The organism is Gilliamella sp. HK2, from assembly GCF_001690265.1.
GTDB classification, from domain to species: Bacteria; Pseudomonadota; Gammaproteobacteria; order Enterobacterales; family Orbaceae; genus Gilliamella; species Gilliamella apicola_C.
Map to the genome: position 1 here is coordinate 1 of NZ_LZGV01000023.1, position 45779 is coordinate 45779.

A 45779-nucleotide genomic window follows, 5' to 3' on the forward strand; every position below is an offset into this window, starting at 1 on the left:
AAACAATCTGTGTGAGCACTTACGAGCTCTTCGTAAGGAGGTGATCCAACCGCAGGTTCCCCTACGGTTACCTTGTTACGACTTCACCCCAGTCATGAACCACACCGTGGTAAACGCCCTCCCGAAAGTTAAGCTATCTACTTCTGGTGCAACCCACTCCCATGGTGTGACGGGCGGTGTGTACAAGGCCCGGGAACGTATTCACCGTGACATTCTGATTCACGATTACTAGCGATTCCGACTTCATGGAGTCGAGTTGCAGACTCCAATCCGGACTTAGACGTACTTTATGAGGTCCGCTTGCTCTCGCGAGGTCGCCTCCCTTTGTATACGCCATTGTAGCACGTGTGTAGCCCTGGTCGTAAGGGCCATGATGACTTGACGTCGTCCCCACCTTCCTCCGCTTTATCAACGGCAGTCTCCTTTGAGTTCCCGGCCAAACCGATGGCAACAAAGGATAAGGGTTGCGCTCGTTGCGGGACTTAACCCAACATTTCACAACACGAGCTGACGACAGCCATGCAGCACCTGTCTCACAGTTCCCGAAGGCACTCCCATATCTCTACAGGATTCTGTGGATGTCAAGACCAGGTAAGGTTCTTCGCGTTGCATCGAATTAAACCACATGCTCCACCGCTTGTGCGGGCCCCCGTCAATTCATTTGAGTTTTAACCTTGCGGCCGTACTCCCCAGGCGGTCGATTTATCGCGTTAGCTTCGGAGCCCATCACTCTAGGCAACAAACTCCAAATCGACATCGTTTACAGCGTGGACTACCAGGGTATCTAATCCTGTTTGCTCCCCACGCTTTCGCATCTCAGCGTCAGTATCTGTCCAGAAGGCCGCCTTCGCCACCGGTATTCCTCCACATCTCTACGCATTTCACCGCTACACGTGGAATTCTACCTTCCTCTACAATACTCTAGTTAACCAGTTTTAAGTGCAATTCCTAGGTTGAGCCCAGGGCTTTCACACCTAACTTAATTATCCGCCTACATGCCCTTTACGCCCAGTCATTCCGATTAACGCTCGCACCCTCCGTATTACCGCGGCTGCTGGCACGGAGTTAGCCGGTGCTTCTTCTGTAATTAACGTCAATTGTTGCACCTATTAGATACAACACCTTCCTCATCACCGAAAGTACTTTACAACCCGAAGGCCTTCTTCATACACGCGGCATGGCTGCATCAGGGTTACCCCCATTGTGCAATATTCCCCACTGCTGCCTCCCGTAGGAGTCTGGACCGTGTCTCAGTTCCAGTGTGGCTGGCCATCCTCTCAGACCAGCTAGAGATCGTCGCCTAGGTGAGCCTTTACCCCACCTACTAGCTAATCCCATATGGGTTCATCAAATGGCGCATGGCCCGAAGGTCCCATGCTTTGGTCTCTCAACTTTATGCGGTATTAGCAGTCGTTTCCAACTGTTGTCCCCCACCATTCGGCAGATCCCCATACTTTACTCACCCGTCCGCCACTCGTCATCAAGTGCAAGCACTCATGTTACCGTTCGACTTGCATGTGTTAAGCCTGCCGCCAGCGTTCAATCTGAGCCATGATCAAACTCTTCAATTTAAAGTTTGATGCTCAATAACTGTCTCTGACATATTCAAATGAATCTTCAGTGTCACTTATCAAGACTTAATTTTTTTAGTCCGTAGACTTTAATCTTTTGTCTCGCAAGTGCCCACACAGATTGTCTGTTTCTTATTTTTAAAGAGCTAACAGCCTTTTTAAATCAACTAACTTTTCGTTAATTTACTTCGCTGTCTCAAGGGTTGCGTATACTACGCTAACCTTTTTTATTCGTCAAGATCTTTTTTTCAAAATTTTTGATCTTAATTTTTCACTAACTTGCCTCAGCTTTTCGCTGACGCCGTGTCAGTGGATGCGCATTATAGGGGCTTTAAAAATTCGCGCAAGGGGTTATTGCGCATTTTATTCTTGTTTGCGTTTTTTTTATTCAAGATGAGCTAAAAACAAACTAAAGTTAGTTATTGTAAATGCAAATTTTAATATCTTTGCTAGTTAATTATATTTTTTATAACAGACAAAATAACTTCAAATTAAATACGCTTTATTAAGTTAGAATAAAAAATGCCTTTTACATTCGCTCATCCTGCTATCATATTACCTCTATATAAGAAACCCCACCTATTTTCTATGACGGCTTTGATTATTGGTAGTATGGCGCCCGATTTTGAATACTTCTTAAGAATGGAGGTAAAAAACACTTTAAGTCATAGTCTAGCTGGTATTTTTTTATTTGATTTATCAATGACCCTAGTTATGACTTATATTTTTCATTTTATTGTCCGAAATACTTTAATTAAAAATTTACCTAATTTCTTTTATAGGCGATTTGCTAATTCTTTAATTTTCAACTGGAATAAATATTGCTGTCAGCATTGGGGGGTTGCTTTGTTCAACTTTTCAGTTTATTACAAGATACTGTTAATATAGGGAAAATGGAAATTCCAATTTATAAATTATTACAACATGGTAGTTCATTAATCGGTATGAGTTTGGTGGGACTATTTATTATTTACCAATTGTAACATCTAAACAGGATAAAGTTGATTTTCCATATTGGAGCTTAATAGTACTTATTACTTTGCTTATTTTTATATTTGGCAGCTATTCTTTTTCTATAAATCAGCTAGGTATAACTGTTGTTACTTTTATTAGTGCCTGTTTTATTGGATTAACCATTGCCTCACTAAGACTTAAAAGTATCACTTTAATACAGCGTTTAATCTAAACACTGTATTAGTTAAAACCACAATCAAGATTGGTTTTTTATTCTTTTTGGCAGATCAGCCAAACTATCAATAACCCAATCAGCTTGTTCTAATGCTTCTTCTGTTATGGTATCACCCGTTTTTACTAATACGGTTTTTTTAACACCCGCTTTTTTACCCGACAATAAATCAGACACTCTATCCCCAACCATATAGGAATTAGCAATATCAATTTTTAGTTCTTTGGCTGCTGTTTGAATCATACCGGGACTTGGTTTGCGACATTCACAGTTATCAATTAACGGATCATGAGGGCAATAATACACACCATCTAAATCAACACCGCGATCTTGTAGTGACCAATCCATCCATTCTGTCAACGTGTGAAATTGTTCTTCAGTAAATATGTTTCGGGCAATACCTGATTGGTTTGTTGTTATGACTAACAAAAAACCCATTTTCTTGAGCTCTTGCATCGCATCAATAACACCATCAATGAAATGAAATTTATCAATGGTATGCACATAATTATAATCTACATTAATAGTACCATCTCGATCTAAAAAAATAGCAGGTTTCATATTGACTCTTTTCCTTTTAATTTAGGTATTGCTCTACTTCGCATAGCATATTATCGATTGACTTAGATGTCTAGACGTCTTAATATTCGCCTATTCACATTTTATTTTTATATATTATGATACAGTTACAACATATTTCGAAAATATTCGAACATAATAAAACGCCAATTCATGCATTAAAAGACATTACAATACATGTTCCTCAAGGAAAAATTTATGGTGTTATCGGTAAATCAGGGGCAGGAAAAAGCACACTTATTCGTTGTGTTAATCTTCTAGAAAAACCGACTAGTGGTAAAATTTTTTTTGATAATCAAGAAATAACACATCTATCAAATAGAAAGTTAATCAAAATACGTCAAAAGATAAGCATGATTTTTCAACACTTCAACTTACTTTCTTCACGGACAGTATTTGATAATATTGCATTTCCTCTTGAATTAAGCCAAACCCCAAAATCAAAAATCAAGCAAAAGGTTAATGAATTAATTGAATTAGTTGGCTTAGCTGAAAAAGCCGATGCTTATCCTTCCAATTTGTCTGGCGGTCAAAAACAACGTGTTGCCATTGCCCGAGCTTTAGCAAGTGAGCCCAAAGTTTTATTATGCGATGAAGCAACAAGTGCCCTTGATCCTGAAACCACTCGTTCAATTTTGGCATTATTAAAAGATATCAACCAAAAATTAGGACTAACCATTTTATTAATCACACATGAAATGGATGTAGTAAAACAAATTTGTGATCAAGTAGCAGTGATCAGCAATGGAGAATTGGTTGAACAATCATCGGTAGGTGAAATGTTCTCACATGCAAAAACAGATATTGCACGACAATTTATTCAATCAACCTTGCATCTTAATATCCCTGATGATTATTTAACAAGGCTATCACCTGAGCCAAAAGAAGGGCTCAATCCTTTAGTACGTTTAGAGTTTACGGGAGTTTCTGTCGACTCCCCCTTGTTATCGCAAATTGCTAAAGAATTTGAAATTGATAGTAATATTATTAGTGCACAAATGGATTATGCAGGGGGGGTTAAATTTGGCTTAATGCTAGCAGAAATGAAAGGGAACCCGAAAAGTATGGCACCAGCAATTCAATTTTTAATAAAAAATAATACCCAAGTAGAGGTTCTCGGCTATGTTTGATTTTATTCCTTCCTTTAAACCTTTCGAATCACTATTTCATTATTTATCCCAATACAGCTTTTGGGGTGACTTTGTTGCTTTTTGTTCATCATACAATGGTTTTAATCAAGCTATGCTATTGAAAATGGCACAAGCCACTGATGAAACCCTTTATATGATCTTTCTATCGGGTTTTTGGGGAACAGTGATTGGATTACCTATTGGAATATTGCTTTATACAACACGCAAAGGGCAGATCTTAGATTGCTATATAACTAATAGTGCTATTTCATTTATTACTAATATATTTCGTTCTATTCCGTTCATTATACTAATTGTATGGATTATTCCTTTTACCACGTTGTTAATGGGAACCTTTATAGGTAAACAAGCAGCTGTAGTACCGTTAAGTATTGGTGTATCACCATTAATTGCACGCATGATTGAAAATGCATTGTTAGATGTACCTAAAGGGTTAATTGAGGCGGCTCGCTCAATGGGAGCAACACCATTTCAAATTATATATAAGGTTTTATTACCTGAATCATTACCTGTAATTGTTAATAGCATGACGATTACCTTAATTACTTTGACAGGATACATTGCGATGGCCGGAGCCGTTGGCGCTGGAGGTCTTGGACAACTAGCTATTCAATATGGTTACAACGGCTACAAGCCTGCTATAATGAATACTGTTTTGGTTATATTAATTATTATTGTCTTTATTATTCAATTTATTGGCAATAGGATTGTTAAACGAGTTACACATCATTAATTTTGGGAGAAATATATGTCTATTAAAAAGCTAGTACTTATTAGCACATTGGTAAGTGCATTTTTTTTAACTGGCTGTGATAATAATAAACAACCAGCTACAACAGATAACAAATCAGCAGAGCCTGCTAAAGTAAGTTCTATCAAAGTAGGAGTGATTTCTGGTCCTGAACAAGAGGTTGCCGAAGTAGCTAAACAACAAGCAAAAGATCTTTATAATTTAGACGTTGAACTAGTTATTTTTAACGATTACGTTACACCAAACCAAGCATTAAATGATGGCTTAATTGAAGTAAACGCGTTCCAACATAAGCCTTATTTAGATGAGCAAATAAAAGAACGTGGCTATAAATTAGCTGTTGTTGGAAACTCATTTGTTTATCCAATTTCAAGCTATTCTCGCAAATTAAAACCGATTGAAGAATCAACAGAAATAGGTGAAGGTGTAAAAGTGACATCACCACGCGGTGAAACCTTCTTTATTCCAGCTAATTCAACTATTGCCATTCCTAATGACCCAACCAACTTAGGACGAGCGTTATTATTATTACAACATGAAGGCATGATTACAGTTGATAAATCTAAAGGTTTATTGCCTACTGTACTTGATATCACTAGCAATCCTTATAACTATAAGATCGTTGAACTTGAAGCACCAATGTTGCCACGTTCATTAGATGATGCTCAAGTTGATCTTGCAATTATCAATAACGCCTTTGCAGGGCAAGCCAACTTAACACCAAGTAAAGATGGTATTTTTGTAGAAGATAAAGAATCCCCTTATGTTAACATTATTGTTTCTCGTGAAGCTGACAAAGAGAATGAAAGCATAAAAAACTTTGTTAAAGCATACCAAACTGACGCAGTGGCAGAAAAAGCTAACCAAATCTTTAATGGTGGCGCTATTCGCGGTTGGTAATAACTTACAATAAATACTTATTACTATCAATTCCGCCGGCTTCTGTTATCGGCGGAAAGCTATTAGCATAAAAGCTATTAGCATGCAAACGATTAGCATAAAGAAAATAAACCAATCCACTTAAAAATTTTCTATAAATCAATAAACAATGACATATCAAATAAAGCCAATCGGCATAATCCGTTCCCCTTATAGTGAAAAATTTGCTGTGCCAAGGCAACCTAATTTAGTTAACGCAGGACAAGGCGAGCTTTACTTATTAGCGCCTTACAATGATCCCGTCAGTGTTAAAGGGCTGGAACAGTTTTCACATTTATGGCTATTATTCCTATTTCACCATATTGCTCCTGAAAAATGGAGATTAACCGTACGCCCTCCGCGTTTAGGCGGTAATAAAACAATGGGAGTATTTGCGACACGCTCACCATTTAGACCTAATCATATAGGGCTTTCTGCTGTTGAATTAAAAGACATCCTTGTTGAAAATAAACAGGTCATTTTAAAACTAGGTAGCCTAGATTTAGTCGATGGCACACCAATTATTGATATCAAGCCTTATATTCCTTATTGTGACAGCCATTCAGATGCATTTGCAGGATACGCACAATCTACACCAGAAGAAAAGCTAACTGTTACATTTTCACAAAAAGCACAATTAATTTTAGATTTACAAAAACAGGATTATCCTCAGCTCACTGAGCTCATTACCCAAGTTATTTCTCAAGATCCAAGGCCTGCCTACAAACAAAAAAAAATTAATGAACAAACCTATGGACTGACGCTTTACCATTTTAATATTAAATGGAAGATCAGTAATCAACACGCTCTTGTTGAAGATATCTATATAGATAATATATGTTAGTTAGACAAAAATTTAGATCAAATATGTTCTTTATTCTAAATTTTTATTAATGAAAAGCAGGTTTATCAGTGTCTTTAATAAAAAATTACATGAAACCGTTAAAAAAAATTGGTATCTTTTGCCAATTCTGATAGACTAAATGTGGGTTTAATTTCCCTATATTTCACTTTGCCACTAAAACTTTATAAGTTTTAGTGGTTCTTTTTATCTGCAATATCAATGATAACTAAAGTTATGTTTGCTTCTCATTTCGGCAATATCGATTGAATCAAATAAATAATGCTTTCCGCAATAATCACAATGAATATCAATTTTGCCGCCCTGTTCAGCTAGAATTTCATCAACTTCATTATTTGGTAAGGTCATTAAGCTATTCTCGCAACGTTGGCGTGAACATCCGCACTTAAAAATAATATCCTGTGTTTCAAAAAGGCGTACGTCTTCTTGATTATATAGGCGGTATAAAATCTCATCGGTAGGAAGCTGAAACAGCTCATCGCTAGTCATTGTCTCAGTTAATGCACTAAGATGCTCAAATGATTCATAGGTGTTTTCATGAGCGGGCAAAACTTGCAATAAAATGCCTGCTGCCATTGGCTTATTGTTATACACTCCCGTTTTGACAAATAAGCGCGTTGGCAGTTGTTCCGATTGCATAAAATAGTTTTCGATACAACCAATAAGCGTATCTTTTTCTAAGCCGACAATTCCTTGATAACGCTCACCGTGTTTTGGTGTGATAGTGATAACAACATAACCATTACCTACCATATCTTTAAGCGTCGCATTATCAGCGATCTCGCCGTTAACTCGAGCAACACCACGTAACTGTTGTTGATCATTACCATTCACTACCGCTAAAGATAAAGCGCCATCACCCTGCAACTGCACAGCAATATCACCTTCAAATTTTAGTGTTGCGGTTAATAAACTGGTTACAACCAACAATTCACCAAGTAATTTTTGTACCGCAATTGGGTATGAATGATTATCTAAAATCGCTTCATACGTCTGCTCAAGACGGGTAATTTCACCACGAATCGGATGATTATCAAATAAAAAACGATTTAAAGTATCCATATTAATTGTTGTCACCTTGTTGCCTATTGTATTTAAATTTAATCAAATCGCGCCGCTCCTTTTTATCAGGTCTTCTATCGGGATGCGGCATTGTCAATGCATTGAGTTTACGTGCTTGTGCCATTGCTTCTCGTTTAACAATACTATCGGCAGTTTCTAGATAAAGTTGTTGAGCTTCAGTAGCAGTTTTTCGTTGCTCGCTAATAGCTAAAATTTGAATTGTTTTTTGATCCAAACCTTGGCGAAGCGTTAAAATGGCTCCAACTTCAACAATTTTACTTGGTTTAGAGCGCTGACCATTATAATGTACCTTACCACCTTCAACCATTTCTCGAGCTAATGAGCGAGACTTATAAAATCTTGCAGCCCAAAGCCATTTATCTAATCTTACAAGCAAAATAACACCCTCATATCATACTAATTGTTGAGCTTTCACGCTCAAACACACATAGAAAGCGCATCTTATACATCTTAACCAGTTATATAACGATGCTTTTATAAAAATCAATGCTCAAGATTGATAATATAATCATTTCCCTCGTTTGTCGAAAACACCCCTGCAAAGCTAAATGGTCGAAATTGTCCATGTAAATTAGCTGAATAATTTATCGCTGTTGGAGGTTGCTTTACCAATTTCCAGTCTTCTAACAACGAACTGGTGATATTATATGCATTAAATTTCAAAGATAACGGTTCATTTTGCAACAGATCAATATCCACTTGGGATTCGATCATGCCACTATCAACTAAAGAGCCAAAAGTTAATAAAGCATGATGTTGAGAATCAAATTTTAGAACCAGATCTGGATAACGAATATCAATTTTATTGAACGAACCTTTTTCTGATTTAAAAAACACAGTGCCTGAAAATATGCCTAATTTTTGATTTTCAGCTAAAACAACATTTGAACCTGAAGCTTGAAAATTATATAGGCTAAACGGGAAATCACTGTATTTTCTAATTATTAAACTTTGTAAAATATCAAGCTTATCAACTATAATATGCTTAAAAATATCGGGTAACACGGGTAGCTCAAATTTTTCAGGAACGTCATAATTGATATCGGCTAATGTTAATTTCTCTAGCTGTAGGTCATTATCTTTCCATTTTCCAGAAAAATTTATACTGCCTTTATTCCATTTCGCTAACGCTTTTTGAATCGTCACTGCTTGATTATCGGATGATAATTGAACCAATACCGACGAAAATGACTGCTCATGTAAAACAACATTATCAGCATTAAAAGTAAAAGAGCTTTGCTCAAAACGCCACTTATCATCATAACAAAGATTGGTTGCTTCAATATTGCCTTTCTCAATTAAAAAATGAGGCAATTGTATACTACTTTCAAGTATTGATAATTGCTTAATAGTTAATTTTGGCAAAATATGGGAATAGTTGCTCCAAAACACGTCATCTGTTGATTGGAAATTGATATTATGTAACTTTAATTGATCAATATTCAAACTATTATCAGCAAGTACTTTTAATTTACTCACAAAAAAGCCATTATGAATATTTCCACCTAAATTAGTAATCGTTGTAACACCATCGCGATGGAACCCTTGAATAAGTAGTGATTTTATTGGAATTTGATTCACTAAAACATCTTGTGAAGAAAAATCAAATTGATACTGACCTGCTCCCGATGAAATAAAAGGTTGAATGCCCCCATTAATTTTATTGAATGAAAGTTTGTCTTTTCCATTATTGACCAGTACATCAACGTTTGAATTAACAAATTTTAGCGTATTGCTTGAAAAGGCATAGTGGCCAAAGTGAGTATCAGCAACCACACCGTTAATAATGGTAATATAATTAAAGTGGGATAATTGCCAAAGATTGCTTTTATCCAATCCTATCACTAATTTAGGAATATGAATAAATTCTTGCTTATTATCGCTCACCACGACTTCATCAAAAGCCAATTCATAGAAATTTGAAAACGAATGATGAACGTTGCCGATTGAAATTGTATAAGAACTTAATCTAGATAATTGCTGACTAACTACTTTAGCGCCAAAAGAGGTTTGCACAACAAAATAAGACAACAAAACTAAAAGCCAAAAAATGAATAGAAAAATGATGATATAAAATCGTAATCGTCGCATAAATAAATTTAATTGTTATAATGAACTATGAATAATTGCATTACGATAACTGATTTTAACCAAAATAGCACCTCATTGCGTATAAATGATTTGTGGTTAAGTTGGTTTTACAGTTAAGATATAAACTTTCATTATATATTTTTAAATAATAACTGAACAACTCACTTTCCCCTTCTTTGATTAAGATAAGGGAGAGTTATTTTTATTTACTATAAGTAAAAACGGGAGATACCTAGATGAAACAAATCCCAATGACGGTTAAGGGAGCTGAATTATTACGAGCCGAACTTGAAGAGCTCAAAAATGTCAAAAGACCACAAATAACAGCAGCCATAGCTGAAGCAAGAGCTCACGGCGATTTAAAAGAAAATGCTGAATACCATGCCGCAAGAGAACAGCAGGGCTTTTGTGAAGGCCGTATTCAAGAAATTGAAGGCAAACTTTCACAAGCACAAATTATTGACATAACTAAAGTAAAAAATACTGGGCGTATTATTTTTGGTGCAACAGTAACCGTTATCAATGTAGAAACAGACGAAGAAACAACCTATCGTATCGTAGGTGATGATGAGGCAGATTACAGGCAAAATCTTATTTCAGTCAATTCACCGATTGCTAGAGGTTTAATCGGCAAAGAAGATGGCGATACAGTACAAATTAAAACGCCAGGTGGTGATGTGGAATTTGATATTATTAAAGTGGAATATATCTAATCTTCAATACATTATAAATAACAAACAGGGCTGATAGCCCTGTTGTCGTATTTATTTAGGTAAAGTGATTTTCTTATCTTCACTTGGTCTAAAAATAGTAAAATTAGAACCCACCAATTGCACTGGCAAAGCCTTGGTTTCACGAATAATGGCATCGCAAATAAGCTTTTTAGTTTCACGATCTTCAGCAGAAACCTTAATTTTAATTAATTCATGGAAATTTAAGGCATTGTCAATTTCGGCAAGTACACCTTCGGTAAACCCGTTAGCACCAATCATGACAATAGGTTTTAAATGATGGGCTTCGCCTTTTAAGTACTGTTTTTGTTTATTCGATAAATTCATTAAATTTTTTATCATATTAAGTTGCAATTTTGTTATTCTACCCTTATATATATTTGTAATCAATAAAGTGACCTCTTTAGATTAAGGATTTATTCGCAGTGAGTAACAAAAAACGCTCTGCAAGCTCAACACGTTGGCTCAATGAGCATTTTAATGATCGCTTTGTACAACAAGCGCAAAAAAAAGGGCTACGATCTCGAGCGTGGTTTAAACTTGAAGAAATACAAAAAAGTGACAAATTATTCAAACCAGGTATTACCGTTGTTGATTTAGGTGCAGCTCCTGGTGGTTGGTCACAATATGTTGCATCACTTATAGGTAACAAAGGTCGCATTATTGCTTGTGATTTATTACCAATGGATCCCATTGTAGGTGTTGACTTTTTGCAAGGTGATTTTCGGGACGAAGCCGTTCTAAAAGCGTTACTCGAACGAGTTGGTGAAGAAAAAGTTCAGGTTGTCATGTCAGATATGGCGCCAAATATGAGCGGGCAACCCGCTGTTGACATCCCCAGAGCCATGTATTTAGTAGAGCTTGCATTAGAGATGTGTAGAGATGTGCTTGCGCCTAATGGTAATTTTATTGTCAAAGTGTTTCAAGGTGAAGGATTTGAAGAATACCTAAAACAAGTACGTTTGATGTTTAAAACAGTGAAAATTCGTAAGCCAGAGGCTTCGCGAGCTAGGTCTCGAGAAGTTTATATTGTTGCAATGGGGATGAAGTAGCCAGTTGTATAATTTTGTAGTACCATACTTCGTTAAATTTAGTCGTAACTGTTAATTTTTATGAGAGGTTTTTCTTTTGAACGACATGGTAAAGAATTTACTGATCTGGGGAGTTATTGCTGTAGTATTGATTACTGTATTTAATCAATTCAGTTCAATATCTAATAGCGGGCCTCAAGTCAATTATACCCAATTTAATTCCGATATCACAGCTGGTAATCTCCAAGAAGTGCATATTAAAGGACGTGAAATTATTGCCACAACCAAAAATAAAGGCAACTACGTTACTTACATCCCGTATTTAGATGAAAAACTAATGGATGACTTGTTAGCCAACAAAGTACCTGTCTATGGTGCACCTGATGAAAGACCAAGTTTAATAATGAGCATATTTATTTCTTGGTTCCCTATCATTTTACTTATTGGGTTCTGGCTCTTTATGATGCGCCAAATGCAAGGTGGTGGTAAAGGTGGCCCAATGTCAGTTGGCAAAAGCAAAGCCAAAATGCTAACACCAGACCAAGTTAAGACCAAATTTATCGACGTTGCGGGCAGTGAAGAGGCAAAACAGGAAGTCACTGAAGTGGTCGATTTTTTACGTGATCCAGGTAAATACCAAAAACTAGGTGGACGAATTCCAAAAGGTATTTTAATGGTTGGGCCTCCTGGTACAGGTAAAACATTACTAGCAAAAGCAATCGCTGGCGAAGCCAAGGTGCCTTTTTTCAGTATGTCAGGTTCAGACTTTGTTGAAATGTTTGTTGGTGTGGGGGCATCACGTGTCCGAGATCTATTTGAACAAGCTCGCAAACATGCGCCTTGTATCATCTTTATTGACGAAATTGACGCTGTAGGCCGAAAACGTGGCGCAGGTTCAATGGGCGGGCATGATGAACGTGAACAAACATTAAACCAAATGCTAGTTGAAATGGATGGTTTTGAAGCCAATAGTGGCATCATTATCATTGCAGCAACCAACCGAGCCGATATTTTAGATCCAGCCTTACTCCGTCCAGGTCGTTTTGACCGCCAAGTACAAATTGGCTTACCAGATATGAAAGGCCGAGAACAAATTCTTGCAGTGCATGTGCGTAAAGTGCCTCTAGGATCTGATGTTGATTTATCGGTACTAGCGCGTGGAACGCCGGGTTATTCTGGTGCAGAATTAGCGAATTTAGTCAATGAAGCGGCTTTATTTGCTGCGCGTCGCAATAAGCGTGTGGTCACAATGGATGAATTTGAAGAAGCTAAAGATAAGATTAACATGGGCACGGAAAGACGTTCATTAACCATGACTCAAGAGCAACTTATTTCAACCGCTTATCATGAAGCAGGACATGCCATTATTGGCTACTTAATGCCTGATCATGATCCTATCCATAAAGTCACCATTATTCCACGTGGGCGCGCACTGGGTGTAACCTTTTTCTTACCTGAAGGCGATCGAGTTAGTGAAAGTCGCGAAAAACTGGAAGGCGATATTGCAACTCTTTATGGAGGACGACTTGCAGAAGAACTCATCTACGGTGCCAATAAAATTTCTACTGGTGCCTCAAATGATATAAAAGTTGCCACACAATATGCACGAGCAATGGTAACACAATGGGGGTTTTCTGAACGCTTAGGCCCATTATTTTACGAAAATGATGATAATTCATACGGCCGACCGAAAGATATTTCTGACGAAACAGCGAGAATTATCGACGAAGAAGTCAAAGCCATTATCGATCGTAATTATCAACGAGCTCGTCAAATATTAACTGACAATATCGATATCCTTCATGCAATGAAAGATGCGCTAATGAAGTATGAAACCATTGGAGCAAAACAAGTTGCAGATTTAATTGCTCGTCGCCCGATTACAGCGCCTGATGATTGGACTGAAAGTGACGAACATGCAGCAAGCAAAATACCCAATGAAGGAAGCGACATACCGCCTCAATCAAAAGGTTAATAAGCTCAAATAAAATATAACGCGCTACGGCGCGTTTTTTATCGGTAAAATAAAAATAGATGATAAGTAAATTTACCTGAATAAAACAACAAGCAAGCTAAAAATTTAACTCAACCTAGTTGATAAGTCTCAATGCCATTTAAATTATTGCATTATTAACACTAACCCTATAAGGCTTTTAATCATGGAAATACATTTTAAAAATCAAGTGATGGATCTTTCATTCCCACAAGTTATGGGCATTATAAATATGACGCCAGACTCGTTTTCTGACGGTGGGACTTATAACAATCTTGATGATGCCATGCGCCGGGTTGATAGCATGATTCAAGCTGGAGCAACATTTATTGACGTAGGAGGCGAATCAACACGCCCAGGTGCAACCGAGGTTTCCGTTGATGAAGAGCTTAACCGTGTTATCCCACTCGTTGAAAAAATTGCTCGTTATTTTGATGTCTGGATATCGGTTGATACCTCAAAACCACAAGTCATGACAGAATCTGCTAAAGCAGGCGCTCACCTAATCAATGATATTCGAGCCCTTACAGAGCCTGGCGCTATTGAAGCCGCTGCACAAACAGGGTTACCTGTTTGCATTATGCACATGCAAGGCGATCCTAAAACCATGCAAAATGCACCACACTACCAGCAAGACATATATCAAGAAGTCGACCTATTTTTTGCAAAGCATATAGATCGTTGCTTAAATGCCGGTATTGTTCGAGAAAAAATCATACTCGATCCTGGTTTTGGATTTGGCAAAACGCTAGCCCATAATTACCGCCTATTAGCAATGCTTGAAAAGTTCCATCATTTCAACTTACCCTTATTGGTTGGCATGTCTCGAAAATCGATGATTGGGCAAGTATTAAATGTACCGCCACAAGAACGTACTCTCGGCAGTGTTTCATGTGCCGTGATTGCAGCCATGAAAGGAGCCCAAATTATTCGTGTACACGATGTTAAAGAAACTTTTGATGCATTGCGGATTGTCCAAGCAACGCTTGCAGAGCAAGGCTAATAGGTTGGCCAGTTGAAAACAAGGCATTTGCACTAAAAAACTGTCAGAAAACCTATTGATTTTATTGAAGTTTTTATTTTGGCTTTTTTAAAAAAATCAACGACTTCCTTTATTGTTTAGTGATGTTACTGTTCTAAGATGGTGGTGTGTCGGGCATTTTAGTTTTTATTAATAAACCAAGCTAGTGTTATCATGCCTGATTTAGCAGATTTGGTGCAAAATGCTGTACTCTCACATAACGCTAGATAGCCTAAGCAATATATTTTGCACTAAAAACAGTCAGAAAACCATTGATTTTATTGAAGTTTTTATTTTAGCTTTTAAAAAAAAATCAACGGCTTCCTTTATTGTTTAGTGATGTTACTGTTCTAAGATGGTGGTGTGTCGGGCATTTTAGTTTTTATTAATAAAACAAGCTAGTGTTATCATGCCTGATTTAGCAGATTTGGTGCAAAATGCCGTACGCTCACACAACGCTAGATAGCCTAAGCAAGATATTTTGCACTAAAAAACAGTCAGAAAAACCATTGATTTTATTAAAGTTTTTTAAGTGGCTTATACTGCACTTGTTAACCTCTGTTCACGAGCGATCTAGTTTACGGCTCATTGTCAAACAAACAACAAACCTAAAAAAATAATAAAACCAACATAATTATTATTCATAAAGGCACTAAAACATTTGTTTCTATCTCGGTTTTTTATGAGCCATTGTTGGTAAATAAGTAGTCCTATAACCAATAATACAGCCATATAAAATATCAGCGATAACTGATTGATTAAACCAATAAATAACAAGCCAATAACAGATATTATCTGTAATAATCCAATAATTAATTTATCATAATTGCCAAATAAAATAGCCGTGGATTTGATGCCAATTTTTATATCATCATTACGATCTACCATCGCATATTGGGTATCGTAAGCAATTGTCCAACAGATATTAGTCAAGAAAAGTATCCAGCACGTTAAGGGGAACTGTTCAATGGTTGCTGCATATACCATCGGAATACTCCAACTAAATGCGATGCCTAAGGTGACTTGTGGTAAATGGGTGTAACGCTTCATGAAAGGGTAAATGAGTGCGGTAAGTAACGCAAAGCAAGCAATTAGCCATGACAGCTTATTTAAATTTAACAATAAACAAAGCGCTATCAGTAATAAGACCAATAGCGTCCATAGTGCGTTTTTTTCGGTTAAAGTACCACGAGCAAGGGGGCGGTTTTTTGTTCGCTCAACGTGTGCATCAAAATGGCGATCGGCATAATCATTCACGACACAACCTGCCGAGCGCATAACAAACACGCCAAGCACAAAAATAATAGTAATATAAGTAGATGGATGACCCGTAAGCCAAATAGCCCAAAGTGTGGGCCAGAGTAAAAGCAATGATCCAATTGGCTTATCCAATCGCATGAGTTGTAAATAAGCTAACATTAATAATATCTATTCTAAATAAATCATAATAGCGATTATACCCATTACGCTAAAAGCTGCAATGTTACGGTATGGCAAGTTATACCCAATGAGTGATGCCAATGAATATTTGCCCCAAATAACCACATTAGATTGAATCGGTTTGCACAAGATGTTAATCACAGCATGTGTAAATATTGCTCAGCAATTACCGCTAACGCTTGATAAAATGGGCTAATCTGGCTTTTCTGTAGCTTTTTTAAATAGGTTGATGACCAACTTAACAAATGTTCATCAATTAATTGTTTTGCTGTTACATGGTGATTATTTTCCAACAACATGGCGTATGCCATAAGCATTAATCCAAATTGATCTTCTGGCTCGTTTATTCCTGTATTGAGTTTTACCCCATGTTGTTGCAGAAATTGACGATAGCTTTCTAGTGATTTTCCTAGCAATAGGTTTTCTTTACCCAAATAAAATGAACCCCACGGAGGCACAGGCATTGTTCCCTGTCCTTCAAATAATAGTGAAAATTGATAATTAAGGTCTGGATTATCAATTTGATTAACTAATATATGGCACTGCTCATAAATAAGGATAGAATCTTTCCATGGAGCTAAATGGTTAATATGTAATAAGGCCGGCGTTAATGATGTAGTAACTTTACTATTGGGTGGATAATAAAAGAACATACCAAGTAGTTTAGCTAATGTGATAGTAACTAACTTATCCAAATAAATATCTCCTTAGAATGGTTCTATCAGTTAGTTACACTGATACCCCCAAAAAAAACCCGTGGTAATTATGACATATTACTTATACTTCTTCAGGATTAAGTATTTTACCTAAGGTATCGCCAGACATCTTAGCTTGTGCATGGGGTTTTATTACAATATTGGGCTTAGTGAGCTGTGAGCTTGGTAGTGGCGCAATATCGCATTGTTCGCCATAGTGCTGGCGTAGTGTTTCAATTTCATCAAAATCTAAAGCTCGCTGTGGGCATGACTCAACACAAACAGGCTTTAATCCCTCGACAACACGTTCATAACAACCATCACATTTTGACATGACCTTTTTTTGATAATCAAATTGTGGTGCTCCATATGGACAGTGGGTTTCACAATTTCGGCACCCCATGCAAATGTCTTGATTAACAACCACTAAGCCATCTTGTGAACGTTTATGCATTGCCCCCGTTGGGCAACTCTGCACACAAGCAGGTTGTTCGCAATGATTACATGCGATAGACAAATAATAGGTAAAAGTATCATTTTGCCAAAGCTTATCAACTAGCTGCCAACCACCACCACCATATTCATAAACACGGCGAAAACGGACGCCTAAAGCACTATCTTTTTCATCTTTACAACTCACTTGGCAAGTTTTACAACCCGTGCATTTTGAAGAATCAATATAAAATCCATATTGCATTTTTATTATCCGTCCTTTTATTTATAACGCGAAACACGTATCCGATACCAGTTTGACATCAACCAAGTTGGTATGCTGTGGATTTGCTTTAGCAAGCACCGTTGGACGCAATGATGTTAAACGATTAATGCAACCGCCAATATCAATCCCTGCAGCATTATTTTTTGCCCACATTCCTTGGGGAATCGCAACAACACCTGGAAATATCCTTGGCGTAACTTTAGCGACAATATGCAACCGACCACGATCGTTATAAACTTCAACTAATTGTCCATGTTTTATTTGCCGTTGTTCGGCATCAAATGGATTAATCCAAATACGGTTAGCGACAGCTTCACGCAATTGTGGCAAATTACTGTAAGTAGAATGGCATTGCCCTTTGGTATGAAATCCAATAAGTTGCAACGGATATTGTTGACGTTTAGATTTATCTTCACTGCCTTCAATCGCTGGTAAATAGGCAGGAATAGGATACAGCACATCTTGCGCATCGAGTTCCCATTCATTGGCAATGTTCGCTAACGTTTCTGAATAGATTTCTATTTTTCCTGACGGGGTAGTTAATGGATTTTTAATGGGATCATCTCTAAAAGCTTTTAATCCAATTTGGCTATCACTATCGGCAAGTTTGCGATCGATAACCCCCATGCCATCAGTATCAGCAAAAGGCGGTAAATGCGGATCACGTTTTCGTAATTGTTCATAACAATACGCTACCCACTGCTCTTGAGTACGGCCTTGGGTAAATTGGTCTTTTACCCCCATTTTCTCAGACAATTCAGTTAATACATCATAAACAGGGCGACTTTCCCAAAGCGGTTTAATAGCATTTTGCATACGGATAAGGTAACAATATGCTCCAGATGAATAAGAGTTATTAATCAAATCATTATTCTCAACCGATGACACATCCGGTAATAATAAATCAGCATACTTAGCTGATGCTGTCATATGTGTATCCCAAACAAGAATAAATTCACATTTTGACTCATCTTGCAAAATCTGGTGAGTACGATTGAGATCTGAATGTTGATTTCCCAGTACATTACCCGCATAATTCCAGATAAATTTGATCCCCACATCCAATTTATCTTTACCTTTAAGGTAGGCATTTTTAGCAGTCATGCTTGGTCCATCTTCAATCGCTTTCGTCCACAAAAAGAAAGGAATACTGGTTTTTATTGGATTAGGTAAATTAAAGTTAGGTATAGGATAAACAACGCTCCCGCCCCAAGTTCCAATGTTAGTGCCAGGTTTACCAAATTGCCCCGTAATAATTGGTAAGATCATAATGGCTCGCGCAGTATGTTCACCATTTTGCCAACGTTGCACACCATAACCTTGCGAAATCCAAGCAGCTTTAGCATCAACAATATCTATTGCGAGTTTACGAATTTGTGTTGCTGAAATACCTGTTTTTTTAGCTGCCCATTCTGGTGTTTTAGGTGCTTTGTCATAGCCTAAACCTAAAAGGTAAGATTTATAATCACTATAAGGCGGTGCACTATCAGGCAAAGAATCGGCATTCCACCCAATACAGTATTGATTAAGCATATCCTCATCAATACGATCTTGCTCAAGTAATGTATAGCCTATTGCCGCAACTAATGCCGCATCAGTACCGGGAATAATCGGGATCCACTCAGCATTATACGCAACGACACTTTCACTACGACGAGGATCAATAATAATCACCCTTGCATGACTTTGCGCTAACGCATGAAAAAGCTCGGTAACTTGCCCACCGCCTGACATTCGAGTTTCGGCAATGTTATGTCCAAACATAACCACTAAATCAGAATGCTTGATCTGATCCAGTAAAGATTCTTTAGCATGACCAAACAAATAAGGCCGAATAGCTGAAATCTGCCCGCTTGAATAATCACCATGGTAATTTAAATGACCACCAATGATACTTAAAAAACGCTTACATGCATTACGCCCTGAAAGATTAGCGCCCGTTGTTCCTGAGCCATACTGATAATAAATTGCTTCATTGCCATATTGATTAATCGTATATTTAAGTTTATTTGCAAGTAAATTAATCGCTTCATGCCAAGAAATACGTTTAAATTTACCTTCACCACGTTTACCAATTCGTAGCATTGGATACTTTAAGCGCGCAGGATCATAAGTTCGCCAACGAACTGCTCTGCCGCGAAGGCAAGGGCGGATTTGATGCAGGCCAAAAACGGCATCATTAATGCCATCTTCTGAAGATATTTTAGTAATAATATCGTTTTTGACATGAACTTTTAAAGGACAACGGCTACCACAGTTAACTAAACACGCACTATAAATAATCTTTTCTTTATGAATAGGGTGAGGATGAAAAACTGGGCTATGAGTAACTACGATGTCAGATTTGGCGTCGGTAAAGGGCAGTTGTATTTTACTGGTTATTGCTACTACGTCACTGATTGTTATTGTTTTTTGTGAAGAAGTGTATCGACTTATTTTATTTTTTAATTTACTCACATGTTTCCCTGATATTTATATGGGATCAGTTGATAATAATACTAAAAGGTGAATAAATAAACTAAAACTGAAATAAATTAGCCACTAATGTTTACTAGTATCGAGGTCACTGTCCATCTTTCTCAACAGTTTTTTTAAATATAATCCATTAATATGAAAGACTTTTATTATTCCTTTATAAAATAACAGATCTTATGTGTAGTTTACTAAACTTGACGGCTCACGCCGTCAATAGTGATGTTAATTTCAGCAACGTACCCCCCCTCTTTTTAAGGCGTTACACATGCCGTTATAGCGTAAGCATAAGGGGCATTATTTAAACGAACACCTCCAGATGCATCAACACCAAACTTATCAGCAGCCCAATATTCACCATCGAGCCAATCGTTGCCTCTATCCGGCTCATCAGTAAAATCACCCCACTCATTAAATAACCCCCCTATCCACCTTTCACCACTTTTGTAGCTAACTTGGCGAAGGTTATAATTTCCTTGCCCTGGCACCCCCCAATGCCAATCAGAGCTATTCGCATTGGTGTAGTCCCCAACACTCGGTATACGATAACGACTTCCTAAACTATCGCAGAATATTTGAGCTTCATCATAAGAGCCGTCACCAGAATCATCTGGATTTGCTAGATACCAACGTTCTATCTTAAAGCTATACAATAACTGGCTGTGGTTACTGTCGGCGTAAAGTTTAAATAATGAGGGACTAAATTTCTTTTTATCCGAGGCTTTACTTGGCCCCTTTAACGTTATTTTTAACTCACTGTTTTCAGTGCTTAATAATAATGTCGCTGAGTTACTACCACTGACGGCTGAAACGGTTGTGCCATTAGCATCAATGACCTGTTCTGGCGTGACACCGCCTAACCCTAAATGAAAACTGAGCCCATTTGAACCTGTTGTCGGAAAGTTTTCCTCTGGAATATGGCTATTTACCACCAGAAAACCTAACCCTCGTACCCAGTTTGGCCCCTCCCCACCACCATATCTAGCTGGTGGGCTTGCATAACAAGTGCGCACTCCATTTTTCGCTTTTAAATAGTAAGTTTGACTCACATGATCGAAATCCCTTGCCTTTGGTATGCCATATTGAGTTGACAGTTGAGCATCATCTATGGAAAGTGTTAACACATACAAAGAGCAAAGGTCTAATTTATCTGTAGAATGGCTCTTAACGATACGGGTAAGATAATCACTATTTCGATCATACAAAAAAGCATCTAAAGTACCTGTTATATTGCCATAACTATCCCCATCATCATCCAACAAATTATTGCCACCGATTATCTTGCTTAATTCAATAACTGAATAATTGTCCATCTTGGGAATGGGGACTAATGTTTGAATACCATCAAACGAATCTGCATTACTCGGCAACTCAATTGTATAATAATTATCCACAGCCTTGGCATTTGGATAGAAATTTGACTCCCCATTTTTAGGCACATACTCACGCCCATCGGATAGTCTGATGCCTAATAGCGCTTGAATATTGCCTTTGGTGACACCACCATCAAAAGTAAGATAGGGAGCGCTCCCATGTATCACTTGTGTTGTTGTGGCTGATAATGCACTGGCATAATGAATATGGCACGTAATTAAAAATAGGCTTAATATAAAATGACGCAATATCGCCTTTACGTTATAACAATACGATTTAAGTAAAACACATACAGAAGAAAATGTTGAAACAAAAAATAAAATAACAAGATACTGATAATTATAGCTTGACTGCCACCGCTGGTAAGTGATTATTTTTAACATTTTTATTTCCTTCCCATATATTCATATTAGTATTTTATTAACAATCATTGATATTAACGCCTCAAACTTGTGCCATTAAATAATGATAGTTAAATTGGATTATAAATGCTTTTGTCTATTTTATTAGCAATATTTTTCTTATTTATTAATAAATTTTATAACTTAACGTTGTCTATTTAAGTTTATTAGATTTGATGATGATTTGATTAACTACCTTTACCATTGACCTTGGTCTTATTTATGAAAGGTTGTTATAATAAGCCCATTTATTCGGATAAATAGAAACATTATGCCACAACCCACTTATAACGCCGTTGATATTGAAGTATTAAAAGGCCTTGATCCTGTTCGCCATCGCCCTGGAATGTACACTGACACAAGTCGTCCAAATCATTTAGGGCAAGAAGTCATTGATAATAGTGTTGATGAAGCGATCGCTGGCCATGCTCGTAAAATCAAAGTGACACTTTATGAAGATAACTCATTAGAAGTTATCGACGATGGTCGAGGTATGCCTGTTGATATTCACCCAGAAGAAGGCGTGCCAGCCGTTGAGCTATTACTTTGTCGTTTACACGCTGGTGGTAAATTTTCTAACAAGAATTACCAATTTTCGGGCGGTTTACACGGTGTCGGCATTTCAGTTGTCAATGCATTATCAAAACGCGTTGATGTTACTGTTCATCGTGACGGGCAAGTGTATGAAATCGCGTTTGAAAATGGCAACAAAGTTGAGGATCTACACGTTACTGGCACTTGTGGGCGCCGTAATACAGGCACCAAAGTCCATTTTTGGCCAGACGAAAAATATTTTGATTCACCAAGATTTTCTGTTCCTCGATTGTCTCATTTATTAAAAGCCAAAGCAGTGCTTTGCCCAGGGCTTGAAATTATCTTTAAAGATAAAATTAACAATACTGAGCAACGTTGGTGTTATCAAGACGGTCTAAAAGACTATTTAATGGAATCTGTTAGTGGTTACTCACTATTACCCGATACCCCCTTTACTGGCAACCATATTGGTGAAACCGAAGCGGTAGAATGGGCGCTACTTTGGTTACCCGAAGGTGGCGATCTATTGACCGAAAGTTACGTTAACTTAATCCCAACCGTTCAAGGCGGTACACATGTTAATGGTTTACGCCAAGGATTGTTAGATGCTATGCGTGAGTTTTGTGAATTCCGCAATTTATTACCACGAGGCTTAAAATTAACCGCCGATGATATTTGGGAACGTTGTGCTTATGTGATTTCGGTCAAAATGCAAGAGCCACAATTTGCAGGTCAAACTAAAGAGCGCTTATCTTCACGGCAATGTGCGGCTTTTGTTTCGGCTATTGTGAAAGATGCATTTAGTCTTTGGCTAAATCAAAATGTACAATTAGCCGAATTACTAGCCGAAATGGTCATTTCGAGTGCGCAAAAACGTTTAAAGGCATCTAAAAAAGTCATCCGCAAAAAATTGACCAGTGGCCCTGCTTTACCGGGTAAATTGGCGGATTGTTCATCTCAAGATTTAAGCCGTACTGAGCTTTTTTTAGTGGAAGGAGATTCTGCTGGTGGTTCAGCCAAACAAGCTCGAGACCGTGAATACCAAGCCATTATGCCACTTAAAGGTAAGATTTTAAATACTTGGGAAGTATCATCTGATGAAGTATTAGGGTCACAAGAAATCCATGATATTTCGGTTGCTATCGGTATTGATCCTGACAGCGATGATTTGAGCCAGCTACGTTATGGCAAAATCTGTATTTTAGCCGATGCTGACTCTGATGGATTACACATTGCCACCTTGCTTTGTGCTTTATTTGTTCGTCATTTCCGCGCTATGGTCGAACATGGGCATGTCTTTGTTGCGATGCCACCACTTTATCGCATTGATTTGGGTAAAGAAGTTTATTACGCGCTTGATGAAGAAGAAAAAGAAGGTATTTTAGAGCAACTTAAACGCAAAAAAGGTAAGCCAAATGTACAACGTTTTAAAGGTTTAGGGGAAATGAACCCTCTGCAACTACGAGAAACGACAATGGATCCAAATACACGCCGTTTAGTACAGTTATCGCTTGATGATACAGAGCAGACTATGGCATTAATGGACATGTTACTTGCCAAAAAGCGCTCAGAAGATCGCCGAGAATGGTTACAAGAGAAAGGCGATCAAGTTGAACTTGATGTCTAATATAAAGAATGATTTAGAGGAACAATAATGAGTGAGATAACTCATGACGGAGTAGAAATCCAGTCACTACGAACATTTACCGAAAGTGCCTATCTGAACTACTCGATGTATGTCATTATGGATCGTGCATTGCCATTTATTGGCGACGGTTTGAAACCCGTGCAACGACGCATTGTTTATGCCATGTCCGAATTAGGGCTTAATGCACAAGCTAAATTCAAAAAATCAGCACGCACCGTTGGGGATGTACTTGGTAAATATCATCCACACGGCGATAGCGCATGTTATGAAGCCATGGTACTTATGGCACAACCCTTCTCTTATCGTTATCCATTGGTTGATGGACAAGGTAACTGGGGGGCACCTGATGATCCCAAATCATTTGCTGCCATGCGCTATACTGAATCGCGTTTATCTAAATATGCTGAATTATTATTAGGTGAATTAGGCCAAGGAACTGTTGATTATACCCCCAATTTTGATGGTACCTTGCAAGAACCTAAAATGTTACCGGCTAGATTGCCAAATATCTTATTAAATGGCACAACAGGTATTGCTGTAGGGATGGCAACGGATATTCCGCCACATAATATTCGTGAAGTTGCCAATGCGGCTATTATGCTTGCTGATAATCCTAATGCGACCCTTAGTGAAGTGATGGCTCACATACCAGGGCCTGATTTCCCTACCGATGCTGAGATTATTACTTCAGCAGAAGACATTGCAAAAATCTACAAAACAGGACGCGGGTCAATTCGCATGCGTGCTGTTTGGAAAAAAGAAGATGGTGATATTGTCATTACTGATCTACCTCATCAAGTTTCAGGGGCTAAAATCTTAGAACAAATTGCCTCGCAAATGCGTGCCAAAAAACTGCCTTTAATTGAAGATTTAAGAGATGAGTCCGATCATGAAAACCCAACGCGCCTAGTGATTGTGCCTCGTTCAAATCGTGTGGATTTAGAGCAAGTGATGAATCATCTATTTGCAACAACCGATCTCGAAAAAAGCTACCGCGTTAATATGAACATGATTGGGCTAGATAATCGCCCATCAGTAAAAGGATTAGTTGAGATTCTTACTGAATGGCTAGAGTATCGTAAAAACACTGTTACGCGTCGCTTAAATTATCGTTTAGATAAAATATTAAAAAGACTGCACATTCTTGATGGTTTATTGATTGCATTTTTGAATATTGACGAAGTGATTGAAATTATTCGCCATGAAGATGAGCCTAAAAAAGAGCTGATTAACCGTTTTGCCTTAACCGACATTCAAGCCGAGGCAATTTTAGAACTAAAACTACGCCAATTAGCCAAACTTGAAGAAGTGCGCATTAAAGGCGAACAGAGTGATCTTGCAAAAGAGCGCGATCACTTGCAAGCCTTGTTATCTTCGCCTAAAAAACTGAGTAACCTTATCAAAAAAGAGTTACAAGAAGATGCCGAAAAATATGGTGACAAACGTCGCTCACCCATGGTTCAACGTAGTGAAGCAAAAGCAATGAGTGAGCAAGAATTAACACCATCAGAGCCTGTTACCGTGATTTTATCCGAAATGGGCTGGGTAAGAACGGCAAAAGGTCACGATATCGATCCTGCTGGTTTAAGCTATAAAGCAGGTGATAATTTTAAAGCAGCCGCTAAAGGTAAAAGCAATCAACCCGTTATCTTTTTCGATTCAACCGGTCGCAGTTACGCTATCGAGCCAAACACATTACCATCGGCTAGAAGCCAAGGTGAACCATTAACGGGCAAATTAGCGCTCCCCGCTAACGCAACGGTTGAACATGTACTGATGAGTCAAGAGGATAATCAAAAATTATTACTTGCTTCAAGCGCTGGATATGGCTTTATTTGTAAATTTAGTGATTTAGTTGCTCGTAATCGTAATGGTAAGGCGATTATCAATTTACCGAAAGAGGCAAAAATACTTGCACCAATTGAAATTACATCTGAAGATAGCTTACTATTATCTATTACTCAAGCTGGGCGAATGCTTATCTTTCCTGTAAAAGATCTACCTGAACTGGCTAAAGGCAAAGGGAATAAAATTGTATCTCTTGCAGGTGCTGATGATAGCCTTGCTTATCTACTATTAATTACACCAGAAACATCGATAACCTTATATGTCGGTAAACGCAAACTTACGTTAAACCCTGTTGATTTACAAAAATTTAGGGCTGAACGTGCACGTAAAGGAAGCACCTTACCACGGGGTTTACAAAAAATAGATCGAATTGAGGTGAACAAATAATGTCTTTTATCTGGGCAATAATTACCGGCTTTGTATTAAGCCTTATATTAAAAACGGGGTGGGGCTTTATACTAGGGCTATTTGTTGGACCAATGCTTTACCAAACTTTTTGTAATAAATTAACCGAACAAAAAACCAAAGCAAATCCAGAACTTTACTTAACGGTGGTTTTTGAAGTGCTAGGCCATTTAAGTAAAGCGAAAGGCGTTGTCACACAAGATGATATAAATCTTGCAAGCCAATTTATGGATAGGCTACAACTTAATAGTAGCAGCCGAAAACTTGCCCAAGACTCATTTAATCGTGGCAAGGCCAGTAATTACCCGCTACGATCACGCCTTCAAGAGCTTTACACTCAATACCGTTTTAGACGCAACGTATTAAATATTTTTTGTGAACAGTTGATTCAAGCAGCATTAGTCGATGGTGTGTTGGATGATAAAGAACAACAAATCCTGTTGATAGTGGCAGATGAATTAAATATTTCTCACCAAAAAATGGCACTATATATCCAAATGATGATGGGCAGTTACCATTTCCACCAAAATAATTACAGCTACCAACAAAATCAACGTAGCCAGCACCAATATGATCAATATCAACGCAATAATAATAACTATGGCGGTTACCAAAATCGCTCATCACAATCAGATCTACAAAATGCTTACAAAATATTAGGCGTTAAATCTACAGACGAAATTCCCGAAATCAAAAGGGCTTATCGAAAATTAATGAATGAACATCATCCCGATAAATTAGTTTCAAAGGGCTTACCTAAAGAGATGCTAGAAGCAGCTAAAAAACGTGCGCAAGAAATCCAAGCCGCTTATGATCTTATCAAAACGTCTCGTGGTTTTAAATAGAGACGTTTATCATGATGCATTGGCGCTCAATCCTGCGAATTATCGGGTTATTAATTGCCCTGTTATCGGTATTTATGTTGCTACCAGCACTTGTTGCTTTAATCTATCGTGATGGTGCTGGTGCCATCTTTGTGCGATCGTTTTTTGCCGCATTGATATTAGGCTGTTTATTATGGCTACCAAATCGCCACCATCGCCATGAACTGAGCACGCGTGAAGGCTTTTTTATCGTCGTACTATTTTGGGTGGTGTTAGGTACAATCGGCGCATTTCCGTTTATTTTTGACACACATATTAATTTAAATTTAACTAACGCCTTTTTTGAATCATTCTCAAGCCTAACAACAACTGGCGCAACAACCATTGTTAAATTAGATCACCTACCTAAAGCCCTGCTTTTTTATCGGCAATTACTACAATGGCTTGGTGGTATGGGGATTATCGTTTTAGCTGTCGCCATTTTACCATTATTGGGTGTTGGGGGAATGCAACTTTACCGAGCAGAGATTCCCGGTCCACAAAAAGATAGCAAAATGCGCCCTCGTATTGCCGAAACGGCTAAAACACTTTGGTCAATTTATATTTTACTGACCACGCTTTGTGCTGTTTGTTTATGGGCAGCTGGAATGAATGCCTTTGATGCCATTTCACATAGCTTTTCAACAATATCGATGGGTGGATTTTCAACGCATGACAATAACCTTGCTTATTTTAATAGTGCTACAATCAATTACATTATCACCCTGTTTTTAATCTTATCGGGTTGTAACTTTGCTCTACATTTTGCCGCATTAAATGGGTTTTCTATTAAGGTTTACTGGCGAGATCAAGAATTTAGAACGTTCATCTTTATTCTCGTTGTGCTAATTGCAATCTGTGCATTTGGTATTTATTTTTACCAATCAGAACGAAAACTCAGTATAGATAAGATAGTATTACAAGTTGTCTCGATAGTTGCTACCGTTGGTTTTACTGTGGATGATATCAATACATGGCCATCATCATTACCCATCTTTTTGTTATGCGCATCATTTATTGGTGGCTGTGCAGGTTCAACAGGTGGCGGTTTAAAAGTGGTTCGCGTACTACTTTTATTTATGCAAGGATCCCGCGAACTTAAACGCTTAATTCACCCCAATGCCATCTATACTTTAAAATTAAATAATCGAGTAGTTCCAGAACGAATTATCGAAGCAGTTTGGGGCTTTTTTTCGGCCTATACTTTAGTGTTTTTAGTTAGCCTATTTATTATTATGGCAACAAGTATTGATGCCACTGACTCTTTTTATATTGTGGCCTCATCACTCAATAACTTAGGTGTTGGTCTCGGTAGCGTCAGTGATAACTTTGCTAACGTCAGTAATATCGTTAAATGGGTGATGGTGGTTGATATGTTATTTGGCCGATTAGAAATATTTACTTTATTAGTTTTATTCACTCCAACGTTTTGGCGAAGCTGATTTTATACTAAAACACATGCTTTCCTAAAAGTTTTTGACAAAATACACAAATTTACAAATATTTTATTGATTATTTAGCCAATTACAGACAGAATTACTGGGCAGCATGTGCTGTATTTATTAGAGGTAATCACCTGACATATGGAATGGATCATGGATCCTACAATCTGGATTGGCTTATCCACTCTGGTTGTACTTGAAATCGTCCTTGGTATTGATAACATTGTTTTTATTGCCATTCTTGCCGAGAAACTTCCACCCCATCAACGAGACAAAGCCCGCATTACAGGCCTTGCCTTTGCATTAATTACCCGAGTGTTATTATTAATGTTCACGGGTTGGTTAGTTACACTCACTACACCATTATTTTCAATATCTGGAATCAACTTTAATGCACGCCAACTGATTATGTTAATCGGGGGGATATTTTTACTATTTAAAGCCACAATGGAGCTCAATGAGCGCCTTGAAGGTGCGTCACACGAAGATGGAAAACCGAAAAAAACCTCTCACTTTTGGACTGTTGTGGCCCAAATAGTCGTACTTGATGCGGTGTTCTCACTTGATTCGGTGATTACCGCTGTGGGAATGGTTGAACATATTCCTGTGATGATTATTGCTGTTTGCATCGCCATTGGCATTATGATGGTGGCAAGTAAGCCATTGGCTAATTTTGTCAACGCTCACCCAACGATTGTCATTCTCTGCTTGAGCTTCTTATTAATGATTGGCTTTAGCCTAGTTGCCGAAGGTTTTGGTTTTATGATTCCAAAAGGTTACCTATATGCCGCAATTGGATTCTCAATTATGATTGAGTTTTTCAACCAATTAGCTATTTTTAACCGGCGCAAAGCATTAAATAAAAAACCATTACGTGAACGCACTGCCGAAGCAATTTTACACCTATTAAAAGGTGATGCAGAAGAAGATCCCGATACCCACACCATTGATGTGGTGTCAGATGCCAATAAAAAAGTCTCGGTATTTAATCATCAAGAACTAAGCATGGTTGAGCGAGTGCTTGGCCTAGCGCAACGTTCCGTCAGTAGTATCATGACATCTAGGCTTGATGTTGATATGGTTAATATTAATGATAATCGAGATGTCATCATAAAAGAAATCTTTGATAATCCTCATTCACGCTTAGTAGTCACGGATAATGACTCGATTGATGAACCATTAGGCATCATCCAAGTTAATGATCTTTTAAAAGACATACTCCAAAGCGAAAAGCCAATCGATATTCATTCGCTTATCAAACAACCGTTGATCTTCCCTGAAACGGTATCGTTACTGGTTGCCTTAGAACAATTTAAAAAAGCCAAAACCCATTTTGCCTTTGTAGTTGATGAGTTTGGTTCAATGCAAGGGGTTGTTTCGGTAACCGATATTATCGAAACCATTGCCGGCGATTTCCCAACGGAAGAAGAGGAAATTGATGCTAAACATGATATTCAATGTTTAGATGATAACAGCTGGATTGCTAACGGCTATATTCCTGTTGAAGAGCTGGTACGCTTTGTCCCTATTCCTATTGATGATAAGCGCGAATATCATACTTTGGCAGGACTATTAATGGAAAAAGCACAACATTTACTCAATGTTGGCGAAACCATTCAAATTGGCGATTATTTATTTGAAGTAGCCGAAATAGAAAGCCACAGAATTTTGAAAGTAAAAATTACGTTAAATAAACTCAATTCTGGTGCATTGTAATACAGTATAGCCAGAATAACGCTTGACCAAAATAAATAACTGGCAATAATAATGCGGTAACACCTCTGAAGATGTGGAGCTACAACTCCTCATCTTTTTTATTTTTACTTTTTGGTAAAAAAGCTAGCACTGTTTATCAACATTTATGATTACTTATCAATCCAATTAGGCCTTAACTTATGAATTCAATATTCGAAAAACTGTTTCAATTGAAAGAAAAAAAGACAACTGTCGGTACTGAAATTATTGCTGGTTGTACCACCTTCCTAACAATGGTTTACATCATCTTTGTTAATCCATCGATTCTATCTGCAACCGGTATGGATAAATCTGCGGTATTTGTACTAACTTGTATAATTACTGCGTTGGCAACGATTTTAATGGGCCTATTTGCTAACTTACCAATAGCACTTGCACCAGCAATGGGACTAAATGTCTTCTTTGCCTATGGCATGTGTGGTGCCATGGGCTACTCTTGGCAAGTCGGTATGGGTGCCATATTTTGGGGCTCGCTCGTCTTTTTCGCTTTATCCCTATTTAAAGTTCGCCACTGGCTAATTGAACATATTCCACAATGTTTACGTATAGGTATCAGTGCGGGTATTGGGCTATTTATTGCCTTTATGGGCTTTCAAAATATGGGCATTGTAGTCGCATCGCCTTCTACCCTATTAACCATGGGCAATATCTTATCGCTTAAAGTTTTATTGGGATCACTGGGTTTTTTCATCATTATTATTTTAGCGGCACGTAACTTTCATGCTGCGGTATTAATTTCGATTTTAGTTGTGACATTACTGGCACTATGGCTTGATCCAAATATCAGTTATCAGGGTATCGTATCTATGCCGCCAAGTGTTAGCAGCGTTGTTGGTCATGTTGATCTCGCTGGCTCATTTAATATTGGCATCATGGGCGTTATTTTTTCAGTCATGATTGTCAGCCTATTCGATTCATCTGGCACCATATTGGCTTTAACCGATAAAGCAGGAATTAGTGATGAAAAAGGCCGTTTTCCTAAAATGCGCCAAGCACTATTAATCGACAGCTTTAGTTCATCGCTAGGTGGATTATTCGGCACATCATCGGTATTAACCTATATCGAAAGTTCAGCAGGCATTTCTGTTGGTGGGCGCACAGGCTTAACGGCAGTTGTTGTTGGCGTGTTATTTTTAATTGTGACTTTTTTATCGCCACTGGCCCATTTAGTGCCAACTTATGCCACATCTGGGGCGCTTATTTTTGTTGGCATTTTAATGGTTTCAAGCTTAGTTAAAGTTAAGTGGTCTGATTTAACCGAGGCAACACCAGCATTTATTACCGCAATCATGATGCCTTTTGCCTTTGCTATTACAGAAGGCGTTGCGCTAGGTTTTATCTCTTACGTAGTGCTAAAAACCTTTACAGGTAAGTTTAAAGAGCTCAATCTTTGCGTAATTATTTTTGCGTTACTATTTGCTTTAAAATTTATCTTTATCGATCACCATTAAAACAATTCCCCATTGTGACTTACAATGGGGAATAAGCATTTTTCAAAACGGCTAATACAGATATTGATCTGTTTTTGCTTATGAATATCAGTATAAAAATCCTACCCTCTTTTCATTAAAAAAACGATGACCTTCAACAAGAATTAAACTCTAGATCAAACACTTAATATTAGCAAAAACTTGACATTATATCTTCTGGGGTCTAGAATCTTGCGACCCAAAACTTATATACATAGGTTTTGGTCTACAGTTATTAATTACGTATCTAAAAAGCAATTTTAAATTTATTTTAATTAATCAGGAGCTTATTAATGGCAACAATTAATCAGCTGGTACGCAAACCAAGAGCACTAAAGGAAGCAAAAAGTAACGTTCCTGCCCTTGAAGCATGCCCGCAAAAACGCGGTGTTTGTACTCGTGTTTATACAACTACACCGAAAAAACCAAACTCAGCATTACGTAAAGTGTGTCGTGTACGTTTAACTAACGGTTTTGAAGTAACTTCTTATATCGGTGGTGAAGGTCACAACTTACAAGAGCATAGTGTAATTTTAATCCGTGGTGGTCGTGTTAAAGACTTACCAGGTGTGCGTTACCACACTGTTCGCGGTGCATTAGACTGCGCAGGTGTTAAAGATCGCAAACAAAGCCGTTCTAAATACGGTGTTAAACGACCTAAAGCTTAATGGAACTCCGTTAAGTAAGGCCAAACTATATAATTCCATTTAACTCATTTGAGTTTTGGGTAAACCTGAAAAATTTATAACATATAAACGGAGTATTCCAATGCCACGTCGTCATGTTGTCGGTCAAAGAAAAATTCTTCCTGATCCGAAGTTCGGTTCAGAGTTACTGGCGAAATTTGTAAATATTTTAATGATAGATGGTAAAAAATCTATCGCAGAATCAATCGTATATTCAGCTCTTGATAAATTAGCTGAGCGTAGTGGAAAAGACCACTTAGCAGCTTTCGAAGTTGCATTAGATAACGTAAGACCAACTGTAGAAGTTAAGTCTCGTCGCGTTGGTGGTTCTACATACCAAGTTCCTGTTGAAGTGCGCCCTGTTCGTCGTAATGCACTTGCAATGCGTTGGATTGTAGATGCTGCACGTAAACGTGGCGATAAATCAATGGCTCTACGCCTTGCGAATGAACTTATGGATGCTTTTGAAAACAAAGGTACCGCTGTGAAAAAACGCGAAGATGTTCATCGTATGGCTGAAGCTAATAGAGCGTTTGCACACTATCGTTGGTAATCAAGTTAGTTACACAAATAACTTGAATTAAGACTGATTGTCCTTATCTGCTTTCAGTCTACTTAAATGATATTTTGTTAAGCAAACGATTCTAAATAGAGGATTAATATGGCTCGTACAACCCCCATAGCACGTTACCGTAATATTGGTATCAGTGCGCATATTGACGCAGGTAAAACAACAACAACTGAACGTATTTTGTTTTACACTGGCGTAAGTCACAAAATTGGTGAAGTTCATGATGGCGCAGCGACCATGGACTGGATGGAACAAGAACAAGAACGTGGTATTACTATCACATCTGCAGCAACAACTGCATTCTGGTCTGGTATGGGTCAACAATTTGAACCACACCGCATCAACATTATCGACACCCCGGGACACGTTGACTTCACAATCGAAGTTGAGCGTTCTATGCGTGTACTTGATGGTGCAGTTATGGTTTATTGTGCTGTAGGCGGTGTTCAACCACAATCAGAAACAGTATGGCGCCAAGCAAATAAATATAAAGTTCCACGTATCGCATTTGTAAACAAAATGGACCGTATGGGTGCTAATTTCTTACGTGTTGTTGATCAAATCAAAACCCGTTTAGCCGCCGTTCCTGTTCCTTTAGTTTTACCAATCGGTGCAGAAGAAGCATTTACTGGTGTGGTTGATTTACTTAAACGTAAAGCAATCAACTGGAATGATGCCGACCAAGGCGTAACATTCACTTACGAAGATGTACCAGCAGATATGGTTGAGCAAGTTGAAGAATGGCGCTCATTCTTAATAGAAACTGCTGCTGAAGCAAGTGAAGAGTTAATGGAAAAATACCTTGGTGGTGAAGAGTTAACTGAAGAAGAAGTCAAAGCAGCACTACGTGAGCGCGTGCTTGCTAACGAAATCATCTTAGTAACTTGTGGTAGTGCCTTTAAAAATAAAGGTGTTCAATTTATGCTTGATGCCGTTATTGAATATCTACCAGCACCAACCGATGTACCAGCAATCAAAGGTGAATTACAAAATGGTGAAGCAGCGGAACGTCATTCAAGTGATGATGAACCATTCTCATCATTAGCATTCAAAATTGCAACTGACCCATTTGTTGGTAACTTAACATTCTTCCGTGTTTACTCAGGTGTTGTTAACTCTGGTGATACCGTTCTTAACTCAGTTAAAGATAAAAAAGAACGTTTTGGTCGTATCGTTCAAATGCACGCTAACAAACGTGAAGAAATCAAAGAAGTTCGCGCAGGTGACATTGCAGCGGCTATCGGTCTTAAAGATGTGACTACTGGTGATACACTTTGTGCTGAAAGCGCACCAATCATTCTTGAAAGAATGGAGTTCCCAGAGCCAGTAATCTCGGTTGCTGTTGAACCAAAAACAAAAGCTGACCAAGAAAAAATGGGACTTGCTTTAGGTCGATTAGCGCAAGAAGATCCTTCATTCCGTGTTCACACTGACGAAGAATCAGGTCAAACTATTATTTCTGGTATGGGTGAGCTTCACTTAGAAATCATCGTTGACCGTATGAAACGTGAATTTAAAGTGGAAGCAAATGTTGGTAAACCACAAGTTGCTTACCGTGAAACAATTCGCAATGAAGTAGAACAAGAAGGTAAATTTGTTCGCCAATCTGGTGGTCGTGGTCAATATGGTCATGTATGGTTAAAAATCAAGCCATTAGAAGCAGGCGGCGAAGGCTATAAATTCAACAACGAAATTGTTGGTGGTGTGGTTCCTAAAGAATACATCCCTGCAGTTGATAAAGGCTGTCAAGAACAAATGAAAAACGGTGTTCTTGCTGGTTACCCAATTGTTGATGTTGAAGTCACTATCTTTGATGGTTCTTACCATGATGTCGACTCATCAGAAATGGCATTTAAAATTGCTGGTTCAATGGCATTTAAAGACGGCTTTATGAAAGCAAAACCAGTGCTTTTAGAACCGATTATGAAAGTAGAAGTTGAAACTCCTGAAGATTATATGGGTGATGTTATCGGTGACTTAAACCGTCGTCGCGGTATGATCGAAGGAATGGAAGATACTGCAACTGGTAAAACAGTAAAAGCACAAGTTCCACTTTCAGAAATGTTTGGTTATGCAACAGACCTACGTTCACAAACACAAGGTCGTGCTTCTTACTCTATGGAGTTCTTGAAGTACAATGAAGCACCAACAAATATTGCAACAGCAATTATTGAAGCTCGTAAAGCGAAATAATTATTTATCTAAATAAAGTAACGCTTCCCTTAATAACATAAGGGAAGTGATTTAATAAAGGAACATTAAGATGTCTAAAGAAAAATTTGAACGTACAAAACCCCACGTTAACGTTGGTACAATCGGCCACGTTGACCATGGTAAAACAACTTTAACTGCAGCAATTACTTCTGTTCTTGCTAAAAAATACGGCGGTCAAGCTCGTGCATTCGATCAAATCGATAACGCACCAGAAGAAAAAGCACGTGGTATCACCATCAATACTTCACACGTTGAATACGATACACCAACTCGCCACTATGCGCACGTAGACTGCCCAGGCCATGCTGACTATGTTAAAAACATGATCACTGGTGCGGCACAAATGGACGGTGCTATCTTAGTAGTAGCAGCAACTGATGGTCCTATGCCACAAACTCGTGAGCACATCCTTTTAGGTCGTCAAGTAGGTGTTCCTTACATCATCGTATTCTTAAACAAATGTGATATGGTTGATGACGAAGAGTTATTAGAATTAGTTGAAATGGAAGTACGTGAACTTCTATCTCAATACGATTTCCCAGGTGATGACACACCAGTTATCCGTGGTTCAGCGCTTAAAGCATTAGAAGGCGAAGCAGCGTGGGAAGACAAAATTGTTGAATTAGCTGAAGCATTAGACAGCTACATCCCAGAGCCAGAGCGTGATATTGACAAACCATTCCTATTACCAATTGAAGACGTATTCTCAATTTCAGGTCGTGGTACAGTAGTAACTGGTCGTGTTGAACGCGGTATCATCAAAGTGGGTGAAGAAGTTGAAATCGTTGGTATCAAACCAACAACTAAAACCACTTGTACTGGTGTTGAAATGTTCCGTAAATTACTTGACGAAGGTCGTGCAGGTGAAAACGTTGGTGTATTACTACGTGGTACAAAACGTGAAGAAATCGAACGTGGTCAAGTACTTGCAAAACCAGGTTCAATCACTCCACATACTGATTTTGAATCAGAAGTGTATATCTTAAGTAAAGATGAAGGTGGTCGTCATACTCCGTTCTTCAAAGGTTACCGTCCACAGTTCTACTTCCGTACAACTGACGTAACGGGTACTATTGAATTACCAGAAGGCGTAGAAATGGTAATGCCTGGTGACAACATCAAAATGACAGTATCATTAATTCACCCTATCGCAATGGCTGAAGGTTTACGTTTTGCGATTCGTGAAGGTGGCCGTACTGTTGGTGCTGGTGTGGTTGCTAAGGTTATTAAGTAATCTGCCTGCTACTATAAAGAGTAACCAACTGTTACTCTTTACCATCAATCAAAAAAGTGCACAATGTGCACTTTTTTGATAACCATCGATCATATCCATGAAGCACAACAGATAACTTTAACAATAAAATCAAATAGTTATATAAAGTTACAATCAATCCATTCGCTGTGCTTTTCCCATTTTTTTTAAAAAGACTTGCTGTTGTACAAATAGTTCATATAAGGTAATTTCGTGATAATCAATCTGATATTGCTTAGCAATTTGTTGAATAATTTTCGTCAGGTGTAGATAGTGACGATGGCTGAAACCAGGATATATATGGTGAGTTAGATGTAAATTTAATCCACCTAACCAATATTCTAAAATGGGAAACTTTAATCGCCAATTAAGCGTAGTATTAAATACATGTTGTATCGAACCATGTGGCATAAGACCATGTTCGGGCGCTTGATAAAAGGTCGCTTTTGCCCAGTGGGTACCAAGAATCAGTATGACAAAAATCAGTGAAGCAAAAAATTGACTTAAACCATAGACAATGAGAATAAACCATAAACTAAATTGAGGACAAATATATACCGGAATAACAATAGCCAAACTAACATGTAAAGCCTTAATAACCAAAAAGGCAAACCAACCAACTATGCCATGATGGGTAAATTTGTTTTTATTAAAATTTAAACCTAACCGATCTTGCCAATCAAACCACCAGATAATTGCAGGAAAGGTCATTCCTGCCACTAATGGCCAGTAATAATGCTGATAACACATAAACCAATGGTGCACTTGGAAAGGCGTTTGCCTAAGCACGCCATTATACTCAATATCTAGATCATAATGCTCAATATTAGTAAAAGGATGATGCTGCACAACATGACGAATACGCCAGCATTCTGGATCAATCCCAAGTGGAATGGTAATTAGTCGATTAAGCCAAGTATTTGCGTTGCTTGATTTAAAAAATACATTATGTGATGCGTCATGCACCACATTAATCGCTAATAGTAGGGCGAGCGAACTAAACATAAAATAGTAAAGAGAGAATAGATACGCTGATTGTTGAAAAAGCGCGCAACAGTAAAATCCTATACACAGAACTAAGAGTAAACCTAACTTTAAATACATGCCACTATTTGCATAACGATGATCATTTTGGGAAAATAAATAATCTTTTGCTGCCGTATTTAATGCTTCTCGCAATAATATATCTTGCTCATTACTAAACCGTAGTGTGGGCTGTTGTGGTTGTGATTGCGGCTGTGATTGTGGCTTTTGCATTAGTCTGACTCTGAATAGGAAGCTTGTTTATTCGGATTTTGTGCCATTTTACGGATAAATTGTTGCTGTTGAGTAAGTAACTCAAGATAGCCTAACCTGCGATAAGGTAATTGATACTTTTGTGCTAATCGTTCAACAATTAGCATTAACGCTGGATAATGGCGATGGCTCCATCCTGGAAACAGATGATGAGTAAGATGTAAATTTACCCCACCTAATAATTCGTTAAATATTTTGGGAGATGGGTACCAATCACAGCAGGTAGTAAATTGCTGGTAATACCAACCATGCTCTATTTTGCCATCTTTGGGTGCTGTATAAAATGCAGGATCGGCCCAATGTGTCCCTAAGAGTAAACACACAACAATTAAGGATGAAAGCATTTGTGTGATAAGATAAACCGATAGCACACCGTACCAACTAATACCCGCCGAAGATAAAATAAATATCGGTAGCATTAGGGCTATGATGAAATGCAAAATTTTGCTACCTAAAAATAACCCCCATCCTGTGAGACTGGTTAAGTTTTTTTTATCTGATGCTAGCGCAGTTTTACCTAATTGATCAGACCAATCAAATACCCAGGCAATATAAGGTAATGATAACCCAGCAATAAAAGGCCAATAAAACGACTGAAATCGCATGTGTGGGTACCATTTTTGAAATGGCGTTTGGCGAAAGACCCCATTCTCTTCCATATCAAGATCGTATTTGTCGATATTAGGATAAATATGATGATAATCAACATGCCTAACTTGCCAATAATGTGGATCAATACCCAAAGGTAATGTCACCAATCGCCCAAAAATGCGATTCGCTAGTCGAGTTCGAAAAAAGACATTATGGCAAGCATCATGTTGTGCATTAATATTGGCTAGCATGGCTGACATAACAAAACCAAAATAATAAAGCGCAAATAACCCGATAGTCACTTGATGTAAACTGAAGAAATAACATACAGCACAAAGGAATAATAATAAGAAATTCTTAAACAATAATGTGCTATTAGCAAAACGATGATCGCCTTTTTGAGCCAAATAAGCTTCAGCTTCTGCCATTAATTCTTGATGAAATGGTTCATCATTATTGGTGTAGTGTAACTTAGGTAACGGTTTAGTTGACATGATATTTTCCTATAAGCCACATAACATAAGTGATTGAGCCATGTATTGTCATCAAGCTTGCAAATAATAGCCAGTAAAATGGTGGCCATTGCCAAAAGATGGCAAAAAATAGAGGAATCAACCAGCACAAGACAAACCAACTAACTATTCCCCAATGTTTGCCTTCCGCCATGCCTCCTAAGGCAATACTACCCAATACCAAACTGCCAAATAATAGATACTGCGTCATGGTAACATTATGGTAACCGTAGCCATAATCATAGACGTAGCTTAATACCAAGCCAAATAGGACTAAACCACCACTCACTAATAAACCATGCGGTAAGCGATAACGGGATAAACTAGGGGAATAAGGAATGTTGAATAATGCCATAAAAGGTAACATGCTAGCCCAAAAAGGATTTTGTGACATAATGCCATGGCTACCATAGGTAATCGTTTTATCGACAGGCGTTGTTTCAAACGTACCGAAAAGCTTATCCCAGAATATAAATGACCCTGAAAAATTATGATTAGCATAATAATGGTCTTTAAGGTGATGGACTTTATGATGCGTTGGCGTAACCAAAATCTTTTCTAATAGACCTAGTTTTGGGGTGACAGCATTGTGATTAAAAAATTGAATCGAATAATGAAAGATCGACACAGCAATAAAAATTGGTGTTGGAACACCTGCAATAGCTAATAAGGCAAAAAATGGGATTGAAGTAAGCGATGAATACCACGAATTACGGATAGCTAAAGATAAATTAAAATGTTCGCCTTGATGATGCACCATGTGAATTGCCCACAATAGGGGTATTTTATGATGTAAACGGTGTTCCCAATAAAAACCAAAATCCCAAGCCAATAAGGTAAATATCCAAGTTAAAATGATCGGCACATGGATAAACAGATTAAAGCTAAAATGCGTATAAACAAAATGGTAGCAGACTAATTCAAGCCCACGAAACAACCAAAGCATTAAATGCCCTGAGTTTAAATTAAAAATAATATCAGACCAGTTAACGGTTACTTTTTTTATATATTGTAAAACGAAAGCTTCTGCAACAATTAAGATTAACATTATCACAAAAGGTAAAACTAAATCCAACATAATAAGATTCCTATTGTTCTAAATTTTGTTTAATTAAATAAGAAGAGCCGTAACGCACACCATACCCCACCATCAACGCTAATGCGATCCCACCAAGAAAATCAACAAACAAGTGCCGCCTAAGTTGGATAATCGAAAAAGCAATGGCTATGCCCCACAGTACCAATAATATATTACGCAGAGGATGACACTTATCTAAACTCCCCCAAATTGCAAGCAAGGTTAAAGTAATATGTAACGAAGGAAAGCAGTTAACAGGAACATCAATATCAATCAGTTTAGCTAATAGCCAAGAACTGATTGAGGTACCAGTATCGACAGGAAAATCCATCGAGGTCGGAAAAATAAGGTAACAAAGCCCTGCAAGAAAGCCACTTAATATAAAACAGGTAGACATCCAAAGTAAGCGATGATAAGGAGCGACTAAAAAACAAATTGGGATGATCAAAAAGAACGAAAGATAAAACCAAATAGCATGAGGTGTAAAGGCAATCGATTGGTCAATTATCGAAGGGGTAAGTAATGTCGGCTCGCCTTGTAGCTCACCCGCACTACGGTAAAATACCCCCACACTAAGCCATCCGAACAATAAATAGGCTAATCGCATAAGACAAGGCTTTATTAACTTCATTGGCTACCTCGCTCACGAATGATCCGCCGTCTTTTTTGTGCAAAGTCTTTGGGTAGTGTAACAACTGACGTAAGCTTCCAGATTAGCGCGTCAACCTTGGCACCTTGTTGAATAAAATGAGCCGTTAATGCCTGCTGACACTGGCTTAACTGTTCTTTTGAGCAACTGCCAATGAGTTCAATACATTGATCGTTGTGCTGAATCAGGCGGTAATCACAGGTTAGCGGTAAGGTATTGGCTATTACTCGACTACAATAATCAGCAAAAATGGTTAATGGTTTCCCATGTTGATCTGTTAATACAAGCTGATCATCGCATCGCCCCTCAATATGTGAAATCGCCATACCTTGCCAACCACATTGGCATGGCGTTTGGCTACGAACTAAAATATCATCTAATTGATAACGTACGATAGGCTGTGTTTGCCGAGTAAAATCGGTGATAATTGGTATAAAACGATCTTCATCTAACCAATGAGGTTCAATATAGATAAACTCTTCATTTAAATGCAAAGTGCCGAGTGGACAGGTTGCAGCAAGAAATCCTTCGGTGGCTTGATAAACTTCAGCGAGCTGATTAAACGCTTGTTTGATAAGTTTTTTATCTTGTTCTTCGAGCACTTCTGCGACAGATATCACTAAAATAGGATTGACAGTTAACTTGTCGTTGAGTTTTTCAGTTGCAAGAGCGCGCAGTACCTGTGCAGGGGCAATAATAATAGTTGGTTGATAGTCATCCAGCGATTGGATCTGTTGTTGAAAATTATCAAACAACCCGTAAAAACGAAAGGTCAATCGATGACTGTTAGTACTATGATAAAGATGATTATCAGATCTTAAAAACAGTGCAACACGTTCTTCTTTCCATAACCCGCGTGGTAACATTTTTGCCAGTATGCCTCCAGCCCAAATTTGTTGTTCTTTTGGACTAACCACAAAAATCCCTCGTTGCCCTGAAGTTCCTGAAGATAATCCCACACTAAACTTACCCATTTTGGCGCTAAAATCGCGCTTTTGCTCGCTTTGTTGGGCTAATGCCAATAACGCTTGGCTATTAAGATTTGCGGTATTCATTTGATCAAAATTCGCCATCATCAATTGTTTGTTCATCAGTGGCCAAGTATCAAAAGGTTGTTTAATAAATCGACTAAAGTAAGGGCTTTTGCTTAATACCCGCTGTTTAAATTTTTCTAATTGTTTGCGTTGATATGCTTCAAGATCTGCTCGGCAGCTAAATGTTAAGCGTTTGGTGCGCCAATAATACCAAAGTATTTTTAGTAGCCTCATTGTTCATCCTCATGGCTTAAATAAATGGTAACATTAGGTTGATAAGAAAGTTGGTGTAGTTGATTAAGGGTTTGATGATAGGCGCGTGGATCGTCCATAATGAGTTGCGCCAAACGAGACGGCTTTTTTAACTCTTTATAATTAGCTTTAACCCATGCTGCATCGCTAGCCAAAAGTGTCCATCCCTCATCAGTCAAGATAAATGCGCCAATGTGACCAGCTGCATGACCAGGTAAAGGCACTAAAATTACCTGCTTTTTGCTATTAGGTAAAATATAGCCATGCGTAAAAGGAGATAACTCAGGTGCTAACGTGCAACACTCAAATTGTTCTAAAAAACTAACACGCTGTTCAAAATCATCAGGAATAAGATCGGGAACAAAACCTTGCTTAAGGGCAAAAAAGCCATGTAGCGGTTTGACCGTTTGCCAACCTTTTTGGGAACAAATAAAACGGCTGTGAATAAAATCTTTCAATCCCGCAATATGATCACCATGAAAATGTGAGATAATCACATTTTGTATACTGGCAAGCTCAATACCCAAAGTCGCAAATTGCGCTTTTAATGATTCGCCTTGCTTTAGATAAACTGGGGTGGTTTTTTGATAAAGTTTGAATATGCCCGATTGGGTATATTGTTGAAAATACTCAGCATATCCAGTATCCCACAACCAGCGATAGCCATCAACCTCAATTAGCCAAGCACGTGCAGGAAACTGGCAAACATGAAATCCAGCACCCCGCATAACCATACACGCAATATGAGTACAGTATCCAGCTTTAAATGGGATTATTTTAGCCATCTTATACCATTCCACTTTCCTGTAACCAGCGCGCTGTCAGCGTAATGCTTTCATTAAGATCATATAAAGGTTGATAACCTAAACGTTCAATCGCCTGTTGTTGGCTTAAAGTCATATCAAAATATAATGTACCAACGCTATAACGCGTTAGTAGTGGTTCTTTATGAGTTAAAGCCGATACCCCCTCAAGCACAGTAGCGATACCGTAAAGTAGTGGATAAGGGAGCGAGCGAATTTTATAATCGAGTTGCAATTGATCGGTTAACAACGCCTTTAATAATTGATTAAGCTGACATGGTTGTTGATTGGTAATATTAAAGGCTTCACCCGACAATACTTGCTGCTGAGTTGAGGCCACAAATAAAGCATAAACTACATTTAGCACAAAGGTAAGATCCAAATAAGCTTGCCCTCCTGCTGGCAAATATAATATACCGCCAGTACGTTTTAATAATGCAAGCATACGAGGAATAATCACACGATCATGTGGTCCAAATATACCTCTCGGTCTTAATATTAGATAAACAGTTTCACGATAGCGTGTAACACATGTTTGAATATGCTGTTCGGCTTGATATTTGGTATCAGCATAATGATTAGCAAACCGTTTAGCTCGATATTCTTCAGAAATATGACGGTGGGATTTAAAATCAAAATAGATCGATGGCGTGGATACATGAATAAAGCGCTTAATCCCAAGTTGCCCTGCAATATCGGCTAATTGTGAGGTCACTAAAACATTCGCCTGATAAAACCATTCATAGTTCCCCCAAGGGGATGATAACGCAGCACAATGCCAAACTATATCACAATCTCTCAATAATTGGTGATAATCCATTTTGCTCGCCGTGACTAAATCAAGCTGAGTAAACGTAGCACCTAGCGCAATAAGTTGCTTTCCCACCTCATTATTGCGCCCTGTCGCATGCACTTGATGACCTTGTTTAAGCAACCACTCAACTGCATTACGACCTAAACCACTGGTCGCACCAGTAACTAAAAATCTCATGGCAATAAAATCATTCCCCCTAAAGTGACCCCAGCAGCAGTACCTATCAACATGGCAGGTTTGCCAGAATTAAATCGTTTAGTTATTATTGCTTCATGCAATGCACTAGGTATCGAAGCTGCCACTTGATTACCGCGAAAGCGGTAGATATCAATTAGCACGTCACTTGAAACATTAAGTCGTTTACGCATATGTTCTAAAGACAAATGGCTAGCTTGATGAGGAATAACCGTAGCAATATCGGCAAGAGTTAAACCAGCTTGATTTAATAAGCGAGCTAAATATGGCTCAATTAACGAAGATACCAGTTTAAATAATGGCTTACCCTGCATATGGAAAAGACAATCGGTTTCATCCATCCCTGTTCTAAAATTTCGGCGACTCCCGCCACCTCGAATTTCACATAGATCAATACCATCGGTATAAGTCTCTAACAAACAAGAAAGAATACCACTGCGACCATCCCCTTGTTCGACAATAGCACAAGCAGCGCCATCACCAAAGATAAATGAAGATTCTTCATCTTGCCAATCTAACCCTCGTGAAGCCAAATCTGCCGAAACAATAGCGATTCGCTTATAAGCACCAGAATTTAATAGCCCAGCAGCCACTTGTAACGCACTAATAAAGCTCACACAACTGCCATTAACATCAAAGCAGGTAATATTTTTGGAAAGTGAACTGGCTTTTAGAATATGGGTTGCGGTATATGGTAGGGCTTGAACAGGAAGTGCACAAGCTGAAATTAATAAATCAATCGATTTTGCGTCTATATCACAACGCATTAACGCATCATTAATCGCTTGGGCGGCTAAATCGGCTTGACTCAATTGCTGATCAGCGTGATAGCGATAAAGGATGCCTGAACGCTTAAGCGAATAACCAGCAGGTTTATTCAGCCTTTTATCTAATTCGGCCGCATCAAGTTTATTTGGCGGTAAAGCAATACCGGTTGAAATAATTTTAATAGGGACTACCGTTTTGTTTGGCACTTCATTGTCTTTTAACAAAAGCTATACTCCAAAAACTATCCTGTACCAATTATTATAGTACTCTATTTAATTCTAATAAACTTTTTTTAAACTACAGGTTATTAGTGGGTCGGCCCACACTTTTTATAAGAGATAAGGTAAACTTACCACAATTAAAAAAGAAACTAATATGAATAAGATTAAACGAAAAAAGTGAACATTCAATGATGATTTTAAATACCAAATCATCAATCTTTATCAACACGGTAAACCACGTTGTGAAATCGTTGCAGAATATAATTTGACACCATCAGCATGGGACCGTTGGATAATGTAAGCCCGTTAAAGTGGCTTATTTAAAACAAAAGATAATCACAGTCCATAAGAACAAAAGTTATTGCTCGGGTAATAAAATCCTTATTGTGCGTATCAAAATAACACCATTAAACGTTATAAACCTCATAATACAGAAGTGAATCAAACAGCCAAAAAGAATCATTGACAACGGCAATTTGACGTGTAACTATCCCCTAAAATAGTACAAAAATTCTCTATGATAAAAGTAAAAGAGGATTCAATTATGAAAAAAATGACTGAACATCAAATCGTAGCTATTTTAAAAGAAGCTGAAGCAGGTATTCCTGTCAAGGAACTCTGTCGTAAATATGGCATGGGTAATTCAACTTTTTATAAATGGCGGGAAAAATATGGCGGTATGGAAACGTCGGATATCAAACGCTTAAAGGAGCTTGAGGCTGAAAACCGCAAGCTTAAGCAGATGTTTGCCGAACTGAGCTTAAAATCCCAGCTTCAGGAAGAAATCATAAAAAAGCTTTAGTGCCAACTG

The 45779-nt window shown here is 38.1% G+C and carries 36 protein-coding genes, 1 rRNA gene and 2 pseudogenes; 20 read left to right on the top strand and 19 right to left on the bottom strand.

The genetic code is table 11. The annotated features are described in order from the left end of the window. Positions 1-33 precede the first annotated feature (33 nt). Positions 34-1571 (bottom strand): 16S ribosomal RNA (locus A9G45_RS02480). Between the two features lie 522 nt (positions 1572-2093). On the opposite strand from A9G45_RS02480, the pseudogene A9G45_RS14850 reads away from it, so the two are divergent. After that, a pseudogene (locus tag A9G45_RS14850) lies at positions 2094-2554 on the top strand (DUF4184 family protein). Positions 2555-2781: 227 nt separating this feature from the next. Here A9G45_RS14850 and gmhB read toward each other — a convergent pair. Then, positions 2782-3318 carry a D-glycero-beta-D-manno-heptose 1,7-bisphosphate 7-phosphatase gene (gmhB, locus tag A9G45_RS02490; protein WP_065566584.1) on the bottom strand — a complete coding sequence of 179 codons (537 nt, stop codon included), beginning with the start codon at positions 3316-3318 and terminating at the stop codon, positions 2782-2784. Between the two features lie 116 nt (positions 3319-3434). Between gmhB and metN the strand changes: the two genes are divergently transcribed. The 4 genes from metN to tsaA all read left to right on the top strand — a co-directional run bounded on the left by metN (position 3435) and on the right by tsaA (position 7000). Next, a complete protein-coding gene (gene metN / locus A9G45_RS02495; RefSeq protein WP_065566583.1) occupies positions 3435-4466 on the top strand; it encodes a methionine ABC transporter ATP-binding protein MetN in 1032 nt (343 codons plus the stop codon). Positions 4467-4578: 112 nt separating this feature from the next. Then, a complete protein-coding gene (locus tag A9G45_RS02500; protein ID WP_065566589.1) occupies positions 4579-5220 on the top strand; it encodes a methionine ABC transporter permease in 642 nt (213 codons plus the stop codon). Positions 5221-5235: 15 nt separating this feature from the next. Beyond that, positions 5236-6138, top strand: coding sequence for a methionine ABC transporter substrate-binding lipoprotein MetQ (gene metQ / locus A9G45_RS02505; protein ID WP_065566582.1), 903 nt, complete (start codon positions 5236-5238; stop codon positions 6136-6138). A gap of 148 nt (positions 6139-6286) precedes the next feature. Continuing rightward, positions 6287-7000, top strand: coding sequence for a tRNA (N6-threonylcarbamoyladenosine(37)-N6)-methyltransferase TrmO (gene tsaA, locus A9G45_RS02510; protein WP_065566581.1), 714 nt, complete (start codon positions 6287-6289; stop codon positions 6998-7000). A gap of 216 nt (positions 7001-7216) precedes the next feature. Here tsaA and hslO read toward each other — a convergent pair whose 3' ends face one another. From hslO to A9G45_RS02525, 3 genes are all read right to left on the bottom strand, one after another. Further along, complete coding sequence (gene hslO, locus A9G45_RS02515) at positions 7217-8080, bottom strand: Hsp33 family molecular chaperone HslO (RefSeq protein ID WP_065566580.1); 864 nt, start codon at positions 8078-8080, stop codon at positions 7217-7219. A gap of 1 nt (position 8081) precedes the next feature. Continuing rightward, a complete protein-coding gene (gene hslR / locus A9G45_RS02520; protein WP_218057004.1) occupies positions 8082-8477 on the bottom strand; it encodes a ribosome-associated heat shock protein Hsp15 in 396 nt (131 codons plus the stop codon). Between the two features lie 107 nt (positions 8478-8584). Then, entirely contained in the window at positions 8585-10135 is a 1551-nt protein-coding gene (locus tag A9G45_RS02525; RefSeq protein ID WP_141673574.1) for a hypothetical protein, read from the bottom strand. Positions 10136-10428: 293 nt separating this feature from the next. Between A9G45_RS02525 and greA the strand changes: the two genes are divergently transcribed. Further along, positions 10429-10905 carry a transcription elongation factor GreA gene (greA, locus tag A9G45_RS02530; protein ID WP_065566577.1) on the top strand — a complete coding sequence of 159 codons (477 nt, stop codon included), beginning with the start codon at positions 10429-10431 and terminating at the stop codon, positions 10903-10905. A gap of 51 nt (positions 10906-10956) precedes the next feature. On the opposite strand, the gene yhbY is transcribed toward greA, so the two are convergent. Next, a complete protein-coding gene (yhbY, locus tag A9G45_RS02535) occupies positions 10957-11250 on the bottom strand; it encodes a ribosome assembly RNA-binding protein YhbY (RefSeq protein ID WP_065566588.1) in 294 nt (97 codons plus the stop codon). A 98-nt stretch (positions 11251-11348) separates the two neighbouring features. Here yhbY and rlmE point away from each other — a divergent pair, with 98 nt between their 5' ends. The 3 genes from rlmE (at position 11349) to folP (ending at position 14950) form a co-directional block, all read left to right on the top strand. Further along, positions 11349-11975 (top strand): 23S rRNA (uridine(2552)-2'-O)-methyltransferase RlmE, encoded by a 627-nt coding sequence (rlmE, locus tag A9G45_RS02540; RefSeq protein WP_065566576.1) that lies wholly within the window; start codon positions 11349-11351, stop codon positions 11973-11975. Between the two features lie 85 nt (positions 11976-12060). Further along, the gene (ftsH, locus tag A9G45_RS02545) at positions 12061-13929 is read left to right on the top strand and encodes an ATP-dependent zinc metalloprotease FtsH (RefSeq protein WP_255307122.1); all 1869 of its coding nucleotides are present in this window, start codon (positions 12061-12063) and stop codon (positions 13927-13929) included. A gap of 184 nt (positions 13930-14113) precedes the next feature. Next, positions 14114-14950, top strand: coding sequence for a dihydropteroate synthase (gene folP / locus A9G45_RS02550; RefSeq protein ID WP_065566575.1), 837 nt, complete (start codon positions 14114-14116; stop codon positions 14948-14950). A 609-nt stretch (positions 14951-15559) separates the two neighbouring features. Here the strand turns inward: folP and ubiA are convergent. From ubiA to A9G45_RS02575, 5 genes are all read right to left on the bottom strand, one after another. After that, positions 15560-16387 (bottom strand): 4-hydroxybenzoate octaprenyltransferase, encoded by an 828-nt coding sequence (ubiA, locus tag A9G45_RS02555; RefSeq protein WP_065566574.1) that lies wholly within the window; start codon positions 16385-16387, stop codon positions 15560-15562. Positions 16388-16545: 158 nt separating this feature from the next. Further along, positions 16546-17103, bottom strand: coding sequence for a TorD/DmsD family molecular chaperone (locus tag A9G45_RS02560; RefSeq protein ID WP_081297793.1), 558 nt, complete (start codon positions 17101-17103; stop codon positions 16546-16548). Between the two features lie 82 nt (positions 17104-17185). Beyond that, on the bottom strand, positions 17186-17800 hold the full coding sequence (locus tag A9G45_RS02565) for a DMSO/selenate family reductase complex B subunit (RefSeq protein ID WP_065566573.1): 615 nt from the start codon (positions 17798-17800) through the stop codon (positions 17186-17188). Between the two features lie 21 nt (positions 17801-17821). Continuing rightward, on the bottom strand, positions 17822-20278 hold the full coding sequence (locus A9G45_RS02570; protein WP_065566572.1) for a DMSO/selenate family reductase complex A subunit: 2457 nt from the start codon (positions 20276-20278) through the stop codon (positions 17822-17824). Positions 20279-20547: 269 nt separating this feature from the next. Then, positions 20548-22050 (bottom strand): hypothetical protein, encoded by a 1503-nt coding sequence (locus A9G45_RS02575; protein ID WP_065566571.1) that lies wholly within the window; start codon positions 22048-22050, stop codon positions 20548-20550. 289 nt (positions 22051-22339) lie between these two features. Here A9G45_RS02575 and parE point away from each other — a divergent pair, with 289 nt between their 5' ends. The 10 genes from parE (at position 22340) to tuf (ending at position 36737) form a co-directional block, all read left to right on the top strand. Then, on the top strand, positions 22340-24229 hold the full coding sequence (gene parE / locus A9G45_RS02580; protein WP_065566570.1) for a DNA topoisomerase IV subunit B: 1890 nt from the start codon (positions 22340-22342) through the stop codon (positions 24227-24229). 27 nt (positions 24230-24256) lie between these two features. After that, the gene (parC, locus tag A9G45_RS02585) at positions 24257-26485 is read left to right on the top strand and encodes a DNA topoisomerase IV subunit A (protein ID WP_065566569.1); all 2229 of its coding nucleotides are present in this window, start codon (positions 24257-24259) and stop codon (positions 26483-26485) included. After that, complete coding sequence (gene djlA / locus A9G45_RS02590) at positions 26485-27348, top strand: co-chaperone DjlA (RefSeq protein ID WP_065566568.1); 864 nt, start codon at positions 26485-26487, stop codon at positions 27346-27348. The genes parC and djlA overlap by 1 nt, the downstream gene beginning before the upstream one ends. Positions 27349-27362: 14 nt before the next feature. Beyond that, on the top strand, positions 27363-28808 hold the full coding sequence (locus A9G45_RS02595) for a TrkH family potassium uptake protein (RefSeq protein ID WP_065566586.1): 1446 nt from the start codon (positions 27363-27365) through the stop codon (positions 28806-28808). A gap of 141 nt (positions 28809-28949) precedes the next feature. Further along, positions 28950-30524, top strand: a complete 1575-nt coding sequence (locus A9G45_RS02600) for a TerC family protein (protein WP_065566567.1) — start codon at positions 28950-28952, stop codon at positions 30522-30524. Between the two features lie 179 nt (positions 30525-30703). After that, positions 30704-32014, top strand: a complete 1311-nt coding sequence (locus A9G45_RS02605) for an NCS2 family permease (protein WP_065566566.1) — start codon at positions 30704-30706, stop codon at positions 32012-32014. A gap of 311 nt (positions 32015-32325) precedes the next feature. Continuing rightward, positions 32326-32700 (top strand): 30S ribosomal protein S12, encoded by a 375-nt coding sequence (gene rpsL / locus A9G45_RS02610; RefSeq protein WP_034883792.1) that lies wholly within the window; start codon positions 32326-32328, stop codon positions 32698-32700. Between the two features lie 100 nt (positions 32701-32800). Then, complete coding sequence (rpsG, locus tag A9G45_RS02615) at positions 32801-33271, top strand: 30S ribosomal protein S7 (protein WP_034915550.1); 471 nt, start codon at positions 32801-32803, stop codon at positions 33269-33271. A 108-nt stretch (positions 33272-33379) separates the two neighbouring features. Next, positions 33380-35482, top strand: coding sequence for an elongation factor G (gene fusA, locus A9G45_RS02620; RefSeq protein WP_065566565.1), 2103 nt, complete (start codon positions 33380-33382; stop codon positions 35480-35482). A gap of 70 nt (positions 35483-35552) precedes the next feature. After that, entirely contained in the window at positions 35553-36737 is a 1185-nt protein-coding gene (gene tuf, locus A9G45_RS02625) for an elongation factor Tu (RefSeq protein WP_065572358.1), read from the top strand. Between the two features lie 153 nt (positions 36738-36890). Here tuf and A9G45_RS02630 read toward each other — a convergent pair whose 3' ends face one another. Genes A9G45_RS02630 through A9G45_RS02665 form a run of 8 tightly spaced genes read right to left on the bottom strand, consistent with a single transcriptional unit; the run spans position 36891 to position 44971 of the window. Then, entirely contained in the window at positions 36891-38012 is a 1122-nt protein-coding gene (locus A9G45_RS02630; RefSeq protein WP_065566171.1) for a fatty acid desaturase family protein, read from the bottom strand. After that, positions 38012-39136 (bottom strand): fatty acid desaturase family protein, encoded by a 1125-nt coding sequence (locus A9G45_RS02635; protein WP_065566170.1) that lies wholly within the window; start codon positions 39134-39136, stop codon positions 38012-38014. Before A9G45_RS02635 ends, A9G45_RS02630 begins: the two co-directional genes overlap by 1 nt. After that, positions 39126-40232, bottom strand: coding sequence for a sterol desaturase family protein (locus tag A9G45_RS02640; RefSeq protein WP_065566169.1), 1107 nt, complete (start codon positions 40230-40232; stop codon positions 39126-39128). Before A9G45_RS02640 ends, A9G45_RS02635 begins: the two co-directional genes overlap by 11 nt. 10 nt (positions 40233-40242) lie before the next feature. Then, a complete protein-coding gene (locus A9G45_RS02645; RefSeq protein ID WP_218057006.1) occupies positions 40243-40863 on the bottom strand; it encodes a phosphatase PAP2 family protein in 621 nt (206 codons plus the stop codon). Next, positions 40860-42149 carry a F390 synthetase-related protein gene (locus A9G45_RS02650; protein ID WP_065566168.1) on the bottom strand — a complete coding sequence of 430 codons (1290 nt, stop codon included), beginning with the start codon at positions 42147-42149 and terminating at the stop codon, positions 40860-40862. The genes A9G45_RS02645 and A9G45_RS02650 overlap by 4 nt, the downstream gene beginning before the upstream one ends. Beyond that, positions 42146-42952 carry an MBL fold metallo-hydrolase gene (locus tag A9G45_RS02655; protein ID WP_065566167.1) on the bottom strand — a complete coding sequence of 269 codons (807 nt, stop codon included), beginning with the start codon at positions 42950-42952 and terminating at the stop codon, positions 42146-42148. Before A9G45_RS02655 ends, A9G45_RS02650 begins: the two co-directional genes overlap by 4 nt. Position 42953: 1 nt before the next feature. Beyond that, positions 42954-43961, bottom strand: coding sequence for an NAD-dependent epimerase/dehydratase family protein (locus tag A9G45_RS02660; RefSeq protein ID WP_065566166.1), 1008 nt, complete (start codon positions 43959-43961; stop codon positions 42954-42956). After that, complete coding sequence (locus A9G45_RS02665) at positions 43958-44971, bottom strand: 3-oxoacyl-[acyl-carrier-protein] synthase III C-terminal domain-containing protein (RefSeq protein WP_218057007.1); 1014 nt, start codon at positions 44969-44971, stop codon at positions 43958-43960. The genes A9G45_RS02660 and A9G45_RS02665 overlap by 4 nt, the downstream gene beginning before the upstream one ends. Positions 44972-45512: 541 nt before the next feature. Between A9G45_RS02665 and A9G45_RS02670 the strand changes: the two are divergent. Next, positions 45513-45764, top strand: a pseudogene (locus A9G45_RS02670) (transposase); the annotation flags it as partial. Positions 45765-45779 lie beyond the last annotated feature (15 nt).

Bases quoted from the DNA above. Each gene is read 5' to 3' on its own strand.
- gmhB (WP_065566584.1), bottom strand. From the start codon at position 3,318: ATGAAACCTGCTATTTTTTTAGATCGAGATGGTACTATTAATGTAGAT.
- metN (WP_065566583.1), top strand. From the start codon at position 3,435: ATGATACAGTTACAACATATTTCGAAAATATTCGAACATAATAAAACG.
- A9G45_RS02500 (WP_065566589.1), top strand. From the start codon at position 4,579: ATGCTATTGAAAATGGCACAAGCCACTGATGAAACCCTTTATATGATC.
- metQ (WP_065566582.1), top strand. From the start codon at position 5,236: ATGTCTATTAAAAAGCTAGTACTTATTAGCACATTGGTAAGTGCATTT.
- tsaA (WP_065566581.1), top strand. From the start codon at position 6,287: ATGACATATCAAATAAAGCCAATCGGCATAATCCGTTCCCCTTATAGT.
- hslO (WP_065566580.1), bottom strand. From the start codon at position 8,080: ATGGATACTTTAAATCGTTTTTTATTTGATAATCATCCGATTCGTGGT.
- greA (WP_065566577.1), top strand. From the start codon at position 10,429: ATGAAACAAATCCCAATGACGGTTAAGGGAGCTGAATTATTACGAGCC.
- yhbY (WP_065566588.1), bottom strand. From the start codon at position 11,250: ATGAATTTATCGAATAAACAAAAACAGTACTTAAAAGGCGAAGCCCAT.
- ftsH (WP_255307122.1), top strand. From the start codon at position 12,061: ATGGTAAAGAATTTACTGATCTGGGGAGTTATTGCTGTAGTATTGATT.
- folP (WP_065566575.1), top strand. From the start codon at position 14,114: ATGGAAATACATTTTAAAAATCAAGTGATGGATCTTTCATTCCCACAA.
- ubiA (WP_065566574.1), bottom strand. From the start codon at position 16,387: ATGTTAGCTTATTTACAACTCATGCGATTGGATAAGCCAATTGGATCA.
- A9G45_RS02565 (WP_065566573.1), bottom strand. From the start codon at position 17,800: ATGCAATATGGATTTTATATTGATTCTTCAAAATGCACGGGTTGTAAA.
- A9G45_RS02575 (WP_065566571.1), bottom strand. From the start codon at position 22,050: ATGTTAAAAATAATCACTTACCAGCGGTGGCAGTCAAGCTATAATTAT.
- parE (WP_065566570.1), top strand. From the start codon at position 22,340: ATGCCACAACCCACTTATAACGCCGTTGATATTGAAGTATTAAAAGGC.
- parC (WP_065566569.1), top strand. From the start codon at position 24,257: ATGAGTGAGATAACTCATGACGGAGTAGAAATCCAGTCACTACGAACA.
- djlA (WP_065566568.1), top strand. From the start codon at position 26,485: ATGTCTTTTATCTGGGCAATAATTACCGGCTTTGTATTAAGCCTTATA.
- A9G45_RS02595 (WP_065566586.1), top strand. From the start codon at position 27,363: ATGCATTGGCGCTCAATCCTGCGAATTATCGGGTTATTAATTGCCCTG.
- A9G45_RS02600 (WP_065566567.1), top strand. From the start codon at position 28,950: ATGGAATGGATCATGGATCCTACAATCTGGATTGGCTTATCCACTCTG.
- A9G45_RS02605 (WP_065566566.1), top strand. From the start codon at position 30,704: ATGAATTCAATATTCGAAAAACTGTTTCAATTGAAAGAAAAAAAGACA.
- rpsL (WP_034883792.1), top strand. From the start codon at position 32,326: ATGGCAACAATTAATCAGCTGGTACGCAAACCAAGAGCACTAAAGGAA.
- rpsG (WP_034915550.1), top strand. From the start codon at position 32,801: ATGCCACGTCGTCATGTTGTCGGTCAAAGAAAAATTCTTCCTGATCCG.
- fusA (WP_065566565.1), top strand. From the start codon at position 33,380: ATGGCTCGTACAACCCCCATAGCACGTTACCGTAATATTGGTATCAGT.
- tuf (WP_065572358.1), top strand. From the start codon at position 35,553: ATGTCTAAAGAAAAATTTGAACGTACAAAACCCCACGTTAACGTTGGT.
- A9G45_RS02630 (WP_065566171.1), bottom strand. From the start codon at position 38,012: ATGCAAAAGCCACAATCACAGCCGCAATCACAACCACAACAGCCCACA.
- A9G45_RS02635 (WP_065566170.1), bottom strand. From the start codon at position 39,136: ATGTCAACTAAACCGTTACCTAAGTTACACTACACCAATAATGATGAA.
- A9G45_RS02640 (WP_065566169.1), bottom strand. From the start codon at position 40,232: ATGTTGGATTTAGTTTTACCTTTTGTGATAATGTTAATCTTAATTGTT.
- A9G45_RS02645 (WP_218057006.1), bottom strand. From the start codon at position 40,863: ATGAAGTTAATAAAGCCTTGTCTTATGCGATTAGCCTATTTATTGTTC.
- A9G45_RS02650 (WP_065566168.1), bottom strand. From the start codon at position 42,149: ATGAGGCTACTAAAAATACTTTGGTATTATTGGCGCACCAAACGCTTA.
- A9G45_RS02655 (WP_065566167.1), bottom strand. From the start codon at position 42,952: ATGGCTAAAATAATCCCATTTAAAGCTGGATACTGTACTCATATTGCG.
- A9G45_RS02660 (WP_065566166.1), bottom strand. From the start codon at position 43,961: ATGAGATTTTTAGTTACTGGTGCGACCAGTGGTTTAGGTCGTAATGCA.